The organism is Mesorhizobium sp. M0676 (assembly GCF_040320535.1).
Lineage (GTDB): Bacteria > Pseudomonadota > Alphaproteobacteria > Rhizobiales > Rhizobiaceae > Mesorhizobium.
Map to the genome: position 1 here is coordinate 115,344 of NZ_JAMYPU010000011.1, position 56,674 is coordinate 172,017.

Consider the following 56,674-nt stretch of genomic DNA (forward strand, 5'->3'; position numbering starts at 1 on the left):
CTGACCGGCCGTGTGCTCGACGAAGGCGAGGGCGGCATTGAAGGCACGCTGCGCTCGATGGTTCGCCGACTGGGCGAACCGGTGATCCGCAAGGCGGTCGCCGCCGCCATGCGCGAAATGGGCGAGCAGTTCGTGCTCGGCCGCACCATTGCGGAAGCCGTCAAGCGCGGCAAGTCGATGATCCAGAAAGGTTATCTCTATTCCTTCGACATGCTGGGCGAGGCGGCCCGCACCGAGGCCGACGCGCTGCGCTACCTCAAGGCCTATGCCGATGCGATCTCCTCGCTCGATTCGGGCTCCAACGGTCCCGATATCCGCCAGAACCACGGCATCTCGGTCAAACTGTCGGCGCTGCATCCGCGCTACGAAGAGGCACAGAAGGAAAAGATGCTGCCGGTGATGGCCGAGCGGCTGCTGTCGCTGGCGCTGGCCGCACGCCATTCGCGCATGGGCCTCAACATCGACGCCGAGGAGGCCGACCGGCTCGACCTGTCGCTCGACGTCATCGAGCGTGTGTTGTCCGAGCCGGAGCTTGCCGGCTGGAATGGCTTTGGCGTCGTCGTCCAGGCCTACGGCCCGCGCGCGGCCTTCACCATCGACTGGCTCTATGCGCTGGCGGAAAAGTACGACCGCAACATCATGGTGCGGCTGGTCAAGGGCGCCTATTGGGACACCGAGATCAAGCGGGCACAGACGCTCGGGCTTTCCGGCTACCCCGTCTTCACCCGCAAGGCCAACACCGATGTTTCCTACATGGCCTGCGCCAGGAAGTTGCTGTCGATGACCGACCGCATCTATCCGCAATTCGCCACGCACAATGCCCATACCGTCGCCGCCATCCTGTCGATGGCTGACAACCGTGACGCTTTCGAATTCCAGCGCCTGCACGGCATGGGCGAAGCGCTGCATGAGACGGTGCGCCGGGCCGAAGGCACGCGCTGCCGCATCTATGCGCCGGTCGGCGCGCACTCCGACCTCTTGGCCTATCTGGTTCGCCGCCTGCTGGAGAATGGCGCCAACTCCTCCTTCGTCCATCAGCTCACCGACGAGGACGTCGAGCCGGAGGATATTGCGCGCGATCCGCTCGAGACGGTCGAGAGCCAGGGCCCCGCCGCCAATCCGGCAATCGCTCGTCCTGCGACGATCTTCGGCGCTGGTCGGCGCAACTCGAAGGGGTTCGACATCACCGATCCGGTGACGCTGGCGGCGATCGACAAGGCCAAGGCGGCCTTTGCCGGGCCCGAGCGCTGGCATGCCAAGCCGATCACGCGCGCCGCCGGCTACGGCAAGCAGCGCCCGGTGGTCAATCCGGCAAAGCCTGCCGAGATCGTCGGCACGGTCGCCGAAGCCGCTGCCAAGCAGGTCGCGACCGCGGTGCGCTTTGCTGTGGAAGCGCAGCCGGCCTGGGCGAAACGTCCCGTCGCCGAGCGCGCCGCCATCCTCAACCGCGCCGCCGACCTCTATGAGGCCAATGCGGTCGAGTTTTTCGCGCTGGCTACAAGGGAAGCCGGCAAGTCGCTGGCCGACGGCGTGGCTGAAGTGCGCGAAGCCGTCGACTTCCTGCGTTACTACGCTGCCGAAGCGGCCAACAACGAAGCGGGCACCGAGGCGCGCGGCGCGATCGTGTGCATTTCGCCGTGGAATTTCCCGCTCGCCATCTTCACCGGCCAGATCGCGGCAGCGCTCGTCACCGGCAATTCGGTCATCGCCAAGCCAGCCGAACAGACGCCGCTGATCGCCTTCCGCGCCGTCGAGCTGCTGCGCGAGGCCGGCGTGCCGGAAGATGTGATCCAGCTTCTGCCGGGCGACGGCCCGTCGGTCGGCGGACCGCTGACCGCGGATCCGCGCATTGCCGGCGTCTGCTTCACCGGCTCGACCGAGGTTGCAAAGCTGATCGAGAAGCAACTGGCCGAGACAGCTGCGCCCGACGCCATGCTGATCGCCGAGACCGGCGGTCTCAATGCCATGATTGTCGATTCCACAGCACTGCCCGAACAGGCGGTGCGCGACATCCTGGCGTCCGCCTTCCAGAGTGCGGGCCAGCGCTGCTCGGCGCTGCGCGTGCTTTACGTGCAGAAGGATGTCGAGAAGAAGATGCTGGAGATGCTGAAGGGCGCCATGGAAGCGCTCACCATCGGCGATCCCTGGCAGATTTCGACCGATGTTGGGCCGGTCATCGATGACGAGGCGCAGAACTCGATCCGCGAGTATTGCACCAAAATGGGGCTGCAGGGCCGGCTGATCGCCAAGCTCGAAGCACCCAAAGATGGCCGCTTCGTTGCGCCGCATGTGTTCCGGGTCAAAGGCATCGAGGAGATGGAGCGCGAAGTGTTCGGTCCGGTGCTGCATGTCGCCAGCTTCGACGCCGACGGGATCGACGCCGTCATCGCCGCCATCAACCGCAAAGGCTATGGCCTGACCTTCGGCCTGCACACCCGCATCGAAGGCCGCGTCCAGCATTTCGTCGACGGCATCCATGCCGGCAACATCTATGTCAACCGCAACCAGATCGGCGCCGTCGTCGGCTCGCAGCCCTTTGGCGGCGAGGGGCTTTCGGGCACCGGGCCGAAGGCCGGCGGGCCGCACTATCTCCGGCGGTTCCGCAAGGGGCCGGAGGCGGGCACGGAGATTGCCGAGGGCCACAAGGTGACTGCGACCGAACTCGCCGACAATCTGCCCGATCCGACGCTTGGCGGCTGGTCGACGAGGCCGGACCGCATCGCCATTTTGAGAAAGCATTTGCGCGGCAAGGGCGCTGCAGCGATCGGCGCTGCAGCCGCCATCGATTTCGGCCAGGTCGACCTGCCCGGACCGACCGGCGAGGCCAACACGCTGTCGCTGTCGCCGCGCGGCCGGGTGCTGTGCCTCGGTCCGGACGCCGAAACGCTGCTTGCCCAGACGATCCAGGCGCTGGCCGCCGGCAATGCGGTGCTGGCCGTGGCGCCGGGCGCGCCGGCAGCACTGTCGGCGCTGACCGGCAAGGGGTTGCCGCTGGCGGCCATAGACGGTCGGCCAGACCCAGTCGAAGCGCGTTCGCTGCGCGTCGATGTCGTCGCCTTCTCGGGCAGGCCCGAGGCGGCCCGTATCGTGCGCAAGGTCATTGCCGACCGCAGCGGGCCGATCGTGCCGCTGGTCAGCGAGGTGCTCAACCCGGCGGCCTATGCGCATGAACGCGCTGTCTGCGTCGACACCACGGCTGCCGGCGGCAATGCCAGCCTGCTCGCGGCGGCCTAGGCGACTTTTCGCGGCTCGCTTGCCTGCAACGAGTTGCAAGGATATGCGCAAGGGACAGACAGCAACTCGAGCGGGCAGCTGAACAGATGGAAGACACGGCCGGACCGTTTGAGCTGCCGCGCGTGGCGGCGGTCATCACCTGCTTCAACTATCGGCCGTACGTCGAACGGGCGATCCGCTCGGTGCTTGCGCAGACCTACCGGAATTGGGAATGCGTCATCGTCGACGATGCCTCGACGGACGGCTCGGCCGACCATGTCCGACAGCTTCTAAGGGATATAGACGATCCGCGCCTGCGCCTGCTGGCGCGCGAGGAGAATGGCGGGCAGATCGCAGGATTCCGCGACGGCTTTGCCGCAACCGACGCGCCTTTCGTCGCGTTTCTGGATTCCGATGACGTGTGGCTGCCGGATTTTCTCCTCGCGCATCTGTCCGCCCACCTCAACACGACGCATTCGGCCGCTCTGTCGAGTTCCGATGTGTTCCTTGTCGATGGCGGCGGCACCTTGCTGGGCGGCACCTTCCTTGCCTTGCGCAAACCGCGGTCCGGACCGGATCGCAGTGGCGTCGCCATCGCGCCCGGTGGCCGGCTTGCCGGCATGGCGCCCGGGATCGCCTATGCATCGGAGCATCCGGTAACCTATTTCGCACCTGCGGTGACGGGCTGGCTGTGGTCGCCATGCTCGGCGATCATGTACCGGCGTGGCGCGCTGGAACCGGTATTGTCCTTCCCGTTCAAGGCCAAGGTCGGGACGGATTATCTGACGGCGACACTCGCGCACCAGGCCGGCGGCAGCCTCATCCTGTCAGAAGGTCTCGGCCTCTATCGCCTGCATGGCTCCAACCTGTCCACCGGAACTGCCTTTGCCGGCGGCAATGTGCGGCAAACGCCTGCATACAGGAGCTACAGGAGCGTGTTGGCGGCGGATGCCGCAGACTATTTGCTGGCGAATTCTGCCTGGCTCAGCGATCTCAACGGGCGCAATTTCATACCTGCATTCCTGATGCAGCATGTGCGCCAGTTCCCGGAGCTGGCCGGTGATCCGCGGTTGGCGCGCTACCTGACACGCGGACAGCCCTGGCGGCGGCTGCGCCTGCACATTGCCCAGTGGCTTCGGCGACTGGGCGGCCGGAATTCAACCGGAACATGACGGCATCTGCAGGTCGTCAGATCTCGTCGACGGGTGAAATCTCAATCAGGCGCCTTCGACAACCGAAAAGCCTTCGAACTGCGGATGGCCGAGATAATGCACCTTCGAGGTGCCGGTGTTGCGATGGGCGGCGCGAAAATTCTCGGATTTGGTCCAGGCGACGAAATCCTCATGGCTTGCCCACACCGTGTGCGAGGCAAACAGCGTGTAACCCTCGGCCTCGTTGACCGGGCCGCGCAGCAAGTGGAATTCCCTGAAGCCTTCCATCTTCGAAAGGCTGGAATCGCGGTTCTTCCAGACATCCTCGAAGGCAGTCTCCGAGCCGTTCTGGACCTTGAAGCGGTTCATGGCGATGTACATTGGGCTTCCTCTTGAATTGGTGGACGACGACATTTGGCGAAGGTCTGCGAGCTGGTTAAAACGGACCGATCCGCGCCCTGAACACCCAACTTGATAATCCGGTCTCGGGTGGAATGGGCGGGAACGGCGCTTGCTGGCGCACCAGTTTCAAAGCGAATTGGTCTAGCTCGGCAGACCCTGAACTTTCGACAAGCTGCAAGTCGCTGACGCTGCCGTCGGCAATGACGACGAAATAGACCCTGGCATTGTTGCGAGCCTTGGCTTGAACCGCCTTCGAAACGTGGCGGTTGGCGCGGACAAGCTTGTTCTGAACTTCAACGCTGTAGCCGGATTCCATCGAATTGCCCGCCGCGCCCTGTTTTCCGCCTTTGCTGGCAACCGCCGTTGCCTCGCGCTCCTCGCCATCTGCCGTGCCGCCAGTCTCTCCCGATATTGGTGCGCCCGATATTGATGTACTTGGCCTCGGGCTTGGGACTGGTGGCCTCGCGGCAGGCAATTCAACGGCAGGCTGATTGGCGGGAGACGCCTCCGAACTCTGCGTTTGAACCGGTGAGGGTGCAGGCGTCTCAGCCTCTGGGGCGACACTTTGATCATCCGGGATGGCGGCCGTTGGTGCATCGGGAGCGACGGTTGCCTGGTTGGCAGATTCCGGCGCAGATTTGGGCGCCGCCGGCTCCTCTACGGCTTGAGGCGCCTCGGTTTTCGGCGTGGGTTGGACGGGCTTGGCCGGCTGCGGATCGGTTACCAGGGTAACATCCACTGCGTCGGGTACCGGGTTTTGCAAAGCGGTGCCGAGGACGTCTGCGCCTGATCGATCGGCGCCTTCGGCCTGTATTGCCTTCCCGGTATCGAATGTCCCGGCGGGTGCGACCATGAACGCCGCTGCGGCAGCGGCATGGAGCAGGCAGGACGCGACGATCGCCACAGTCCATTTGCGGTCCGCGGCCGCCGGCTGTACGAGCTCGTCCATTGTTATCGCCGGTTCGTTGCCGGCGTCGGGGAGGGGGGTGATGTCCTGCATGGTTCGCGGCGAGACCTGCCGCGAGCGCGGCGGGATTGTCAAATCAAGATCGGTTGCCGGCCATAACGGCGGAGCTGCGACGGGTCGTGTCGCATTGTCGTGCAGGAAGGCGGGATGCAGACCCACCTCAAACGCCGAATGCGATACCGGTCTTGGTCTGCGTCTTCAGGCCGCGCATGCAGGAGCCCGGTTCGACGCCGGCGCATTCGGTGGCGCTGTTGATCAGCACGCGGCTGAGTTTGGTGCAGTCGGTGCCGGCGAGGTCGAAGCGGATCACCTTGGTCTTGCCGGCCGGCAGGTCCTTGAAGTCGAGCACGCTCAGGCGGTCGACAATGCCGGCCTCGTTGAACAGCGCGATTTCGAATGCCGCCTTGGAAAGATCGGCGCCGAGCGCATTGTTGACGACGAAGGTCAGGCGGCAACCCTTTTCGGAGGGCTGCGCGGCATTGAGCTCGAGGCTGAGTTGCGGAGCCGGCGCGGACTGAGCCCACGCCGGCATCAAGCCAAGCGACATCGCCAGCGTCGAGGTCAGGAGCCGAAGCGATGCCGTCAAACTTGTCATGGGTGTCAGCCTCCAAAGCGCATGGTTGCGGCCAGCTTCAGCGTCATGCCGGGTTCATAGATGACGGCGGTGGTGCCGCCGTTCAGCGGGTTGGTGTATTTGACGTCGAACAAATTGTCGGCGCGGAAGTCCACCTTCAGATTGTCGGTGGCCTGGTAACTGGCGAAGGCGTTGACCAGCGTATAGTCCTTGGCCACCGGGTTGCCCTTCGGCTTGCCGTTGTACTGCACCTCGCCGCCGACGGTCAGCTTGTCCTGAAGGAAGCGGAAGCCGAGCTGCCCGGTGACCTGCGAGGACGGGATGGTGGCAAGGTCGGCGCGCTCACCTTCATCGGAGATGGTGTGGCCGTTGGTGATCGAGGCGGAGAGCCCGGCATAACCCCAGGCGGCATCGTAGACGCTTTCCAGTTCGAAGCCGTTTATCTTGGCCTGGGCGACGTTCTGGTACTGGAAGCAGATCGGAATGCCGGGGCCGAACGGGCAGCCGCTGGTCGGGTCGAATGCAGACAGTGTGACGCCTTCGATGTAGTCGTCGACATCGTTGTGGAAGTAGGCGGCCTTGAGCCGGAACGCGTCGCCGGCCTCGATGAGGTCGTTCAGCTTGTAGTTGACGCCGAACTCGGTGGTCTTGCCGGTTTCAGGCCGCAGGTTTGGGTTGGGCAGGAACGGGAAGGTGACGCCTGCCGGATGGTTGCCGCTGATCAGCGTTTCGGTCAGCGACGGCGAGCGGTAGCCTTCCGCGTAGGTGCCATAGAACTGCAGGCCCGCCAGGCTGGCGCTTTCGAAAGGCGTGACACCAACGGTGATGCGCGGCGACAGACGATCACCTGACGTTTCGTGGGTGCTGTCTTCGAGGCTGTAATTGTCGTAACGCAGCCCGGCAATGACCTCGAGCCAGTCCCAGGTGAGCTTGTCCTGGATGTAGGCGCCCGAAACACTACGCTTGCCCGATGGGGTGTAGAAGCTGTCGCCGCCGGCGGTGCCGCCGGTCTCGACATCGTCACCCACCCAGTCGCCGCCATAGGTCAATTCGTGCGCAACACCGGCTGTTTCGAAGCGCGACGTGTTCCAGATGTCGACGCCGGCCGTGCCAACGTCGAAGATCGAGGTCGAACCGACGGGCAGCAGCACGGGAAGGCCGGTCGACGGATCGAAGCGGTTCTGCGGGACCAGCGTGGTGAGGTCGAGATTGGTCTTGTTGTAGGAGGCGTTGATGTGGAGATCGAGCCAGCTCCTGGCGTCGTCAGTGATGTTGTAGCGGGCGGTGAAGGTGTTCGACTTCAGGTCGACGTCGTTGGCCGGCACGCCGCCGCTGGTTTCCGTCCAGCCGTCGCTCGAGCCGACCCAGCCGAGCTTCAATTCGCTGTCTTCGCTGGGGCGGATTGTGGTCTTGAGCAGGCCGCTCAGCAGGTCGAAGCCGGTGCCGGCGACGGTGTCGCCGCTGCCATTCTTGTAGTCGCCGTAGTCGCGGTAGACGATGTTGCCCAGCACATCCAAATCGTCGTTGAATTTGTAGGCGCCGCTGGCGCTGGCGGTCCAGCCCTTGCCGTTGCTTTCATAGCGCCCGGTGACGGAGCCGGCCCAGGTTTCGCCCGGTCTGAGGAAATCCACCGCATCCTTGGTGTCGAAGAAGACGACGCCGCCAATGGCGCCGGAGCCGTAGGTGTTGGCGGTCGGTCCGCGAATGACGTCAACGGATTTGATGAGCTCGGGATCGACATAGAAGGTCGACTGCGTGCCGTGGTCTGAGCGCTGGAAATTCTGCCTGGCACCGTCGATGATGACGGCGACGCGACCGAAATCCTGCAGGCCGCGGATGTTGATGCTGGAGCTGACGCGTCGCGCATCGGCCTGCACGGCGACACCAGGCACACCGAGCAGCATTTCGTTCGGCGTCGTCGCCATGCGGCGGTCGAGCTGTTCCTGGTCGACATGGCTGGCTGAGGCCAGCGATTCGATTGCCGTCTTGCCGGTGCGGCTGATGACGAGGATCTTGTCCAGCAGGGTCGCGCCGGCGGGCGCCGGCTTGGTGTCCTCGGTTTTCCTGGTCTGGTCGGCCTGGTCAGCGGCCGGCTGAGCGCTGGCCGGCGATGTCAGCAGCGCGATCGTCGCTGCCCCAGCCAGCAAGGCTGCCATTGCCTTTGCCATAGGCCGATGCACCGGATCGGCGTTCGCCAGACCCAGTCGTCCACAATTTCCCAAGCCCATGCCCCAACTCCAAAATTCCAGGTTCGATGCTGGCTGGCTTGGTGCTCGCTGGCATTTTTCATTCTGTCCGGCGTCTTAAATGTTGACTCATTTCGTCCGGTATTGCACTGACTAATAAACATGATTATTCGAGTCAAGAAATGAATCGGCATTTTTGCAACGCCTAGCCAGTTGCCCGGCACAGGAAAGGGATCGAAAGAGATGAACACCCACAATCCCAACGACTTTCGTTACCGCGTCCGCCGTTCCGAGGAGACGCCGACCCGCTTCGACCGGGTGCCGCTGGCGGTGCGGACGCTGTCCTCCAACACGCTGTTCCAGGGCGAGCACGAGATCGGCATCGAGCACCATGGCGCGCTCTATCGGCTGAAGATCACCCGCCAGGGCAAGCTCATCCTCAACAAGTGACGAAACGACCAAACACGGCAGACAGGTAAGCAGGACATGGACCAGCGCGCAAAACCCGCCCCGCATGAAATCCGGCGGGCGCGGGCAGACAATCCGAAAGCGCGCGAGCGCGATCTTGCCGCCGAGCTCGGTATTTCCGAGGCCGAGCTGGTGGCCGCGCATTGCGGCGACGGCGTCGTGCGCGTCGAGCCCAGGGTCAACGATCTTCTGACCGGCCTCGACGCCGTCGGCGAAGTGATGGCGCTGACCCGCAACGAAAGCGCGGTGCACGAGAAGATCGGCGTCTACGACAAGGTTGTCACAGGCACGCACAACGCCATGGTGCTGGGCGAAAACATCGACCTGCGCATTTTTCCCAAAGTCTGGGCGCATGGCTTTGCCGTGGAAAAGCGCGACGGCGGCGACATCCGCCGCAGCCTGCAATTCTTCGACGCGGCCGGCGATGCGGTGCACAAGGTGCATCTGCGGCCGGCTTCCAATCTCTATGCCTACCAGAAGCTCGTGGCCGCACTCGAATCGCCGAACCAGGAGGCGACCGTGTCTATCGCAGGCCTGGCCGACGACGACGCGGAGACGTCGGGCATTGCCGCAGACATCGATGATCTGCGCGACCGCTGGAGCCGGCTGACCGACGTGCATCAGTTCTTTGGCATGTTGAAAACGCTGAAGCTCACCCGCCGCCAGGCCGTGCGCATGGTCGGCCAGGACTATGCCTGGCTGCTCGACAATGACGCCATCGGCGCCATGTTCCACCATGCCGCCGCCGACGGCATGCCGATCATGTGTTTTGTCGGAAACCGAGGCTGCATCCAGATCCATTCCGGTCCCGTCAAGTCGATCAGGCCGATGGGGCCGTGGATCAACGTGATGGACGAGACGTTCCACCTGCATCTGCGCACCGACCACATCCAGGAGGTGTGGGCGGTGCGCAAACCGACCAAGGACGGTCATGTCACCTCGCTCGAAGCCTATGGCGCCGACGGCAAGATGATCATCCAGTTCTTCGGCAAGCGCCATGAAGGCGAGGGCGAGCGCGACGACTGGCGGTTCCTTGCCGAGAACCTGCCGCGCATTCCAAGCCCGACCGCAGCCTGAGGAAACGACGATGATTTCACTGTTCAGGACGCTTGCCGCGGCCATGGGCCTGTCGCTGTTTATTGCCGCCCCAGTGCCGGCCAGCGAGAACGTGGCCGTGTTGGCCGACACGTCGCGGATCGTGGCGATCGGCGGTTCGATCACCGAGATCGTCTACGCGCTTGGCGAGGAAGGTCATCTCGTCGCCCGCGATTTGACCAGCCGCTACCCCGCCGCCGCGGTCGCGCTGCCCGACGTCGGCTATATGCGCCAGCTGTCGCCGGAAGGCGTGTTGTCGGTCAATCCTTCGGGCATTCTGGCGCTGCATGGCAGTGGGCCGAAGGAAGCGGTCGATGTGCTGAAAAAGTCGAGCGTTCCGTTCATCGACGTGCCCGAGCATTACAGCCATGACGGCATCCTGGAAAAGATCCGCATCGTCGGCAAGGCGCTTGGCGTCGACGCCAAGGCCGAGACGCTGGTGGCTGAGACCGACGCCAAGCTGAAGGCGGCCGAGAAGCAGACGGCGTCGATCAAGCAGCGCAAGCGCATCCTGTTCGTGCTGTCGATCCAGGGCGGCAAGATCCTGGCCGCCGGCACCGACACCGCCGGTGATGGCATCATCAAGCTCGCCGGTGCGGTCAACGCCGTCGAAGGTTTTTCCGGCTACAAGCAGATGTCCGACGAGGCCATCGTAACCGCCAGGCCGGACGTGATCCTGGCCATGAAGAATGCCGGACCGCCGATTGCGGAGGCCGAGCTTTTCGCCATCCCGTCGATCACCTCGACGCCGGCGGGTGAAGGCCGCAAACTGATCCTGATGGATGGCAGCTATCTGCTCGGCTTCGGGCCGCGCACGGCCGATGCCATCCACCATCTCGCAGTCTCGCTCTATGGCAGCCAGGTCACGGACTGAGCCGATGGTGGATCAGTCGATCGCCGGCGCGGCGGGCAAGGTGGCCGAGGGCGATCGCTCCGGGCGCGCTCGCCTGGTTATTGTGCTCCTGTGTGTGGCGCTTGCCCTTTCGATGTTCCTGTCGCTGAGGTCGGGCGCTTCCGATGCATCGGCCGTTGGTGTCATTCGTGACTGGCTGACCGGCGCCATGCCGGACGACGCCGCGCTTGGTGCCCGCGACCGGTTGATCGTCTACGATATCCGCATGCCGCGCGTACTGCTCGGTGTGCTCATCGGGGCGGCACTGGCCGTATCGGGTGCGGTCATGCAAGGCCTGTTTCGCAATCCGCTCGCCGATCCCGGCCTGATCGGCGTTTCAGCCGGTTCCAGCCTCGGCGCGGTCGCCGTCATCGTGCTCGGCACGACGTGGCTGGCGCCGCTCACTCTGGCGCTCGGCAGTTTGGCCTTGCCGTTGGCCGCCTTTTGCGGTGGCTTTGCGGTGACGCTGGTGCTCTACCGTGTCGCCACGCGGCAGGGACAGACCTCGGTCGCCACCATGCTGCTTGCCGGCATTGCGCTGGCAGCCCTTGCTATGGCGCTGACCGGTATCCTGATTTTCATGGCCGACGACCGGCAGTTGCGCGACCTGACGTTCTGGCAACTGGGCTCGCTGGGCGGCGCGACCTGGCCGAAGATCGCTTCCGTCGGTCCGATCATCATCCTGGCGCTTGCGGCAATGCCGTTCCTGGCCAAAGGCCTCAACGCCCTGGCGCTCGGCGAGGCGACGGCCGGACATCTCGGCATCCCGGTACAGCGCCTGAAATACACCGCGATAGTCGGCGTCTCGGCAGCGGTCGGCGCCTCTGTCGCAGTCAGCGGAGGCATCGGTTTTGTCGGCATCGTCGTGCCGCATCTGCTGCGGCTGCTGATCGGTCCGGACAATCGCTATCTCTTGCCGGCATCGGCGCTGCTCGGCGCCTCGATGCTGCTGATCGCCGATGCCGTTGCCCGCGTGGTCGTGGCCCCGGCCGAACTGCCGATCGGCATCGTCACCGCGATCGCCGGCGCACCGTTCTTCCTCTGGATCCTGCTGCGCAAGCGCGGCGTAATCGACTTGTGAGATTTGAAACCTATGAGGCCGGCATGATCGAAGCACGCGATGTCTCGGTAGCGATCGGCGGCAAGCGCATTGTTGCCAATGTCGATTTCGTCGCGCGGCCGGGCGAAATTGCGGCAGTCGTCGGACCCAACGGCTCGGGCAAGACGACGTTTTTGAAGGCGTTGTCGGGCGATCTGGCGTTTGTGGGGACAGTGGCCGTCAACGGGCGCGATCTCACGGCGATGAGGCCGGTGGAGGCCGCCACCGTGCGTGCCGTGCTGCCGCAGGCCGCGACGCTGTCCTTTCCCTTCACGGTGCACGAAGTGGTCAGGCTCGGCCTTATCGGCGGCCGTTCCGGCGTTCTGCCGGGCGAAGATGATCGTCTGCCCGAGCGGGCGCTGGCGCGGGTCGACCTCGACGGCTTTGCCGGCCGCTTCTATCAGGAGCTTTCGGGCGGCGAACAACAGCGTGTGCAGCTGGCGCGCGTGCTGTGCCAGGTCTGGGCGCCGGTGCTGGACGGCAAGCCGCGCTATCTCTATCTCGACGAGCCGGTCTCCAGCCTTGATATCAAGCACCAGCTGATCATCATGAACATCGCCCGCGATTTCGCCCGGCGCGGCGGCGGTGTGATCGCCATCCTGCACGACCTCAATCTGACGGCCATGTATGCCGACCGGATTTTCGTGATGCATCGCGGCCGGCTCGCCGCCGACGGTTCACCGCAGGAGGTGCTGAGCGACGATCTGATCGAAAAGGTGTTCGATTGTCGGCTAAGGGTCGGTGTGTTGCCGGCGGCGAACATGCCGTTTGTCTTGCCGCAGTCAGCCGCCTAAAGCGCGTCGCGTTTGAACGAACTCAGGCGACGCGCTTTAGGTCTTTGTCTTTATGCATGTCGTTGTCTCAAAACCGGGGCCACTTTTGAGCGACATGCACTAGAAAACTCAGGCGGCCGGTGCTCGCTGGACCAGCATGTCGATGCCGAGCAAATGACGCACATTCGGGCGCGCCGCCACCATATCGGCGATGGTGTAGCGGGAGAGTACGGCAAAGAAGGCGTTGAGCGCCTCGCGCAGCGCCGAATTCAGCTGGCAGCTGTCGACCAGCGGGCATTCGGCGGCGTCGTTTTCGAAGCACTCGGCCATGGCGAAGCTCTCTTCGGTCACCCGTACGACGTCGAACAGGCTGATCTGCTCGGCGGGGCGGCCGATCCTCACGCCGCCATTCCTGCCGCGCACCGTCTCGACCAGGCCATGCTCGACCAGCGGCTGCAGGATCTTGAACAGGAAAAGCTCCGACACCGAATAGGCGGCCGCAATCTCGGGGATGCGGCTCAGGCGATCGTTGTTGGCGGCGCAATACATCAGGATGCGCATGGCGTAGTTGGTCTGGCGCGTCAGCCGCATTTAATTCCTCACCCGAGTGCTGGCGCGCTGGAACTGCACCAGATTTTAGATTGTGCTGGTGCGGCTTTCTCACCCGGAGTTTCGGATTCGCCCACACTGGCCTGATCGGAATATGGCCTATACCTTGGAACAATTCCAGACTGGGATTGCATGATAGATGAACATTCTTGTCAACTTTGCGTGCGAAACCGGCAATTCCCGGACGAAATCGGCCCATCCGATCATGCTACGGGCCCAAACACCCCCTAAATAGCCCATGCCAGATAGCCAAGAGATCGATGAGGAGCGGCGTATCATGTCCCAATCGGCTTCGTCCCTGGCGCCTGGCGGTTTTGATGCCGAGACGGGCGCCAAGCTTTTCGCGTTGCGGCGGACAAAGTTCCTCGCCACGGCTGCGCTGGTGCTTTGCGTCGTGGTTTTTGCCGTGGCCAAATCGTTCGAGGCTAAGTATCCGTGGCTGGGCTTCGTGGCGGCCTTCGCCGAGGCGGCGACCATTGGCGGCCTGGCCGACTGGTACGCGGTGGTGGCGCTGTTCAAGCGGCCGCTGGGCCTGCCGATCCCGCACACCGCCATCATCCCAGCGAACCAGAACCGCATCGCCGATAATCTGGGCCGCTTCATCGAGGTCAATTTTCTGGCGCCGGAGCCGGTGCGGGAAAAGCTGGCCGAGGTCGATTTTGCAGCACTGGTCGCCGACTGGCTGACTGACGCCGAACGCTCTGCCGGCCTGTCGCGCTTCGTCGTACGGCTGGTCCCGCAGACGCTTGCGGCGATCGAGCAATCCGGCCTGCGCGGCTTCGTCACCAGCCGCATGCTTGAGCAGATCGACAAGGTGCCGCTGGCGCCGCTCGCGGCCGAATTGCTGTCGGCACTGACCGACGACCGCCGCCACCAGAAACTCTTCGACGAATTGACCAGGGTGATCGGCCGGTTCCTGAACGATGAAGAGGCGCTGGCGACCATGCGCGAGAAAATCCGCGAGGAATTGCCGTCGCTGTTCAACCTGTTCAGAGCCGACGCCTATCTGCTGAAGAAGATCGTCGCTTCCGCCGGTTCGCTGCTTGACGAGGTGCGCGCCGACCCCGACCATCCGATGCGCGCCGAATTCGACCGTTTCGCGCACAGCTTCATCGAGCGGCTCAGAACCTCGAAGCAATACGCCAAACGGGCCGAGAAGCTGAAGCGCGATTTCCTGGCGCGGCCGGAAGTGAAGTCGCTCGCCGGCGACATGTGGCAGAGCCTCAGCGTGTTCATCGAACAGGACGCCAAGGCGGAGAATTCGATTGTTCGCGCGCATCTCGCCAACATGTTCGTCGAGGTCGGCCGCCATCTCTCAGGCGATCCGCAGATCAGGGCCGACATGAACCAGGGCTTTGTCGTGGCGCTGTCGTCATTCGTCGAGAGCCAGAAGAGCGGTGTGTCGACGTTCATCTCCGACCAGGTGAAGCGCTGGGACCTTGCCCAGCTGACGAGGCTGATCGAGATGAACATCGGCAGGGACCTGCAATATATCCGCTTCAATGGCATGATTATCGGCGGATTGGCGGGTATCGTGCTCTACACGGCGGAGAGGCTGTTTCTCGCTGGCTGATGCTGCATTTGCCGCTGAATTGCTTGGGCGTCCGAATGGACACGCGGCGCGCGAGTGCTATTGTCCAGAACAGGGTTCAGCATTTGCGACACTGGGGAGCACGAGCAATGGCCAAACAACCCGACTCCGATTCGTTCCTGGACATGTTCAGCCGGTTCGGCCGTGACCTGAAGGTGCCGAATGTCGAGGCGATCCTTGCGCATCACCGCAAGAACCTCGAGGCGCTGGAAAGATCGGCGCGGGCGGGAGCTGCCGGCGCGACCTCATTGTTGTCCAGACAGCGCGAGATGCTGCAGGACACGCTGCGTGAAGTCAGCGACATGGCGCAGAGCTACAAGGCGCCGGGCAATCCCCAGGAACTGATGACAAAACAGGCGGAGTTCGCCAGGAAATCCTTCGAAGCCGCCCTGAAGAATGCCGGCGAAGTGGCCGAGCTGGTCAAGAAATCCGGCACCGAATCGGTCGAAATCCTGCGCAGCCGCATCAAGGAAGCGATGGAGGAAATCCGCTCGGGCTATGACAAGAAGTGACTCTCAACGCAACCATGAGAGGAGTGGGCCGGTTGCGGCGCATGAGCATGGACGAGGGACGCTGTTTGGCGGAAAATGGCGGAACGGAATCGCAACGGGCGAATTGACAGGAGCCGTCCGTTCGTGGTCCGAGGCACTGGGAGCCACCGGGAAAGCAGGAATGACGGAACTACGGCCGAAAACGCCGCCGACCTTCGAGCAGTTAAGGGCGATGGCCGGGCAGGAGCTCGGCGTGTCGGAATGGACGACCGTCGACCAGAACCGCATCAACCAGTTTGCCGAATGCACAGGCGACCATCAGTGGATCCACGTCGATCCGGAGCGGGCGAAGCGGCAGAGCCCATTTCGCACAACGATCGCGCATGGCTATCTGACGCTGTCGATCATCGGCGCGCTGGCGCTGGGCATGGGCATCGTACCCGAAAACACGCAAGCCGCCTTCAATTACGGCTTCGACAAGGTGCGGTTCCTGGCGCCCGTCAGGGTCGGCGCACGCATCCGGCTGCGCACGACGCTGTTGTCGGTGGAGGACAAGGGGCCGGGCCAGTATCTGATGAAGGCCGCCAATACGGTCGAGATCGAGGGCGAACAGAGGCCGGCGCTGACCGCCGAAACGCTGGTCATGCTTTATGAGCGGCGCAAGCGGGCGGGAGCGTAAGCTCCCTATCTTCGGTCATGATGGCTGTTGCCGCACCGACAGCCTGCCGCCGGCGCGGGTCGAGAGCAGTGCCAGCAACAGCGCAGCCACCGCCAGGACCGTTGCCGTCTGAAAGGTAACCTGCATGCCGTGCGCGGCTGCCGCTGAGGTCAGCATGTCCTGGCTTTGCCGTTCTCCCGTCGAGGCAGCCGCAAAAATGGCGCCCATAAGCGATGCGCCGGTGATCAGGCCGAGATTGCGCGACAGATTGAGCAGGCCGGACACCACGCCGCGCTCGCCGGCAGCGACACCGCTCATGACGGCGGCATTGTTGGATGTCTGGAACAGGGCGTACCCGAAGCAGGTGACGGCGATCGGCACGATATAGCTGACAATGCCGAGTTTTGTTGCGGCGAGCGACAAAAGCAAGGTGCCGTTGACCAGGCCGAACAGTCCGGCGATCATCATCCTGTTGGTACCGAAGCGATCGGTGAGGCGGCCGGCGATAAGCGCCGAGAGCGCGGAGACCAGCGGACCTGTCGACAGGACCACGCCGACCATCGCAGCATTGAGCCCCAGCCCTCGCGACAAATAGAACGGAGCGACCACCAGGGTCGCCATCATCACGGTGGCGACAACGAGGTTCGCGGCGAGGCTGGCGCTGAGCCGGATGTCGTACAACCGGGCAAGCCGGATCAAGGGACTTTTCGCCTTCGTCTGCGCAACGCCGAACAGAACGACGCCGATGCCGGCGGCCACCAGGAGGCCGATGTTGAGGGCGCCGAAATGGCCGCGGCCGAGCGTCATGGCCAATGCATAGGCGGCCAGCGTCAGGGCCAGCAAGACCGTCCCGATCGCATCGAAGCTGTTTTGAGCTGCTTCCGCAGTCTTGTCGCGGGCAGGCAGGGCCAGCGAGGCGAGGGCAAAGGTCAGGAGGCCGAGCGGCACATTGACGAGGAAGATCGCCCGCCAGCCGAAGCCGGCGATCAGCAAGCCGCCAAGCGAGGGGCCGAGCGTCGTGCCGATTGCCGACATGGCGCCGAGCAGGCCCATGGCGCTGCCGGTTCTCTCCTTGGTCACGGTCTCCGCGACAAAGGCCAGCGTCAACGCCATCATCAGCGCGGCACCCAGCCCTTGCACGGCGCGCGCCGCAATCAGCAGCCAGAGCGTCGGCGCCAGGCCGCAGAGCACCGAGGCCAGTGTGAACAGCGCGATGCCGCCGAGCAGCAACGGCCGGCGGCCGACCATATCGGCCAGCCGGCCGGCGCTGACGATCAGGGCCGTGATGGCGAGCAGATAGGCGAGAACCACCCATTGCACGGACTGGAACGGCGCACCGAACGCCTGCATGAGGGAAGGCAGTCCGACGCTGGCAATGCTGGTTCCAAGCGACGACAGCAGCGTGGCGAGCGACAGGCTGGCCAATGCCAAGACAGGAGAGTGGGCCAGGCCTGCGGACCGGGTTTTCTGCGGCGCCGATGCGCACTCGTTCTGCTCGGCAGTTGCCATGGCGATTTCCTCCTTGTCAGTCCCGCAACCGGACCTGTCGGAGATCTAGTCGTCAGGATGGAATGGCGGAAGGCGCATCATTTGCATCTTATTCGTGCGCCAAACGCCATGGCATGTGCTACAATCCGCCGATGGCATCGCCCGATCTCAATCTGCTGTTCGCGCTCGACGTTTTGCTCGCCGATGCAGCGTGGCGCGCGCGGCAACCCGGCTGCGGCTCAGCCCTTCGGCGATGAGCCGCACGCTGGCGCGGCTGCGGGAAGCGACCGGCGATCCGCTGCTGGTCCGCGCCGGCCGCGGCCTGGTCCCGACGCCGCGCGCGGAGGCATTGCGGCAGCAGGCCGGCCATGTCGTCCAGGAAGCAGAAACGTTGCTGCGCCCTGCCAGGCCTCTCGATCTCGCAAAGCTGGAACAGATCTTCACGCTGCGCACCAATGAAGGGTTCGTCGAGGAATTCGGGCCGCGTCTTGTCGCCCGCATCCAGGCCGAGGCGCCGGGCGCGCGGCTGCGCTTTGGGCCCAAATCCGACAAGGATGTCGCCTCGCTACGCGACGCGGACATCGACCTCGAAATCGGCGTTGCCGGCGAGGCCGGACCTGAAGTGCTGACACAGGCGCTGTTTCGCGACCGCTTCGTCGGTGCTGTGCGAGCCGGCCACCCTTTGAGTGAAGGCGCGGTAACGCCTGAACGCTACGCGGCCGGCCGCCACATCAGCGTTTCACGGCGGGGTCGGGAAAGAGGGCCGATCGATCAGACTTTGGCGCTGCTCGGCCTGCAGCGAACCGTCATGTGCATGGTCTCCGGCTTTTCGGCTGCACTCGCCATGGCGCGCGCTTCGGACCTTATTGCCAGCGTGCCCGAACGGCACACGCAAGGCGCACGCGCCGGCATGGTCAGCTTTCCGCTGCCGGTCGCCACGGTGGAGGTCACCATCTCGATGCTCTGGCATCCACGGCTCGATGCCGATCCGGCGCAACGCTGGCTGCGAGATTGCGTTCGGGAGGTCTGCGCGGCCTCCCGCTGAGCGCTCAGCGCGCCATTGCCGCCTTGAGCACCCTGAAAATCCGCTCGTCCTGGCACTGGGCAACGTTGAAGCGCAGGAAGCGGCTGGCGGTTCCCGACAGGCTGAATGCGTTGCCGGGCGCCAGCACGATGTTGTCGGCCAGCGCGCGGCGGGCGATTTCGGCCGCATCCACGCCATCGGGCAGGCTGCACCACAGGAACAAGCCGGCCGGTTGGTCGATCCAGGGCGTGATGCCGATCGCCTTCAGGCGCACGCCCGTCTCGCCCATGGCGCGGGAAAGCCGCGCGCGCAGCAATTCCATGTGCTTGCGGTAGCTGCCGTCCCTAAGCAGCGTCAGCACCAGTTCGGCCGCCAGCCGGCCGCCGCCGAAGGTGGTGGCAATCTTGAGGTCGGTGAGTTGCTCGATCCAGTCGCGCGGTGCCGCGATGAAGCCGCAGCGAACCGATGCCGATAGCGTCTTGGAGAAGCTGCCGATATGGACGACGCGGTTGAGGCCGTCGAACGCCGCCAGCCGGGGCGCGGGACTGTGCTCGAAATCGGCGAAGATGTCGTCCTCGACGATGGTCAGGTCCGACTGGTCGGCGAGCTTCAGCAGCCGGTGCGCGGTGACCGGCGACAGGATCGCGCCGGTCGGGTTGTGGATGGCGGAATTGGTGATGTAGAGGCGCGGCTTGTGCTCGGCCAGTGCCTGGGCGAACAGCTCGATATCAGGCCCGGATGGCGTGTAGGGCACGCTGACGACCTTGGCGCGGTGGGCGCGCAGCAGCGCGTGGAAATTGAAATAGCAGGGGTCGTCGACCAGCACGGTATCGCCGGGTTCGATCAGGAAGCGGCACAGAAGATCGATGGCCTGCGTGCCCGATTCGGTCAGCATGATCTGTTCGGGCGAGACCTCGATGCCGTGGCCGGCCATGCGCCGCGCGAGCAATTGCCTGAGCGGCGGCAGGCCGAGCGGCGTGCCGTAATCGGCTAGGTCGACATCGTCTGCGCGCGCCACGGTGCGCAGCGCCCGGCGCAAGGCCGCCTGCGGCATCCATGAGGCCGGCATCCAGCCGCAGCCGGGTTTCAGCATGTCGTCGCCGGCTTCCAGCGACTGGCGCGAAACCCAAAGCGGATCGACAGCGCGGTCGAGCCGCGGGCCGATCTCGGCCAGCGACAGTGGCGCCAGCGATCCGGCGGCATAGAAACCCGAGCCCGGCCGTGAGCGTATCGCGCCTTCGGCAGCGAGCCGCTCATAGGCTTCGACCACGGTCGACTTGGACACCTGCATGGCTTTGGCGAAGGCGCGGATCGAAGGCAGCCGCGCGCCCGGCGTCAGGCTGCGCGCGGCAATCCGCTGGCGGATGGTCGCCATGACAGTTTCGACCAGAGTGGTCGGGGCAACAGTGCGTGCGGTGTCGACTTCCAAAACGAGACCAGTCATCTGTATTGCTCAATCAGCCATTACAGTTTTGCGGAATTGTACTGCATTGTCTCTGGCTGCACCATAGGCACTTGCCCGATAGAGGGCGAAAGCAATGGAGCCTGGAATGGACAAGACCGCGAGCGGCTGGCTGAACGGATTCGTCGGCGTGCTGATCTTCTCAGGCTCGCTGCCGGCAACGCGGGTGGCCGTGGCCGATTTCGATCCGATATTCCTGACCTCGGCCCGCGCCGCGATTGCCGGACTGCTCGGTCTCGCCATGCTGATGCTTTTTCGGCAGAAGCGCCCGGAGCGCAGCGATTTTCTGTCGCTGGTCATCGTGGCGCTTGGCGTGGTTGTCGGCTTTCCCTTGCTGACAGCGCTGGCGCTTAAGCACGTCACCTCCGCCCACTCCATCATCTTCGTCGGCCTGCTGCCGCTGGCCACCGCGATCTTCGGCGTGCTGCGCGGTGGCGAGCGTCCGCGCCCGGCCTTCTGGCTGTTCTCCTGCATCGGCAGCGCGCTTGTCGGCGGTTTTGCCTTCTCCCAAGGCGTAACAGCATCACCGATCGGCGACGGCTTGATGCTGGCTGCCATCATCGTCTGCGGGCTGGGCTATGCCGAGGGGGCGGCATTGTCGCGCAGGCTGGGCGGCTGGCAGGTGATCTGCTGGGCGCTGGCGATCTCGCTGCCGATCATGCTGGTGCTGACCTTTGCGACGCTGCCGTCGTCCTTCGCCGGCGTCGGCTCCGGCGCCTGGGCGGGTCTCGCCTATGTCTCGCTGTTCAGCATGCTGATCGGCTTCGTGTTCTGGTACCGCGGCCTCGCCCAAGGCGGCATCGCTGCCGTCGGGCAGTTGCAGCTACTGCAGCCCTTTTTCGGCCTGGCGCTGGCAGCGACGCTGCTGCACGAACAGGTCAGCCCGCTGATGATTGTCGTCACGCTCGGCGTGGTGGCCTGCGTGTTCGGGGCGAAGAAATTTGCGCGCTAGGAGTTTGGTGGTGGAGGGCGACTCCGCCCTAGAACTTCGTCACCACCCCAATGCCAATCCCCTCGAACCCGCCCATCGCCATCAGCGCCGCAGGCGCCTCATCAAGGCTGATCTTCTTGCCGACCAGCAGTTCGGGCTTGAGCTTGCCGGTGCGGATCATTTCCATCATTGCGGGGTAGCGATGGGCCTGCATGCCGTGGCTGCCGAGGATTTCGAGCTCGAAGGCAATCACCTTGTCCATCGGCACCTGTGGCCGGGCATGCTCGCCCAGCATCAGGCCAACCTGCACATGGCGGCCACGCCGGCGCAGATTGGAAATCGAGTTGAACGACGTCGTGGGGTGGCCGAGCGCGTCCATCGACATGTGTGCGCCGCCATTGGTGATCTGCTTGACCGCCTTGACGACATTCGGCGTGTTCGAGGCATTGATGGTCGCCACGGCGCCGATCTTTTTGGCGAACTCCAGCTTCTCGTCGGTAAGGTCGATGGCAATGACATTGGCGCCCATGGAACTGGCGATCATGATCGCCGACAGGCCGACGCCGCCGCAGCCATGCACCGCCACCCATTCGCCCGGCGTCACCCGGCCCTGGTCGACAATGGCGCGAAACGAGGTGACGAAGCGGCAGCCGAGGCTGGCGGCGGTGGCGAATTCCATCTCCTCGGGCAGCCGCACGAGATTGGTGTCGGCATGTTCGATGGCGACATATTCGGCAAACGAGCCCCAGGCGGTGAAGCCTGGCTGCGTTTGATGCTCGCAGACCTGGTGGTTGCCGGAGGTGCATTCGAAACAGCGGCCGCAGCCGACGCAGAACGGCACGGTGACGCGTTCGCCGGCCTTCCAGCGGGTCACCCGCTTGCCGACGGCTACGACAATGCCGGCCAGTTCGTGACCGGGAACATGCGGCAGGGTGATGCCGTCATCATGGCCCATCCAGCCATGCCAGTCGCTGCGGCACAGCCCCGTCGCCTCGACCTTGATGACGACGCCATCGGCGGCCGGTTTCGGATCCGGCACGGTCAGGATTCTCGGCGTCTCACCGAATTTTTCGAAGACGACGGCTTTCATCGGCAACTCTCCGTGCTCTGCTCGGGCATTGTGAGCCTATTCGGCATCTATCTGATTCTCCGGCGCCGCCTTCTGAAAGGCCGGCAGCGCCATGCAGGCGGCGTGGATGCGGGAGATCTCGGGGTAGGGTGTCAGGTCGACGCCGAAGCGGGCGTTGCTGGCGATCTGGGCGACCAGGCAGATGTCGGCGAGGCCCGGTGCGTCGCCATGGCAAAATGTGCCGGTCTCATCCGATGAAGCCAGAATCTTTTCAAGCGGCTGGAAGCCTTCGTTCACCCAGTGGCGAAACCAGTGGATGACATCCTGGTCGCCGGCGCCGAACAAAGTGCGCAGCGAGGTCAGCACGCGCAGATTGTTCACCGGGTGGATGTCGCAGGCGATCATCTGCGCCAGCATTCGCACGCGCGCCCGGCCGAGCGCGTCCTTCGGCAGCAGCGGCGGATCGGGATGGGTCTCGTCGAGATATTCGATGATCGCCAGCGACTGCGTCAAAAGCGTGCCGTCGCCCAGGATCAGCGCCGGCACCAGCCCCTGCGGATTGACCGCCAGGTAAGCCGGCTCCAGATGATCGCCATGACGCAGATGATGCGGCACGTAATCGTAGGTCAGGCCCTTCATCTCGAGCGCAATGCGTGCGCGATAGGAGGTGGAAGAGCGGTAGTAGTTGTGGAGGACGAGGTCGCTCATCGGATCACGGCTTGTCGGTGGAATTTTGGCCGATCGAATCTTGGCCGACAGTGATCTCGATGGTGCCGATGCCGTCGACACCGCCGGTCATCGTCTGACCCGGCGCTACCGCGCCGACGCCGGCCGGCGTGCCGGTGAAGATCAGGTCGCCCGGTTGTAGTACAACCGCACTGCTGCAGATCGAAACGATATCGGCAATCGGCCAGATCAGTTCGGCGAGGTCCCCATCCTGCTTCACCGCGCCGTCGACGGCGAGCCAGATGCGGCCCTTTTGCGGATGGCCGGATTTGGCGGCCGGCACCAGCGGACCACAGGGCGCCGAGCGGTCGAAGGCCTTGGACCAATCCCAGGGCCGCGCTGCTTTCTTGGCCTCGTCCTGCAGGTCGCGGCGGGTGAGGTCGATACCGACGCCGTAGCCCCAGACATGGTCGAGCGCCTGCGCGCGAGGAATGCGGAAGCCGGCCTTGCCGACCGCCGCGACCAGCTCGATCTCGTGGTGCAGGTTCTTGGTCAGCGGCGGGTAGGGGATCGTGGTGCCGGAATCGACCACCGCATCGGCCGGCTTGGTGAAGAAGAAGGGCGGGTCGCGCTCGTCATTGCCGAGTTCGCGGGCGTGCGCGGCGTAGTTACGGCCGACGCAGAAGATGCGGCGCACCGCAAAGCGCTCGGCCGAGCCTTCTATGGCGACCGATGGTGTTGCGGGCAGGGGAAGGACGAAGTCTGTCATGCGCGGGTCTCTGCTTGGGATCTTGACGGCACATTTGACCGATTTGAACCGCCGAGCAAGGCATCAGCGTCCGCAAAAGCATCGGCTGCGCCTTGATGGTCTGATAAAGTCGGCTTCGCCTCCGGGGGTTAAGATGGCGATAGACTATTTGCCAATAAGCTGCCCATACCAGCGGGAGTATCCTGCCCAGGGAGGACTGAAACGAACACCATGACCGCATTGAACGATCGCGCCCGGTTTCTGATCATCGACGACCATCCGTTGTTTCGCGAGGCGCTGCACAGCGCCGTGCAGATGGCGTACCCGGAAGTCGACACGGTGGAGGCGCGCTCGATCGCCGAAGCGCTCGATCTCTTGGGTGGGATAAAACCGTTCGATCTGGCGCTGCTCGATCTCAACATGCCCGACGTTCATGGCTTCGACGGCTTGCTGCAGCTCAGGACCCGCCATCCGCGACTGCCGGTGGTTGTCGTCTCGGGCTATGAGGAGCCGAAGATCATTTCAGAGGCACTGTCCTATGGTGCGGCCGGCTTCATCCCGAAGTCAGCGCGCAAGAGCGATCTCGCCGCCGCCATCCGCTCGGTGATGGAAGGCGCGATCTATGTGCCGGAGACATATGAGGGACAGCCGCCCGACGCCGACAGCGCCGACCGCGCCGACATGGTGCAGCGGCTGGCGAAACTGACGCCGCAGCAGCTGCGGGTGCTGCAGATGCTGCGCCAGGGCCTGCTCAACAAGCAGATCGCCTACGAGCTGCAGGTCGGCGAGACCACGGTGAAGGCGCACGTCTCGGAGATCCTGCGCAAACTAAACGTCTACAGCCGCACGCAAGCGGTGATCGAGGTGTCGAAGCTGGACAATGCGGAGTTGTTCAGGGATCAGGCGGGGTTTTGATCTTTACCCTCCCCCTTGTGGGGAGGGTCGATCCGCGAAGCGGAGCGGGGTGGGGGAGCTTGGCGCTGCACCCCGCCCCGGCGCTGCGCGCCGACCCTCCCCATCGAGGGGAGGGTATGGGGCTCAAGCCAGCAAATGCGCCAGCAGCGCCCTTAGCTGCGCCGGTTTCAGCGGCTTGCGCATCAGTTCGATGCCGGCGGCGCGGGCTGCTTTGGCGACGGCCTCCGATCCGTCGGCGGTGACAATCAACGCCGGCACGGCGCGGCCGAGATAGTCGCGCACTTCGGCTATTGTTGCGGTGCCGAGGTCGCCGTCGTCGAGATGCTGGTCGGCAATGACGATGTCGGGCACCCAGTCGGTGTCGCCGAGCAGGCTGAGCGCATCCTCGGTCGAGGTCGCGGCACGCACCAGGCACTGCCAGCGCTCGAGCAGGAAGGTCATCGCCTGCAACACATCGGCGTCGTTTTCGACCAGCAGCACCTTGGTGCCGAACAGGCCGTAGCCGCGCGGCCGCTCCATCTCGGCAAGGCTGGCGATGGCGTCGGCGCTGGCGCCGATGCCGACCGGCACATCGATGTGGAAGATGGTGCCGCGCCCGACTTTCGACGAAAACGTCACGGGGTGGCCGAGCGCGGCGGCCATGCGCCGCACGATGGCAAGGCCCAGCCCCAGCCCGCCGCCGGAAATTCCGGTATCGGCCGGAATGGCGGAGCCGCGATGGAATTCCTCGAACACCGCCTCGCGCTGGTCGTCGGGAATGCCGCAGCCGGTGTCGGCGACATCGATGCGGATGGTGTCGCCGCGATGCCTGGTGCCGACCAGCACGCCGCCCCAGCGGGTATAGCGCAGCGCATTGGACAGGATGTTCTGCAGGATGCGGCGCAAAAGCGTGCGGTCCGAACGCACCACGGCGCTGACCGGGCGGAATTTCAGTGTCAGCCCCTTCAGCTTGGCAACCGGCTTGAAATCCGAGCGCAGCGACGAAAACAGCGTCTCCAGATTGACATCGCCGATGTCGGGCTGGACCACGCCGGCGTCGAGCTTGGAAATGTCGAGCAGCGTGCGCAACAGGTCTTCCATCGTCTCCAGCGAGCGCTCGACCTGACGGACGAGTTTCTTGCCCTCGTCGCTGGTCTGCACTTCGGCCAGTGCCGAGACCGAGAGGTGGGCGGCGTTCAGCGGCTGCAGCACGTCATGGCTGGCGGCGGCCAGGAACCTGGTCTTGGACAGGTTTGCCAGCTCGGCGTTTTCCTTGGCGGCGCTGAGGTCGATGTTCGACTGTTCGAGCCGGCGCAAGGTCGAGTGCAGTTCCTCGGTGCGGATGCGCACCCGGTTTTCAAGTGAAATCGCGGTCTGGAACAGCGAGAAGGCATTGCCTTGCTGGTCCATCGAGCGCTCGACGCGGCTGACCAGAGCGGCGTTGATCTTCTTCAGCCTGTCGACGTCGTCGATGTCCCTGAGCGGCATGGGCTATTCCGCCGCCTGGCGTTCGCCGAAGGCGATGCCGGTGAAGGTTTGGTTCAGATGCATCGAGCGGTACTGTTCGCCATAGGTGCCGAAGCCGATGACATTGTTGACCCGGTAGAGCTCCGAAATGTCGCGGAACACCTGGCGGTTGCGCGCATCGAGCCGGCGCAGCACGCAATCGAAGCCGAGGATCATGTCGATGCCGCCGAGCCGTTGCTCGACGTCGCGCAGTGCGGCGCGCGTGGATTCCACCATGTCCTTGGGCTGGGCGATGGACAGCACGACGCCGTCGTCTATGGCGCAGAAGAATGACAGCGAGCCGTCGGGATGCATCTTCTGGATCGAGCGGCAGTAAAATTCGCCACCCACTTTCACCACCACCGGGTGCGAAGCGAAGCTCATCGGCGTCAGGTTCTGCGCAACGATGCCGACCGAGGCTGCATATTCCTCAGCCGCGTTGGTGGCGTTGAATTCGCGCACGGTGCGGTGGTCCGGATCGGATGCCGTCACCACCAGCTTCTCGTCGGTTGGGATGAAATTGTCGGTCTTGAAGACATGGAACGGGATCTCGGTTGATATCAGCACAATGATGGCGCTGTCGGACGCAACCTTGCCGTTCGAAATCAGCCTGGTGGTTTCGAATTTCAAATCGTCGCCCGCCGAACCGCCGATCAGCGGGATGTCGTCCAGCCCCCAATGGATGGCCGAGGTTACAGCTTCCTCGGCAAAGGACAGGCCGTCGATGAAGCAGAGCGCGAAGGTGCTTTTGGCATGGCAACTGCCGGTGCGTCCGCGCAGCAACCGCCGCAAGCCCTCGACTTCATCAGTGATCCTGTCCATTCCCGACGAGGAGAGATTGTCGACCATGGTGCTGACCGCCGAAAACGACGCGGAGGGAAAGAGCAGCGCCAGCACATGGCCTTCCTCCAGGCCCTGGGGGGTGATCTCGCCGGCGGTCGAGCAAGCGGCGTAGGCCAGCGTCGGCGCGTGGGTCTTCAGCCCTTGCGAAAGGACGCTCGCGTCAAACAAGCTCTGGGAGAAGAACAGCAGGGCAAAGCCGGCATCGATGGCTGCGGCCTCGACGGCGACCGCCAGGGCGAATGCATCGGCGTCGGGCTCGTCGGTGGTGAGCGCCGACAAACCGGATGCATAGCTCGTCCGTGAACTGGCCAGAGGCTTCCTCCCGATATCCTCCGACGCTTCCTGCGCGCGCCCGTTTTATGTCTCTCGGCGCGCTGGCGTCGAGGGCATTGTTGCCCCCTATCCGCGCTTTGGCAATGGGGCGGACAGGCCCGTGATTTTCGTTTCTCCATGACCGAAAGTACAATGAGCGCCGTGTGTTTTTTGCGCTTTGTGCAGTGTACCAATAGCGCATGGCCGAGCGCCAAAGCCGCATCGGCAGCATGACTACCAAGGTCATACCCAGGGAGGATGCATGTCGGACGTTTCGTTTGTCGTGAACGGAAAACGGATCAGCGGCGCTGCCGAGGACCGAACGCTTCTGGTTCATTTCCTGCGCGAAAATCTTGGTCTCACCGGAACGCATGTCGGTTGTGACACCTCTCAATGCGGCGCCTGCGTCGTGCATGTCGACGGCAGGGCAGTGAAGTCCTGTTCGATGCTGGCCGTGCAGGCCTCCGGGTCGACCGTGGTGACGATCGAGGGGCTTGCCAATGGCGGCGACCTGCATCCGATGCAGGCCGCGTTCAAGGAACATCATGGGCTGCAATGCGGCTTCTGCACGCCGGGCATGATCATGACCGCGACCGACATGGTCGCGCGCCATCCCGAAGGCCTCGACGAGGCGACGGTGCGCGCCGAGCTCGAAGGCAACATCTGCCGCTGCACCGGCTACCACAACATCGTCAAGGCGATCCTCGCCGCATCGCAGACGATGGCGAAGGTGCCGAAGGGCAGGGCGAAACAGGCAGCTTAGGGGATAGGTGGTAGGCAATAGGGAGTAGGGCAAAACGGCGATACGACACCGCGTGCTCTTTCCCTACTGCCGAACTCCCTACTGCCTATTCCCTTAAATTCCGGAGGAATTCCTATGGGCATTGAAGGTATCGGCGCTCGGGTCGTGCGCAAGGAAGACAAACGCTTCATCACCGGCGCCGGCCGCTATGTCGAGGACATGGTGGTTCCCGGCATGAAGCATGCCGCTTTCGTGCGCAGCCCGCACGCGCATGCTCAGATCAAGAAGATCGACGTCAGACGAGCGCAGGCGATGCCCGGCGTCATCGGCGTCTTGACCGGCAAGGAGCTCAAGGCCGACGGCATCGGCAACCTGATCTGCGGCTGGATGATCCATTCCAAGGACGGCTCGCCGATGAAGATGGGCGCGTGGTCGCCGCTGGCGGTCGACAAGGTGCGCTATGTCGGCGATGCGGTCGTCATCGTGGTGGCGGAAACCAAGGGCCAGGCCCGCGACGCGGCCGAAGCGGTCGAGATCACCTACAAGGAATTGAAGGCGGTGGTCGATGCCACCAAGGCGCTGCAAAAAGGTGCGCCGCAGGTCCATGCCGATGCCGAGGACAATCTGATCTTCGACTGGGAGATCGGCGACGCCAAGGCGACCGACGCGGCGATCCAGGCGGCGGCCCATGTCACCCGCATGAAGATCGTCAACAACCGGCTGGTTCCCAACGCCATGGAGCCGCGCGCGGCCCTTGGCCATTACGACAAAGCCGAGGACCATTTTACCTGCTGGACGACGTCGCAGAACCCGCATGTCGCGCGGCTGGTGATGAGCGCCTTCTACAATGTCGCACCGGAAAACAAGCTGCGCGTCATTGCGCCCGATGTGGGCGGCGGCTTCGGCTCGAAGATCTACATCTATCCCGAAGAGATCGTCTGCCTGTGGGCGTCGAAGAAGACCGGCGTGCCGGTCAAATGGGTTGCCGACCGCACCGAAAGCTTTCTCACCGACGCGCATGGCCGCGACCATGTCTCGACGGTCGAAATGGCGTTCGACAAGAACAACCGGATCACCGGCTTCAAGGTAGACACCATCGCCAATCTCGGCGCCTACATGTCGCTGTTCTCGTCTTGCGTGCCGACCTATCTCTACGCGACGCTGCTGTCGGGCCAGTACAACATCCCGACGATCCACGCCAATGTGCGCACCGTCTACACCAACACGGCACCCGTCGACGCCTATCGCGGGGCAGGGCGGCCGGAAGCCACGTATCTGCTCGAACGGACAATGGAGACGGCCGCACGCGAACTCGGCGTGTCTCCGGCGGAGCTTCGGCGTATCAATTTCATCACCGAGTTTCCGCACCAGACGCCGGTCATCATGAATTATGACGCCGGCGATTATGGCGCTTCGCTCGATGCGGCGACAAAGGCGTCCGACTATGCCGGCTTTGCCCAACGCAAGGCTGCCGCCGCCAACCAAGGCAGGCTGCGCGGCATCGGCATGAGCTGTTACATCGAGGCCTGCGGCATCGCGCCGTCGGCGGCGGTCGGCTCGCTCGGCGCCGGCGTCGGCCTGTGGGAATCGGCCGAAGTGCGGGTCAATGCCGTCGGCACGATCGAGGTGCTGACCGGCTCGCACAGCCATGGCCAGGGCCATGAGACGACCTTCGCGCAACTCGTCAACCAGCGTTTTGGCGTGCCACTGGACTCGGTCTCGATCGTCCATGGAGATACCGACAAGGTGCAGATGGGTATGGGCACCTACGGCTCGCGCTCGGGCGCGGTCGGCATGTCGGCAATCGCCAAGGCGCTCGACAAGGTCGAGGCCAAGGCCAAGAAAATCGCCGCCCATCTGCTCGAAGCCGACGAGGGCGACATCGTCATCGAGAATGGCGAGGTCAAGGTCGCCGGCACCGACAAGAGCCTGCCCTGGTTCCAGGTGGCGCTTGCCGCCTACACCGCTCACAATCTGCCGGCAGGCATGGAGCCGGGACTGAAGGAAACCGCCTTCTACGATCCGGCGAACTTCACTTTCCCGGCCGGCTGCTACATCTGCGAGGTCGAGATCGATCCGGAAACCGGCACGACCGAGATCGTCCAGTTCGTCGCCGCGGACGATTTCGGCAACATCATCAACCCGATGATCGTCGAGGGCCAGGTGCATGGCGGCATCGCCCAGGGCATCGGCCAGGCGCTGCTGGAAGGCGCTCACTATGACGATAGCGGGCAGCTTTTGACGGCGAGCTACATGGACTACACCATGCCCCGCGCGGACGACCTGCCGTCATTCAAGGTGTCGACCTCGAACACGCCGTGTCCGAGCAATCCGCTCGGCATCAAGGGCTGTGGCGAGGCCGGCGCCATCGGCTCGCCGCCAGCGGTCATCAACGCCATCACCGACGCTTTGGGGATTGTGGACATCGCCATGCCGGCCTCGCCGTCGACGGTGTGGGCGGCGATTAGGGCGAAGAAATGAGTGAGTAGGGAGTAGTGAGTAGGGAATGGGCATTACCGGAGATGACAGCGTCCCTATTCCCTATTCCCTACTCACTACTGCCTAACCACTTCAGGGGAGGATCCCATGTACGCAGTCAACTACCACCGCGCCGCCTCGGTCGCCGACGCCGCCAAGCTGGTGAAGAGCGGCGACGCCAGGCTTTTGTCAGGCGGCATGACGCTGATCCCGGCGATGAAGACGCGGCTCGCCGCACCGTCCGACCTGATCGACCTGTCGCGGATCAGGGAGCTGCAAGGCGTCAAGGTGTCGGGCAAGACCGTCACCATCGGCGCCGCCACAACCCATTACGACGTCGCCAATGACGAGAAGCTGCGGAAGGCCTGTCCGGCGCTTGCGCATCTGGCGTCGCTGATTGGCGATCCGGCGGTGCGCCACAAGGGCACGATCGGCGGCTCGGTCGCCAACAACGACCCAGCCGCCGATTATCCGGCGGCGCTCTTGGCGCTGGGCGCCACCATCGTCACCAACAAGCGCGAGATTTCAGCCGCGAAATTCTTCACCGGCCTGTTCGAAACGGCGCTGAAAGAAGGCGAGATCATCACCGCGGTGAGTTTTACCGCGCCGGCCAAGGCTGCTTACGAAAAATTCCGCAACCCGGCCTCGCGCTATGCGATCGTCGGCGTGTTCGTGGCCAAGGGCAAGGACGGGGTCAGCGTTGCCGTTACCGGTGCCGGCGATGACGGCGTGTTCCGCTCGAAGGAGATCGAAGCCGCACTGGCGAAAAATTTTGCCGCATCGGCGCTCGACGGCGTGAAAGTGCCGGCGAAGAATTTGATGACCGACCTCCACGCTTCGGCCGAATACCGTGCCAATTTGATCGCCGTGATGGCCAAGCGCGCGGTGGCGGCAGCCAACGCCTGACATCATAAAGCTACTGACAAGGAAAGGGGCCATCGCGGCCCCTTTGTTCGTCTGCGGCGGGCTGTAACTGCCCAGTCCTTGCGGGTTCGCTGCCACGCGCAAATCCGTTGTTTCAGGTAATTCCCGTGCAAGAACAGGCGCATACTTCCCAAGGGACTGCCCAGCCCCATTCTCGCACTTGCACAATCTGATATTGCACTGCAATATGTATAGCTTGGCGGAACACGGGGTGGATTCTGCGCGCGGCGGTGTGAGCTGCGCCAAGATCTTGCGTCGTAGAGGATCGGCATGGCCGACATCTCCGCAGCGTCTGTTGCCCTGCCGCGGGCCACAGCCGACAAAGCAGCCAGAGCAAGACTGGCCTATCTCGATGGCTGGCGCGGGCTTTCGATCGCACTGGTGCTGATCGGCCATTTCTTCCCCGTTCCCGGGATCAATCTCGGCGTGCTCGGCGTCGAGTTCTTCTTCGTGCTCTCAGGCCGGCTGATGGGCGAGATACTGTTCATCGAACGCTTTCCGCTGAAAAAATTCTTCAAGCGCCGCTTTTCGCGCATCTATCCCGCGCTGCTGGTGTTCGTGACATCAGCCATGATCGGGCTCTCCGGCACCTTTATCGGCTTCAAATGGAAGGCGGCGCTGACGGCGCTGACATTCACCTACAACTATGCCGGAATTCTCATCACCCGCGCCGGCGCGCTCGACCACATCTGGTCGCTATGCGTGGAAGAGCATGCCTACATCATCCTGGCGCTGATCAGCGTGGTGGTGACCGGGCGGGGTAATGTCGTTCGGCTGCTGGTGACGCTGTCGCTGCTGGCGATGGCCAATGGCGCCATTTCGTACTGGGCACTCGGCATGGATTACGAGCACAGCTATTGGCGCACCGATGTGCATATCGCCTCGATCCTGCTGTCGGCATCGATCTGCCTGCTCAAGCACGATGACCGGCTGCCGGCATTCCTGAAGAGCCCCTATGTCAGCCTCGTGTCGGCGGCGGCGGCTATATTGCTGTTCCTCGATCCGGTGCCGACGCCGATCCATTACCTACTGGCGGTGCCGTTGCTGGCGCTTGCCGTCAATACGCTGGACACCAGCAGCCGGCACCTGACCGGCCTGCTATCGTCCAGGCCGATGGTGATGATCGGGCTGTGGTCATACTCGCTCTATCTCTGGCAACAGCCCTTCTACAAATTCGTCGCCGAGCAGGGCAGTGCGCCGATCCCGATGCTGGCGGCTGTCTTCGCCTGTGCACTATGCAGCTACTATCTGGTCGAGAAGCCCGCGCGGGCCTGGCTGAACCGGAATTGGTGAGGGCTACGGACTCCTAATCTTATGCCGCCGTGGCGATCTGCTTGCCGATCATCAGCCAGCGACCCATCAGCCGGCGATCTCCTTGAGGTAGTAGCGCACCGCCTTCTTGCCGCCATGGATCACCGCGTCACCGACCTCGGCAAAGCCAAGCGCCGCATGGAAGGCGTCCGAAGCCGGATTGGGCGGTTCGACATTGACCTCGCAGGTGACGATGCTGTGGCCCGCGCGGGCGACTTCCCCGAACAGATCCTCGTAGAGCCGGCGGGCATGGCCGCGGCCGCGCGCTTGCGCCGCGACGACGACGCGGTCGACATAGACGAAGCGTGGATAGCGCTCGCGGAACCAGAGGAAATTCGGGCTGTCGTAGGCCGCATTCTGGTCGAAGGTCATGATGAAGGCTTCGAGCGTGCCGATGCGCCTGACGTAAAACGCTTCGCCAAGCAGGAAAGACAGCCGTTCGGGCTCGAGCCATGACAGTTCGGCGGCGTGCTCATTGTTGAGTGCGAGGATGGCCGCTTCGTCCTGAGGCGAGACACGGCTGATCGGCGACGGCCCAGTCACGGCTTCGCTCATCATGCTCTGGCCGCCGCAATCGTCGCGGCAACCAGCGCCCCATCGGTGACTGTGGTGCGGTATTCGCGGTCCAGATCGCCGCCGCCCATGCCGACTTGCGGGTTGCGGTAGGCCATGGCGCTCGGTACGTCCTTGAGCGCGGCGAAATGCAGTTCCGTCAGCCCGGTTGATGCCAGCACCCCGGCGATGTTTTCGGGGTCCAGCGCGCCGCAGCCGAGGATGATGATGCGGCCGTCGGCCTGGCGGACGAGATCCGCCAACAGGCCGGCGCCTTCCACCGCGGTGTCCCTCTGGCCGCTGGTCAGCACGCGGCCGACCTTGCAGCGGATCAGCGCTTCCAGCGCCTCGGCCGGGTCGCGCGTCATGTCGAAGGCGCGGTGGCAGGTGACGGCGAGCGGACCGGCGGCATCGACCAGCGCGCCCATGCGGGTTTCATCGATGGTGCCGTCGGCATTGAGGCAACCGACGACGACACCGGCGACGCCGAGGTCACGAAGCGCTGCGACATCGGCGAGCATCGAGCTGTATTCGGCCTCGCTGTAGAGGAAATCGCCGCCGCGCGGCCGCACGATGACATGGAAGGGAATGGTCGCGCTCTCGAGTGCGGCGCGCACCGTGCCGAGGCTGGGCGTGATGCCGCCTTCGACCAGGCTGGCGCAGAGCTCGACCCGGTCGGCGCCGGCGGCCTGCGCGGCCAGCAGTCCATCGATGCCTTCGACGCAGATTTCGATCAGGGGGCGAGCATTTCCTGCCAAGGGGCGATCCTTCATGATTGCATGACGGCCAGCCCTAGCATCGGCTCGGTTGGTGGGGAAGCCGGAACAGCCAGTCGCTGCTTGGGCCAGCCCGGCAACCCTGCCTAGGTCCGTAGCGAGAGATCTATTGTTTCTGCAGCACCGTGTTCTTGGCGCCTTGTTCGACCTGGTCGATGACCAGCAGCTTGACCGGGGCGTCGCCGATGTTGGTGGCCTGGTGCCATTGGCCGATCATCTCGATGATGAAATCGCCCGTCTTGTAGGTGTTGCTGTTGCCGGTCTCGACATTCGTCACTTTGAGTGTCCCGGCCTCGACATAGGCGTAGCGGGCAAACGGGTGCTTGTGCACCGGCAGAGTGGCGCCGACCGCAATGTCATAGGTTGAAACCAGGACCTGGACATTTTTCTGCGGCAGCACGATCGGCTGACCGGACGCCGTCTGGCTGCGATCGGCAAGCGGTGTGACGACAACCGGCGGGATGGTACTGTCCAGCGCCCGAGCGGGGTTTGCAGATAGCGCTGCCGCGAACAGCAGCATCGATGCCAGGATCTTTCGCATGGTTCCTCCAGGTTTTACCGCCACCGCGCGGCGCGACGCCAAAGTTCTAACTCTCGTCAGTTACTGGAGACACAACGTCATCCGCCGGTGCCGTCGTCCATCATCGTATTCGTGAGCGCTTCATAGATGTTGCTGCATACCTGAGACCGCGGACAGTGTTTTACGATGAATGCCGGCACGACAGTCAGTGCGGCGGCGATCAGGATTTGCAGGAAGAGAGGAGCAGGCTCGAAGCGTTTGCCAAGCAAGGCTCGGCAAGCGAAGTAGAGACTTTGAGCCAGGCATGCCGAGACAAGGACATGCAACAGCGTGCTCGTTGCTCGGGCATAGGGCGTTATGTATCCGTCGGGAAAGCCGACCATGCCGAGGTCGACGAGCCACTGCAGAGCCAGAACGCAGGACAGGCATGCCCACAGAAAGAGCGCCACGCGGATGGCCGGGATTTTGCTGCGATCAACGCTCATATGCAATCGAAGCACAACTGCGTGCTGCCTTCCAGAGCGGCTGCTGCGTGGCTTGGAGTATCGCCTATTTCAGAGTGCGCAGCGTGATCGAATAGCGGTGCCCGGCGACCGGCGGAATGCTGTGCTCCCACTCGTGGCGCGCCGGACCGCACATGAGATAGAGGGACCTCGGTTCGACCTCGATCGTCTCGCGATCCCATTTCGAGCCTTTTTTGCGGCGCAGCCGAAAGCTGCAGGGCGCCAGCAGCGAGACGCCGGCGACGAGATCGAAATGCGGCTTATCGCGATGCCAACCTATGCCCGCGCCCGGCCGATACTCGTTGATGAGCACTTGCGCGAATTCCGTGGCCTGCCTGCCGGCAAAATCCGCGACCTTGTCGCGAAGCGGCAGCAGGAATTTCGGGATGGGCGGCGCTTCGACGACCTGTCGCCGGTCGTAGTCGTAGCGCCAGCCGAAGCCGGCGACCAGCCGGTTGGCAATATGGCCATGGAAATCGAACGGCTTGAAGGACAGTTCATTGAGGTGACGGACCAGTTCCGCCTCTTCGTCCGTTGTGATCAGGCTAGGCCGGTAAGAAAATCCTTCCGGCAGCGTGTCGGCCGCGCCGAAGAGATCGCCCTGGCTGGCATACGCTGTTGTACTGGATTTCGTCTGTGACATCTGACGGAGAGATAGGAAGCCTCGCGGCCCGGGCAAGATTTTCGGCGTTGTGGTGCGCCTCCCTGACGGAACCTCCGCATCGTTGCGGCATTACGCATTTTCGAAGCAGGATTTGGGGCGAAGCAAGATTTTGGGACGAAGCGGGATTTTCGACATGCCGTCCACTGCCATCCGCAACACCCACTACGACCCGTCGACGAAAATCCTCTCGGTCTGGTTCGTCCCGAGCGGAGCCCGCTACGACTACGAGGAGGTCGAGCCCGAGACCTACGCGGCGTTCCGCGCCGCCTTCTCGAAAGGGCAATTTTTCAACGAGTTCATACGCGATCGCTACCGGTTTCACCTGGTTGAAGAAGGACGCCGGCGCGTGACTGGATCCTGAAGGCGCTACGAGAACTCGCGGCGCAGGGATAGTTTTCGGGCTGGGAAGACCAGGGACCCAGGCAGCTATAGGCCCGCCACGTGCGAGCGGAATGCCAAACAGACGACCGCATGGCCTCATCAAAGCCCTGTTCAACTCCTCAATCCGTGGTAAGGTGATTATACCAGTCAATAACATGACGATCGGCGCGGCCGTCGTTTAAAGCGGGAGTAGGGATAGATGACGACGATTGCGCTGCTCGGTGCCGGCGGCAAAATGGGTTACCGCCTGTCGACCAATTTTCGCGGATCGCCCTATACGGTACGCCATGTCGAGGTCAGCGAGGCCGGCCGCGAGCGGCTGAAGACCGGACTGGGCTTCGACGCGGTCAGTGCCGATGCGGCGCTCGACGGGGCGGATATCGTCATCCTGGCCGTTCCCGACACGCATATCGGAAAGGTGGCGGCTGATATCGAGAGCAAGCTCGCGCCTGGCACGATGGTGATAGTGCTCGACGCGGCCGCACCCTTCGCCGGCCATCTGCCCAACCGGCCGGACCTGACCTATTTCGTCACCCATCCCTGTCATCCGCCGATCTTCAACGACGAGACCGACATGGCGGCCAAGAAGGATTATTTTGGCGGCGTCAAGGCCAAGCAGCATATGGTCAGCGCGCTGATGCAGGGGCCGGAAGCGGACTACGCCAAGGGCGAGGCGGTCGCGAAAATCATCTGGGCGCCGGTCATGCGCTCGCACCGTGTCACCGTCGAACAGATGGCGCTGCTGGAGCCCGGTCTATCGGAGACGGTGTGCGCGTCACTGCTTGTCGTCATGAAGGAAGCCGTCGACGAGGTCGTCGCGCGTGGCGTCGACCAACAGGCGGCGCTCGATTTCCTGCTCGGCCACATGAACGTGCTCGGCGCCGTCATTTTCGGCGAGACCAAGGGTGTGTTTTCCGACGCTTGCAACAAGGCGATCGAGTTCGGCAAGCCGGTGCTGATGCGCGACGACTGGAAGCGGGTGTTCGAGCCGGAAGAGATCGCCGCGAGCATTCGGCGCATTACCTGAGACAGGCCGAGTCGGGCGCTGGCCGGAGTGCCTCGATCGCTCGACACACCCGCCGTGACAGCCAGATCTTTTTGCTCAGCGGCACATGTCACCTCAATTAGTGATTGACTCATCATACCAGTTGGCTTAGCTGTTCTTGGCTCGGATCCACAAGGTTTCGCAGGGAGTTCGAGCCTGGACGGGTGGAGGGGTGGGGGAGCAACGACCGTTTGGGAAACCGGCAACGGCATTCAGCCTGAACCAATCGGCGGCCCGCGTTGCGCGACGAATTCGAATGCAGAGGCCTTGATCGATCAAGGCAATTTTTTCAAACGGGAGGACATCATGAAACTCACACGCAGAATGACACTTGCGGCGTTCGCCGGCATGCTGGCGCTTGGCACGGCGGTGCCCGCCTATGCGGCCGACCTCATTGCCATCATCACGCCCTCGCATGACAATCCGTTCTTCAAGGCGGAAGCCGTCGGCGCCGAAGCCAAGGCCAAGGAACTCGGCTACGAAGCGCTGGTGCTCGTCCATGACGACGATGCCAACAAGCAGTCCGAATTGATCGACACGGCGATCGGTCGCGGCGCCAAGGCGATCATCCTCGACAATGCCGGCGCCGACGCCACCGTCGCTGCCGTGCAGAAGGCCAAGGACGCGGGCGTGCCGTCGTTCCTGATCGATCGCGAGATCAACGCCACCGGCGTCGCCGTGGCTCAGATCGTCTCCAACAACTACCAGGGCGCCCAGCTCGGCGCGCAGGAGTTCGTCAAGCTGATGGGCGAGAAGGGCAATTTCGTCGAACTGGTCGGCAAGGAATCCGACACCAATGCCGGCATCCGCTCGAAGGGCTATCATGACGTCATCGACGATTATCCGGATCTGAAGATGGTCGCCCAGCAATCGGCAAACTGGAGCCAGACGGAAGCCTATTCCAAGATGGAATCGATCCTGCAGGCCAACCCGGATATCAAGGGCGTCATCTCCGGCAATGACACGATGGCGATGGGCGCCTATGCGGCGCTGGTCGCGGCAAACCGCAAGGACGTCATCGTCGTCGGCTTCGACGGATCGAACGACGTGCGCGACTCCATCGCCGCGGGCGGCATCAAGGCAACCGTGCTGCAGCCGGCTTATGCGCAGGCGCAGATGGCGGTCGAGCAGGCCAACGACTTCATCAAGAACAAGAAGTCGCCGGCCAAGGAAAAGCAGCTGATGGACTGCGTTCTGGTCAATGGTGACAATGCTGCCAAGCTGGAAACGTTTGCGCTGACCAACTGAGCCGGCGTGACATGAACAGCGAGGGGCGACCCAAGGGTCGTCCCTCGTCGGCATTTTCCGTGGGTATTGATCACATGCTCAACAAGCCATCATGCTGAACAACAAGCCGACCTGGCCGATCCTTGCCGTGATACTCGGCATCAGCTTGACCGCCTGCAAGATCCTCCCGACCCCTTCGGGGGGCAGCGGCAATGCCGCCGTCTTCAATCCGGACAAGATGGTCGAGGAGATCTGGGCCGCGAAGGTCGTGCCTTACCTCCAGCAGAAGGCCGGGCCGTTTGCCGAGGTCCACGCTCTGGCGAAAACCGATCCTGCTTCCGCTGGCGCCAAATATGGCAATCCGAACAAGCAGGCGAATTCGCCATGGACCTTCGCGGTTCGCGTCGAGGGCAAGATCATCGCAGCCAACACGACGTCACGCGCGGCAACGATGGATATCGATGTCGACGGCGACGGCAAGGCCGATGCGCGTGTGCAAATCGGACCGGCGATGCGGGGAACCGCGTTGCGCGACAGTCTCGATTTCATCCAGTTCAACGATTTTACCAACCAGATCGACTTCGCCCAGTTCGGCAAGGCGTTCAACGCCTATGCCGTCAAGGCCGTGCTTGCCAAACTGCCGCGTGACGCGCTGGAAGGCCGGACCGCCAAGGTTCTCGGCGCCTATACGCTCGAGAGCGGCCAGGACCTGCCGCTGGTGACGCCGGCGGAGGCAGAAATCGGGCCGAAGCCATGAGCGCTGCGGTTGCTCACGATGTCGTCTTGAAGCTGGAGGACGTCTCCAAGGTCTATTCCGGCACCGTCGCGGTCAAGCGCGCGAATTTCGAGGTGCGCAGGGGCGCCGTCAATGTGCTGGTCGGCGAAAACGGCGCCGGCAAATCGACGCTGATGAAGATTATCGCCGGCGTCGAACAGCCGACGCTCGGCCGGATCCTCCTGGAAGGGGAGGAGGTCTCCTTCTCGTCATCGGGCGACGCGGTGAACCGCGGCATCGGCATGGTGTTCCAAGAGCTGAACCTGTTCGGCAATATGACCGTCGCCGAGAACATCTTCGCCACGCGCGAGATCACCAACCGGTTTCGCAAGATCGACCGCAAGGAGCAGGAGCGCCGTGCGGCCCAATTTCTCGAACGCCTGCAGGCCGGGATAAGGCCCGACATGCTGGTCGAGGATCTGCGCATCGGCCAGCAGCAGCTGGTCGAGATCGCCAAGGCGGTTTCGCTCGATGCACGCATCCTGATCATGGACGAGCCGACCTCGGCGCTGAGTGCGGCGGAAGTCGAGATCCTGTTCAAGGTGATCGCCGACCTCAAGGCGCGCGGCGTGGCCATCGTCTACATCTCGCACCGGCTGGAAGAACTGATCCGCATCGGCGACTACATCACCGTGCTGCGCGATGGACACATCACCGGCCAGGAAGAGATGAAAAACGTCGACACGCGGTGGATCGTGCGGCAGATGATCGGCTCCGACGCCAAGGATTTCGCCAAGGCCGACGGCCATGTTCCCGGCGAAGAGATATTCCGCGCCGAGGACATCTGCCTGCCGCGGGCTACCGGGGGGCTGGCGGTCGATCACGTCTCGCTGTCGCTGCGCGCCGGCGAGATACTCGGCATATACGGCCTGATGGGCGCCGGGCGAAGCGAGCTGTTCGACTGCATCATGGGCCGCCATGGCCAGGCGACCGGCGCGATCTTCATCGCCGGCAAGAAGGTCAAGGAGCGGGACACGACGCGGCGCATCCGGCGCGGGCTGGCGCTGATCCCCGAAGACCGCCAACGCGAAGGGCTGGTGTCGATCCTCTCCGTCGCCAGCAATCTGACGCTGGCCAGCCTGTCGCGCTTTGTCCGCCTGTTCCACATCAGTGGCGGCCAGGAGAAGCAGGCGGTGACGCAGATGGTGCGGGAACTGGCGATCAAGGTTGCCGACCCGGCGCAGGAGGTCTCGTCGCTGTCGGGCGGCAACCAGCAAAAGGTGGTGATCGGCAAGGCGCTGCTCACCGGGCCGAAGGTGCTGCTGATGGACGAGCCGAGCCGTGGCATCGATGTCGGCGCCAAGGCCGACGTCTTCGGCACCATGCGCAAACTGTCGCGCGATGGGCTCGGTATTCTGTTCGCCACCTCCGATCTCGGTGAGGTGATGGCGCTGTCCGACCGGATCGCGGTGATGAGCAATGGAAAACTGACCGGCATGTTCGATCGCGCCGAGGCGACGGAGGCAGCCCTTGTCGCCGCCTCGGCACTTGGCCACGGACCGGCCCCGCACACGGAGAACCCATGACTGACATCCCGGCCAAGGCGGCTGTCTCCTCCGTTTCGAGCGGCTCGCTGCTGCTGACGCTGATGAAGGCGAGGACCTTCATCGCGCTGATCGCCGTCTTGATCTTCTTCTCGATCGCGGCGCCGAATTTCCTGTCGACCGCCAACCTGATCCTGATGTCGAAACATGTGGCGCTGAACGCCTTCCTCGCTATGGGCATGACCTTCGTCATCGTCACCGGCGGCATCGACCTGTCGGTCGGCTCGATCGTCGGCCTGTGCGGCATGGTCGCCGGCTACCTCGTGCTGAACGGAATCGACCTGCAATTCGGCTACACAATCTATTTCAATGTCGTCGAGATCGCCCTAATCACGCTGGCGGTCGGCATATTGATCGGCGCCGTCAACGGATTGCTGATCACCAGGTTGAATGTCGCGCCGTTCATCGCCACGCTCGGCGTGCTCTATGTCGCGCGGGGCCTGGCGTTGCTGTCGTCGGACGGCCGCACCTTCCCCAACCTCGTCGGCAAGCCGGAGCTTGGCACCACCGGGTTTGGTTTCCTCGGCGCCGGGCGGCTGCTCGGCCTGCCGGTGGCGATCTGGATCCTGATCGTCGTTGCGCTGGCGGCGGCATATCTCGCCAAATACACGCCGCTCGGCCGCCACATCTTCGCCGTCGGCGGCAATGAACGGGCGTCGCGAATTTCGGGCGTTCGTGTCAACGTGGTGAAAATGTTCGTCTACATGTTCTCCGGCTTTTGCGCGGCGATCGTCGGTTTGATCATCTCGTCCGAACTGATGGCCTCGCACCCGGCAACGGGCGAAAGTTTCGAACTCAACGCCATCGCGGCGGCAGTGCTCGGCGGCACCTCGATGTCAGGTGGGCGCGGCACGATCGGCGGCACCATTGTCGGCGCCTTCGTCATCGGCATTCTTTCGGACGGGTTGGTGATGATGGGCGTGAGTTCCTTCTGGCAGATGGTGATCAAGGGCCTTGTCATCATCGTCGCCGTCGTCGTCGACCAGGCGCAGCGCCGGCTGCAGAGCCGGGTGACGTTGATGCAGATGGCAAAGGCAGGCTGAGCATGGCGGAGTTGCGGGGAGGGCTCATCGGCTGCGGCTTCTTTGCCATCAACCAGATGCATGCCTGGCGCGACATTGAAGGCGCCGCGATGGTCGCCATTTGCGACCGCGACCCGGAGCGGCTGCGCATCATCGGCGACCAGTTCGGCATTGCGAAGCGCTACACCGACGCGGCAGAGATGTTTGCAAGCGAAAGCCTCGACTTCGTCGATATCGCCACTACCGTTCCCAGCCATCGTCCGCTGGTCGAGATGGCGGCGCTGCACCGTGTGCCGGTGATTTGCCAAAAGCCGTTCGCGCCGACGCTTGCCGACGCCAAGGCGATGGTGAGGGCCTGCGTGGAAGCCGGCGTACCGCTGATGGTGCATGAGAATTTTCGCTGGCAGTCGGCGATCCAGGCGGTGCGTGCCGTGCTCGACAGCGGCGAGATCGGCACGCCGTTCTTCGGGCGCATCTCCTTCCGCTCTGCCTATGACGTGTTTTCCGGCCAGCCCTATCTCGCCAAGGGAAAGCGCTTCATCATCGAGGACCTCGGTATCCACAGTCTCGACATCGCCCGTTTTCTACTGGGCGACGTGTCGACGATCACGACGCGAACCGCGCGCATCAACCCCGGCATCGCGGGCGAAGATGTCGCGACGATGCTGATGGACCACAAGAGCGGGGCGACGTCAGTGGTCGACTGTAGCTACGCGACGAAGCTCGCCACCGAACCGTTTCCCGAAACGCTGATCGAGATCGACGGCAGCGACGGCACGATCCGCTTGGCGCAGGGATACCGGCTCACCGTCACCGGCAGGAGCGGCACGAAGATCACCGACGTTTCGCCGCCCGTACTCGCCTGGGCATCGCGCCCATGGCACAACATCCAGGAGAGCGTCGTCGCCATCCAGCAGCACTGGGTCGACTGCCTGGCAAAGGGAACCGAGCCGGCGACCTCGGGCGCCGACAATCTCAAGACATTCGCGCTGGTCGAGGCGGCCTATCTGGGCGCCGCGAGCCACGAACCTGTCCACCTGGATGGCTTGCTGACATGACAGCCGACGCCTTCCTCCTATACGGCACACGCGTGGTCGAGGCCGAGCCGGTTAGGCTGAGTGCGGGCTTGCTCAGCGCCGACTTTGTCAACGGCAGCCTGCGCACCATCCGCTACGGCGGCATCGAAGTGCTGCGCGCCATCGCCTACATCGTGCGCGACCGCGACTGGGGCACCTATGAACCGGCGCTGACGGACCTTGCCGTCGATCAGGACGCCGACAGCTTCTCCGTCAGCTACTCCGCAACTTGCTTAGCACCGGGCGGAAGCCGGCTCGACTTTCGCGCTACGATCAAGGGCTCCGCCAACGGTCACCTAGTGTTCGACGTCAGCGCGGTCCCTGAAAGCGATTTCGAGACCAATCGCTGCGGTTTTTGCGTCCTGCATCCGATCGCCGGCCTCGCCGGCAGCCCGGTCACGGTCGAGCATACCGACGGCAGCGTGGTGGCGACGAAACTGCCGCTGTTGATCGATCCCTGGCAGCCTTTCAAGGATTTGCGCGCGATCACCCATGAAGTCCGGCCGGGCATTACTGCCGAATGCCGGATGGAGGGCGACACTTTCGAGATGGAGGACCAGCGTAACTGGTCGGACGCGTCCTACAAGACCTATGTGCGGCCACTGGCGCTGCCTTGGCCCTATGTACTGCCGGCCGGCCAAACTGTAAGCCAGACGGTCAGCCTGCGCATCACCGGCGAGGGGGGAATGCCGGCCGCAGCATCTGCCGCCGAACCGGTCAGCGTCGAACTCGGCGAGACCGGGCAGAGGCTGCCGGATCTCGGCGTGATCATCTACCCGGATGAGGTCGAAGCAGCGCTCGCAAATCTTTCGACATTGACCGAGCTCGGCCCGCAGCAACTTGTCTTCCACTACGATCCGACGCGCGGCCACGGTCTCGAAGCATTGCAGTCTTATGCAAGGCTCACCGCCGCCTATCCGGTGCAGACGACGCTGGAATGCGTCGTTGCCTGCGCGGGCGACCTCGATCCCGAGCTGTCAGGCGTTGCCGACATGGTGCGTCAAGCCGGGTTGAAGCTTTCGGCCATTGCCGTCTCGCCTTCGGTCGACCGGCAGTCGACACCGCCGGGCAGTGCGTGGCCGGACTGTCCGCCGCTCGAAGACGTCTATGACGCGGCGCGGCGCGCCTTTCCCGATATCCGGCTTGGCGGCGGCATGTTCAGCTATTTCACCGAGCTCAACCGCAAGCGCGTGCCCGGGGGGCCTGCTCGATTTCGTCACTCACTGCACGTGCCCGATCGTGCACGCCGCCGACGATCTCAGCGTCATGCAGTCGCTGGAGGCGCTGCCCTCCATAACCGCTTCGGCGCGGGCGATCTTTGGGGAAAAGCCTTACCGCATCGGTCCATCGACGATCGCCATGCGCCAGAACCCCTATGGCGGCGCGACCAAGGGCAATCCCGGGGGACAGCGCATCGCCATGGCCGATCGCGACCCTCGCCATGCCGGCCTGTTCGCAGCCGCATGGGCGATCGGCTATGCCGCGCGTGTCGCGCCGGCCGGGCTGGAACTGCTCACGCTGTCCGGCTTCGCCGGGCCCTTCGGCGTGCTGGCAGCATCCGGCGAACCCGTCGCGGAAGGATCGCCTCGGCCGATCTTCGATGCCATCAAGGGGCTTTGCGAACTGGCCGGCCTTGCCCATGTTGCGGCAAGGACGAGCGACGAGACCAAGGTGCTGGCGCTGGCCGGCCGCTCCGCTTCGGGCAAGACCGTGGCGTGGCTGGCGAACCTGACGGCGGACGACGTGGCGGTCGACATCTCAGCGTTTGGCCGAGGCCAACTGGTGATGACCCCTTACGCGATCACGCGGATCAGCTGAAATCAGTTGCCGGAGTTCATCACATAAAGCGCGCGCGAGCGCTCGAGGTGCTTGATCATCGCCTTCTCGGCGCCGTCGGCATCCTTCTTCTCAATGCGGCCGATGATCTCTTCATGCTCGGTCAGCGTGAACTGTTCCTTGCCGGTCCAGATCAGCATTTCGGTGTGATATTCCTTCAGCCAACCGAGCATCGCCTCGCTGACGGCGATATAGATCGGGTTGCCCGAGATCGCCGCGATCTGGGTGTGAAACTTCATGTCGGCGGAGATGAAGGCTTCGGAATCGCCGCGAAAGCCACGCTGTTCGGCAATTGTGGCCCGCAGCTGCTCAACGTCCTCGGCAGTGGCGTTTTCGGCGGCTTCCCTGACCATACCGCGCTCGAAGAAGATGCGCGCCGTTTTCAGGTGTTCCAACGTGTCCTTCGACGACGACAGGATGATCTTGGCTGCGCCATCGACCTGCTTGATGATCGACTTGGCGGTCAGCTGGAGCACCTTGGCGCGTTCCCCATGCGAGATCGCGACGAGGCCCATATTGCTCAGCGCCTGCATCGCCTCGCGGATCGCGGGACGGCCGACCTCGAAGCGCTCCATCAACTCGCGCTCCGACGGCATGTCGTCGCCCGGCGTCAATTCTCCGCTGGTGATCAGGCGCTTCAGCCGCAAAAACACTTCGTCGGAAAGTTTGCGCCGGACGATCGGCTCCGAACGGTTCATCGTCGCGAATCACTCCCTTGACCTGTCTCTATCTAGCATTGCCACAGCCATTCCCGGAATGGCCGTCGCCCCCATCGGCCATAGCCGCAAGACAGGATATTGCTTGCAAAGCTTATGTACTCATTATACCAGATTTCGACGATCAAGGAACTCTTTTCGAACCTTCCGCCCTCAGACAACGAACCATGATCACGCTCACCTACCGCATCGAAACATCAGGCAGCATCGAGGCGCTGGCAGCCAAGATCGCGAGCGACCAGTCGACCGGAACCTTCGTCGCGCTGCCCGGCGAAACCGAGGAACTGAAGGCCCGGGTGGCCGCGCGCGTTCTGGCCATTCGGCACCTGCCGGACGCACTTCGCCCCTCCATTCCCGAGGCCGGTAACGGGCCGTTCAAGCGCGCGGATGTCGACATCGCCTTTCCATTCGATGCCATCGGCCACGACCTGTCGGCTCTGATGACCATTGCCATCGGCGGCGCCTATTCGATCAAGGGCCTAACCGGCATTCGCGTTGTCGACATGAAGCTGCCGGAGCAATTCCGCGGCGCGCATCCAGGTCCGCAATTCGGCGTCGCCGGCAGCCGCAGGCTGACAGGTGTCACGGATCGGCCGATCATCGGCACCATCGTCAAGCCGGCGCTGGGGCTGCGGCCCCCCGAGACCGCCGCGATGGTGGGCGAGCTGATTGCCGCCGGTGTCGATTTCATCAAGGACGATGAGAAGCTGATGAGCCCGGCCTATTCGCCGCTGGCGGAGCGGGTAAAGGCAATCATGCCGCTGATCCTCGGCCACGAGCAGAGGACCGGTAAGAAGGTGATGTATGCCTTCGGCATCTCGCATGCCGACCCGGACGAGATGATGCGCAATCACGATCTGGTGGCCAAGGCCGGCGGCAATTGCGCGGTGGTCAACATCAACTCCGTCGGTTTCGGTGGCCTGGCCTTCTTGAGAAAACGCTCCAGCCTGGTGCTTCACGCTCATCGCAACGGCTGGGACATCCTCACCCGCCATCCCGGCCTCGGCATGGATTTCAAGGTCTGGCAGCAATTCTGGCGGCTGCTCGGCGTCGACCAGTTCCAGATCAACGGCATCCAATCGAAATACTGGGAGCCGGACGCGTCTTTCGTCGAGTCCTTCAAGGCGGTGACGACGCCGATTTTTGCGCCTGAGGATTGCGCCTTGCCTGTGGCGGGCTCCGGCCAATGGGGCGGGCAAGCGCCCGAGACCTATGAACGGACCGGCCGGACGGTCGATCTGCTCTATCTGTGCGGCGGCGGCATCGTCAGCCATCCGGATGGACCGGGCGCCGGGGTGCGTGCCGTGCAGCAAGCCTGGCAGGCGGCGGTCGACGGCATTCCGCTGGCGGATTTCGCCTTGAGCCATCCGGAGCTGGCGCGGTCGATCGAAAAATTCGGCGACGGCAAAGCGGCCTGAAGCGATGCAAGACCTGCTGCTCAGCTATTATGGCGACGACCTCACCGGTTCGACCGACGTCATGGAAGCGCTTGAACTCGGCGGCGTCCCGACCGTGCTGTTCATGCGCCAGCCGGACGCGGCCATGGTTGAGCAGTTCAGCCATTGCCGCGCCATTGGCCTGGCCGGCACCAGCCGCAGCGAGACGCCGCAATGGATGAACACGCATCTGAGCGATGCCTTCGCTTGGCTGAAGACGCTGAATGCCGCGATCTATCACTACAAGGTCTGCTCCACCTTCGATTCCAGCCCGACCATCGGCAGCATCGGTCGCGCCATCGAGATCGGCCGCTCGGTCTTCGCGCAGGACAGCGTGCCGCTGCTGGTCGGGGCGCCGCAGCTCAAGCGTTACACGGCCTTCGGTCATTTGTTCGCGGCCTATCGTAAAAAGTATTTCCGCATCGACCGCCATCCGGTGATGAGCCGCCACCCGACGACGCCGATGGATGAATCCGACCTGCTGATCCATCTGTCGCGGCAGACGGAGCTCACATCGGGGCTGGTCGACCTCGCGACGTTGCAGTCGGCGGCGCGCTCGGAAGCCTTCGACCGCTTGCTCGCCGAGGGCACCGACATCGTACTTGTCGATGTCGACAGCCTCGAGACGCAGGCGCTTGCCGGCAAGGAGATATGGCGCGCCCGCAAGCCGGGCGGTTCGTTCGTCGTCGGCTCGTCGGGGATCGAATATGCGCTGCTGGCCGAATGGGTGTCGAACGGGACAGTGAGAGCTGAACCAGAATTTTCGCCGCCGGGTGCCGCCGACCGGATCGCGGTCGTCTCGGGCAGTTGTTCGCCGACGACCGAACGACAGATCCGGCACGCTTTGACCGACGGCTTCGACGGCATCGAGGTCGATCCCGTCGAACTGGTCTCCGAAGCTTCCGGAGATGCGATCGCACGCGCAGCAGCAGCCGGTCGCGCCAGCCTGGAAGGCGGACGCAGCGTCGTACTCTACACGGCCCTTGGACCCACGGCCGACAGGGGGGGCGAAATCGACCGCCAGGAAGGCGCCCGCCACAAGCTCGGGCGGGGCCTCGGCGAACTGCTTCGCGCGCTGACCATCGAGCAGAAGTTGCAGCGCGTGGTCATAGCCGGAGGCGATACGTCGAGCCACGCGCTCGGCCAGATGGGTGTCGATGCGCTGACTGTGCGGATGCCGCTGCCGGCGTCGCCGGGCTCGCCGCTTTGCGTCGCTCACTCGCGCGTCAAGGCGATCGATGGGCTGGAGGTGGCGCTCAAGGGCGGGCAGGTCGGAACCGACCGCTATTTCAGCGCCATCCGCGACGGCCTTCGAAGCTGACACGCGTCGCGCCAGCAACCGCGAGATTCATCCGAGCCTCGACTGGCGCCGAAGCCTTGGTGAAAAGCGTGGTCGACCGCCTGAAACGCAATGGTTTGAATGGCGTCGAAATTGTCGCGCCTGTTGACGTTAAATTCACATAAAGATATGGGTTCTTTGTCGTGGCAAGGTTCTTTTGCCATTTGGTCCGCCTTGCTCTATCGGGGTTGTCGCCATGTGTTTCGCCCTTGCATCAGACTGCAGGATCGCCCTGTAGCAATCGCCAGTTGCTGAAAGAGGCGGTGATCATGCCCAGCCTGCTCGGAATCGATAACGGTCTCACGGTCACCAAGGCGGTCATCTTCGATGCCGACGGCACGCAGTTGTCCGTGGCGCGTCGGCGGGTGCCGCAATCGATGCCCCTTGCGCGTTGGGTGGAACGCGACATGGCAGGCCTGTGGCAAGCAACCGCCGACGCCATCAAGGAGGCGATCGCGCTCTCCGGCAGGCCGGCGGAAGACGTCAAGGCGGTGGCGGCGACCGCGCATGGCGACGGTCTCTATCTGCTCGATCATGATCGTCAGCCTTTGGGACCAGGCATCCTGTCGCTCGACAGCCGCGCCGGCGACATTGTCGACAGGTGGTCCGCCGGTACCGTTTTCACCGATGCGCTGGCGACGACAGGCCAGACGCCGCATGTTTCGGCGCCGTCGGCGCTGCTGGCATGGCTCAAGCAGAACGATCCTGCGCGCTTTGGCCGCATCGGCCATGTGCTGGCCTGCAAGGACTGGCTGCGCTTTTGCCTGACCGGCACGATCGGGACCGACCGCACGGAGGCCAGCACCTCATTCACGGATTTTCGCACGCAAGCCTATGCGCCCGAAGCGCTGCGCATCTTCGGGTTGGAGGATCTGTTCGGCGCGCTGCCGCCGGTGGCGCATTCGGCTGACATCGCCGGTCAAGTCACAGCCGATGCCGCCGAAAGGACCGGCCTTCGCAAGGGAACACCGGTCGCCTGCGGCCTGCACGACGTGGCCGCCTCGGCGCTTGGCATGGGCGGCCATGAAGACGGCGTGCTCGCCATCGTCGCCGGCACGTATTCCATCAACGAAGTCGTCTCTTCGCAACCGCGCGTCGACCGACGTTGGTTCTGCCGCAACGCCATCGATGCGGGGCGTTGGAACAACATGTCGATCTCGCCGGCCTCGACCGCGAACTACGACTGGTTTCTCGACACGTTTTGCCGCGCGGAGCAGGACAGGACGGATGGCGGTTCCATCCACGAATTGCTGGCGGGAGAGATCGACGCGGCGTTGAAGAAGCCTTCGACCATCCTGTTTCATCCCTATCTGTTCGGCTCTCCCTATGGCGATTTGGCCAGCGGCAGCTTTGTCGGCCTGCATGGCTGGCACAATCGCGGCGACATGCTGAAGGCGGTTCTGGAAGGCATCGCCTTCAATCACCGCACCCATGTCGAGGCTTTGCGCGACGGCTTTGCCGTCAGCGAGATCCGCCTGACCGGCGGCGGTTCGCGCAATCCTGCTTTCGTCCAGATGTTTGCCGACGTGCTGAACGCCCCGGTCACCGTCACCTCGAAGGATGAGACCGCGGCCCTCGGTGCCGCGCTTTGCGCAGGTGCTGCGGTCGGCTTGTTCAAGACGCCGCAAGAGGGCGCCAGGCAGGTCGGCATGACGGAGCGGACGTACCAAACCGTGCCCGCCTCCAGTGCTGTGTTCAATGAGCGGTTTTCGCTCTACTGCCGCATAGCCGAGCAGCTGAAGTCGCATTGGCCTGATATCGAAAGGCTGGCGCGGCCGGGGGTAAACGCATGATCAAGGCCGACGAACGACGCGAAGAGATCGCCGATTATGTGATCAAGCTCGGCCAGGTGCGCATCGATGATCTGGTCGAGCATTTCGGCGTGTCGCGCATGACCATCCACCGGCATATCGACCGGCTGGCGCAGCAGGGCGTGCTGCGCAAGCTGCACGGTGCGGTGACGGTCCAGCCGTCCGGTCTCTACGAGAGCGCTTTCCGCTACCGGGTGACCGTCAATCGAGCCGAGAAGGATGCACTGGCGCGGGCGGCACTGGATTATATCGAGGCCGGCCAGGTGGTGATGCTGGATGATTCATCGACGGCAAACGCGGTCGCGACGCTGCTGCTCGACGTCAAGCCGCTGACCGTCATTTCCAACAGCGTCTCGACGGCGGGCCAATTGATCAATGTGGACGATATCGATTTCATCTGCCTCGGCGGCCAGTATCATCCCACTTACAATGCCTATATCGGCATCGTCTGCGAGAACGCCGTGGCGCAGTTGCGCGCCAATGTGCTGATCTGTTCGGCTTCGGCCGTCACCGGAACCACGGCCTTCATCCAGGATCCGAATGTCGTGCGGGTCAAGCAGGCGATGATGACCGCCTCCGTGAAGCGAGTCCTTTTGGTCGACCACGCAAAGTTCGACCGGATCGCGCTGCATGTCTTCGACGATTTGACCAGTTTCGACGCCGTGCTGGTGACCGAGGGCCTCGGCGATGCGCAGGCGCAGAGCCTCGAGCGAGCCGGGGTGAAACTGCGCATCGTCAAGACGAAGGCGCCATGAACCCAGCAGATGGAGCAGCGGCGGACAATCCCGCCGGGCGTCTCGCCGCGATGGCCGGCACCGGCGAGGTCGACGTCGTCATTCTTGGCGCCGGCATCAACGGGGCTGGGCTGTTTCGCGATCTGTGCGCGCAAGGTGTCAGCTGCCTGATCGTCGACAAGGCGGATTTCGGCTCGGGCACCAGTGCCGCGCCGTCGAGGCTCATCCACGGCGGCCTGAAATATCTCGAGACCGGCGAGTTCGGGCTGGTGGCGCAGTCGACGCTCGAACGCAATCTGCTTCTGCAAAACGCGCCGCACTATGTCAGCCCGCTGCCGACCGTCATCCCGATCTTCTCGTGGAGCAAGGGCATGCTCGCGGCGTTGCGAACGCTGCTCGGCTCGACCAGCGCGCCGCGCAGCCGCGGCGCCATGCTGATCAAGATCGGCTTGATGATCTACGATTTCTACGGTTCACGAAACCAGGTCATGCCGCGCCACCGCATGGTCGGCCGGCGGCAGGCGCTTGGCGACATGCCGGCGCTCAATCCGGCGATCGTCGCCACCGGCACCTACTACGACGCCAAGATAAGTCACCCGGAACGGCTGGTGCTGGAACTGATCCTCGACGGCTTGCAGGCCCACGCGGCGTCTGCCGGTGCCAACTACACGACACTGGCGGCTTCAGCCAATGGCGTGCTCACCTTCCAGCCGGAAAACGGCAGCGCATTTTCGGTGCGGCCGAAGCTGGTGGTGAACGCCGCCGGTCCGTGGATCGACGACGTCAATCTGTTGCTTGGCGCGCCGTCGAAGATGATCGGCGGCACCAAGGGCTCGCATATCCTGTTGAAGCATGACGAATTGGTCGAAAGCCTCGCTGGGCGCATGCTCTATTTCGAGGCCGATGACGGCCGCATCTGCCTGGTCTACGACTATCTCGGCCTGGCGCTGGTCGGTTCGACCGACATCAAGGCCGACAATCCCGACGCGGTGCGCTGCGAACCCGAAGAAGTCGACTATCTGCTCGACAGCGTGCGAACGCTTTTGCCGGGCATGGCGTTCGAGCGCGACCAGATCGTCTACGCCTATAGCGGCATCCGGCCGCTGCCGACGTCTGAAGCAGCGACGCCCGGACTGATCAGCCGCGATCATTCGGCGCCCGTTGCCGAGCCGGACGGCAACAGGCCCTTTGCAGTCATTTCGCTGGTCGGCGGCAAATGGACGACGTTCCGCGGCTTTGCCGAGGAAGTCACTGATACCGTACTCAAGCGCTTGCAGCGCAGCCGCAAGATGTCGACTCAGTCGATGCCGATCGGCGGTGGCCGGGATTTTCCGGCCAATGCCGCCGCGCGCGCGGACTGGCTGGCTGAGGCACAGCAGGCAACGGGCGCCGGGGAAGGGCGCCTTGATCAATTGCTGTCGCGCTACGGGACCAGAGCCGTTGAGATCGCCAGGCATGGGTCGGATGATGAGGGTCGTCTGCCGGACTCGGACGGCTACGGCAAGGCGGAAATCGACTACATCGCGCGCAACGAGTTCGTCGAACATCTGGCCGATGTCGTCATGCGCCGCAGCACGTTGGCGATAGGCGGCTCGCTGACGAGCCGCGACCTGACGGAGATTGCCGCGATCGCCGGGCGGGCGTTGGGGTGGAGCACCGAGCGCCTCGCGCGGGAGGTCGAAGCCGCTGTTGTCGAGCTCGAGGGCAGGAATCTGATGCGGCTGGACCGATCGCTCCATCGCCGACACCTTAGCTTTTCCTGAGGCAATCCGATCGATTTGCCCTTGTTGCGCCGTGTGCATCAACCTTCCCATTTTGCACCCGGATTGGGATTTTGCCGGCCCTACGGGTTCATGCCGTCACCTGGCTGAGATAACACAAATTGACGTTAAAATAACGCTGCCATATGGTCATAATAGGCGCGTTGGCTGCCGAACGTCGGCTGAAGGCTACCATCTGCGGAGGGATTGACAGCGATGCAAAGGTATGAAAATTTTTGCACACAGAGATAATATTATCACCCTGGGGAGGGAATGGCTTGAATTCCGGCGGATCCGCGAACCGCGACCATGAGTCCAGCCTCGCCACGCGCGCGGCCTGGCTCCACTATGCCGGTGGTCTGACCCAGGCCCAGGTGGCCAAGCGGCTTGGCCTGACCAGCCTCAAGGCGCATAGGCTTATTACCAAGGCCAACCAGGAAGGTCTGGTCAGGGTCTTCATCGACGGCGACGTCGCCGAATGCGTCGACCTTGAACAGCGCCTGATCGCCGCCTACGGGCTCGACTATTGCGAGGTGGTTCCCGATCTCGATCAGGACGAACTGCCGTTGAAGGGGCTGGGCATCGCCGGCGCCCAGTTCCTGAAGCGCGAAATCGATCGCGGCGAAGACATGCTGATCGGCGTCGGCCATGGCCGCACGCTTGCCGCCAGCGTCGAATATCTGACGCGCGCAACTGCTGCTCACATCCGTTTCGTCTCGCTGCTTGGCGGCGTGACGCGCAAATTCGCCGCCAACCCGCACGACGTCATGCATCGCCTGGCAGAGCGGACAGGCGCGCAGGCCTTCGTCATGCCGGTGCCTTTTGTCGCCAATACCGCCGAGGACCGTGAAGTGCTGCTTGGCCAACGCGGCATCAGCGATGTGTTCGCTCTCGCCAGCCGGTCCGACCTGATGTTCGTCGGAATAGGCACGGCCGAGCGGGAGGCGTCGCTGGTCGCCACCGGCATGATCGAGCCTTCCGAAATCGATGAGGTCAAGCGGGACGGCGGCGTCGGTGAATTGCTGGCGCATTTCTTCGACGACAAGGGGCGTCCGGTCGAAACGGCCCTGTCGGAAAGAATACTGGCGCTTCCGCGCGATCAGTTGAAGGGCCGCAGGATCGTTGCCGTCGCCGGCGGCAAGGTGAAGGTGCGCGCCATCAAGGCAGTACTCGAAAGCCGTTATCTCAGCGGCCTGATCACCGACGAATGCACGGCCCGCGCGCTGGTCGAGCTCGACGATGCAGCCGGGGCCGCGAAGCGCCGCGTGAACGGAGGAACTTCGAATGCGTGACAACGGACAATCCGCACCGCTGGTGGTTGCATCATGAGCGCGAAGGCTGCCACCGCCCGGCAAGCTTCGCCCCGCTTGCGCCGGGTACTTGCCGGCGCCGCGGCTCTGGTTCTGCTCGGCGCCATGGCGCTCGACACCAAGGTGATCAAGATCGGCTCTGCCGGCGATGTTCGCAACGCCGTGTTTTCGGCGGCCGACTACGGCAAATCTGAATTCCCCAAGGTGCAAGCCGATGTCGACGCGCGTGCCGCGGACGCCGTGACGGTGGCGACGGCGATCGCCAAGGACAGGGCGACGGCCGAAAAGGAATATGGCGTGCCGGCGGGTGTCGGACCGGTCATCTCGGTCAAGTTCACCGGCGTCGTCGGCGAGGGAAAATCGGGCATCTACAAGGTCGCCGTCGACGGTTTGCCGGACACGTTGACGGTCCGCGTGCAGACTGGGCCGGCGATCAACGGAACCGAGCTTCGCGACGCCACCGGCAAGATCACCTTTGGTCAGTTCACCAACCAGATCGAGTATCAGGACGCCGGCTCGGCGCTGAACAACGAGATGAAGAAGGAGGTGCTGGCGAAAGTCGATACCAGTGCCTTGACCGGCAAGACAATAGCGGTGGTTGGCGCTTTCAAGCTGGTCAATCCGAAGAGCTGGCTGGTCACGCCGGTGAGGCTGGAGGTCAAATGAATTCGGCTTTCGGCACAGAACCCGCAGCTGGCGACGCCGTGCTTTCGGCGCGCAATGTCGTCATGTCGTATGGCGGCGTTCACGCGCTCAAGGGCGTCAACTTCGACATCCATCGCGGCAAGGTCACCACCCTGTTCGGAGAGAATGGCGCCGGCAAATCGACGCTGATGAAGATCCTGTCCGGCGTGGTGACGCCGACATCCGGCGACATCGTGCTCGACGGCAATCTCGTCAGCTTTGCCTCGTCTTCAGACGCGCGCGATCGCGGCATTTCGATCATCCACCAGGAGCTCAGCCTGGCGCCGAACCTCAGCGTTCGCGACAACATCTTCATGGGCCGCGAACTGCGCACCAGAACCGGCCTCGACTTCGCCGAGGAGTCGCGCCAGGCGCGGGCGCTGATGGCCGACCTCGAAGAAGACATCGATCCGATGACCCTGGTCGAGGACCTGCGCCTGGGGCAGCAGCAGATCGTCGAGATCGCACGCGCGCTGTCGGTCGATTCCCGCATCCTGATCATGGACGAGCCGACCTCCGCGCTGAGCGCCACGGAGGTCGAAGTGCTGTTCAAGGTGATCCGCGACCTGACCAGCCGCGGCGTCTCCATCGTCTACATCTCGCATCACCTCGAAGAGGCGCTGCAGATCACCGACTACGCCGTCGTGCTGCGTGACGGGGCGATCACGGCGACGGCCGAGGCCAAGGACATCGACCTCGAATGGATCGTCCGCAACATGGTGGGCGAGAATTTCGATCTCGGCTCGCCGCCGACCGGCCACGAGTTCGGCGCGGTGGCGCTGTCGATCGAGGATGTCAGCGTCACCGACGCTTCGGGTTCAGGCTACGTCGTCGATCATCTGTCGCTGGATGTCAAAGCGGGCGAGATCGTCTGCATCTATGGGCTGATGGGCGCGGGCCGCACGGAATTGCTGGAGGCCGTCGCCGGCCGTGTGCCCATGGCGGGCGGGCGGGCGCTGCTCGAAGGCGAGGACGTCTCGGGGCTGACCATTGCGCAGCGTATCGCCAGAGGTCTGGTGCTGGTGCCCGAGGATCGCCAGCGCGACGGCCTGGTTCAGACCATGACCGTCGGCCGCAATCTGTCGCTTGCCAGCATCGAGGCGTTCGCGAAACGCCTGTTCCTCTCCCGGCCGAGGGAACGCGCACTGATCGACGATTCGATCCGCAAGGTGACCATCAAGACCGCGGGCGGCAACGCCATGATCGGATCGCTGTCGGGCGGCAACCAGCAGAAGGTCGTCATCGGCAAGATGCTGACGACAGATCCCAAGGTCATCCTTCTCGACGAGCCGAGCCGCGGCATCGATGTCGGCGCCAAGGCCGAAGTCTTTCGCTTGCTCAGCGAGCGCGCCGCGCAAGGCTTGGCGGTCGTCTTCTCGACTTCGGAGGTCAATGAGTGCCTCAGCATCGCCCATCGCATCGTCGTGATGCGGCGCGGCAAGATTTCAGCCGAATTCGGCGCCAACGCCACCAAAGAGCAGATCATGGCCGCCTCCGGCGAAGCCGTGGTCGCCTGACCACAGAATTTCCGGAGCCCCGACCCATGAGCGATGTCAGCCAGGCCAGCAAACAGTCCAGCCCCAGTGCGGGCGGAGAGGGCTTCGACGTGGCCAAGCTGCTGCTCGAAGGCCGGGCCTTCTTTGCCCTGATCGTCATCATTGTCGTCTTCTCGATCCTGTCGCCCTACTACCTCTCGGTGGCGAATTTCCTGACCATGGCTTCGCATGTCGCCATCTTCGGGATTCTCGCCATCGGCATGCTGCTCGTCATCCTCAATGGCGGCATCGACCTGTCGGTGGGGTCGACGCTCGGGCTTGCCGGCGTCGTCGCCGGTTTTCTGATGCAAGGCGTGACGCTGACCTGGCTCGGCGTCGTTCTCTACCCGCCCGTCTGGGTGGTCGCGGTGCTGGCCTGCATGCTGGGCGCCGCCGTCGGGCTGATCAACGGCGTGCTGATCGCGCGGTTCAAGGTTCCGGCCTTCGTCGCCACGCTCGGCGTCATGTACATGGCGCGCGGCCTGGCACTGCTGATGACCAGCGGCCTGACCTACAATAATCTCGGCGGCAAGCCGGAGTTGGGCAACACCGGTTTCGATGCTCTCGGCTTCAACCGCCTGTTCGGCGTGCCGACCGGCGTGGTGGTGCTGGCGGTCATCGCGCTGATCGGCAGCATCGTCCTGAACCGCACCGCCTTTGGACGCTGGCTCTACGCCTCGGGCGGCAATGAGCGCGCCGCCGAACTCTCCGGCGTTCCGGTCAAGACCGTGCAGATTTCGGTCTATGTGCTTTCAGGCATCTGTGCCGCCATTGCCGGCCTGATCCTGTCCTCGCAGTTGACCTCGGCCGGACCGACCGCTGGCACCACTTACGAACTGACGGCCATCGCCGCCGTCGTCA

General features: G+C 63.7%; 50 protein-coding genes and 2 pseudogenes (2 of these 52 only partly in view). 34 read left to right on the forward strand and 18 right to left on the reverse strand.

Annotation, left to right across the window (positions count from 1 at the left end):
- Together putA and NKI35_RS14595 are read left to right on the forward strand one after the other, a co-directional pair.
- Positions 1–3,234 carry the 3' portion of a bifunctional proline dehydrogenase/L-glutamate gamma-semialdehyde dehydrogenase PutA gene (gene putA, locus NKI35_RS14590; protein WP_352740560.1) on the forward strand. It extends 375 nt beyond the left edge of the window, so 3,234 of the gene's 3,609 nt are visible here — the last part of the coding sequence; its start codon lies beyond the left edge, outside the window; its stop codon occupies positions 3,232–3,234.
- 86 nt (positions 3,235–3,320) lie between these two features.
- Complete coding sequence (locus tag NKI35_RS14595; RefSeq protein WP_352740562.1) at positions 3,321–4,385, forward strand: glycosyltransferase; 1,065 nt, start codon at positions 3,321–3,323, stop codon at positions 4,383–4,385.
- 45 nt (positions 4,386–4,430) lie between these two features.
- Here NKI35_RS14595 and hmuQ read toward each other — a convergent pair whose 3' ends face one another.
- The 4 genes from hmuQ to NKI35_RS14615 form a co-directional block, all read right to left on the reverse strand.
- Positions 4,431–4,745: a heme-degrading protein HmuQ gene (hmuQ, locus tag NKI35_RS14600; RefSeq protein ID WP_023688161.1), complete on the reverse strand. Its 315-nt coding sequence runs from the start codon at positions 4,743–4,745 to the stop codon at positions 4,431–4,433.
- A 55-nt stretch (positions 4,746–4,800) separates the two neighbouring features.
- The gene (locus NKI35_RS14605) at positions 4,801–5,619 is read right to left on the reverse strand and encodes an energy transducer TonB family protein (RefSeq protein ID WP_352740564.1); all 819 of its coding nucleotides are present in this window, start codon (positions 5,617–5,619) and stop codon (positions 4,801–4,803) included.
- Between the two features lie 274 nt (positions 5,620–5,893).
- On the reverse strand, positions 5,894–6,328 hold the full coding sequence (locus NKI35_RS14610; protein WP_352740566.1) for a hypothetical protein: 435 nt from the start codon (positions 6,326–6,328) through the stop codon (positions 5,894–5,896).
- A gap of 5 nt (positions 6,329–6,333) precedes the next feature.
- Positions 6,334–8,463: a TonB-dependent hemoglobin/transferrin/lactoferrin family receptor gene (locus tag NKI35_RS14615; protein WP_352740568.1), complete on the reverse strand. Its 2,130-nt coding sequence runs from the start codon at positions 8,461–8,463 to the stop codon at positions 6,334–6,336.
- A gap of 273 nt (positions 8,464–8,736) precedes the next feature.
- On the opposite strand from NKI35_RS14615, the gene hemP reads away from it, so the two are divergent.
- Genes hemP through NKI35_RS14640 form a run of 5 tightly spaced genes read left to right on the forward strand, consistent with a single transcriptional unit; the run spans position 8,737 to position 12,841 of the window.
- Entirely contained in the window at positions 8,737–8,943 is a 207-nt protein-coding gene (hemP, locus tag NKI35_RS14620) for a hemin uptake protein HemP (protein WP_023673860.1), read from the forward strand.
- Between the two features lie 36 nt (positions 8,944–8,979).
- Positions 8,980–10,038, forward strand: coding sequence for a hemin-degrading factor (locus tag NKI35_RS14625; RefSeq protein ID WP_352740570.1), 1,059 nt, complete (start codon positions 8,980–8,982; stop codon positions 10,036–10,038).
- Between the two features lie 10 nt (positions 10,039–10,048).
- Complete coding sequence (locus NKI35_RS14630; protein ID WP_352740572.1) at positions 10,049–10,930, forward strand: heme/hemin ABC transporter substrate-binding protein; 882 nt, start codon at positions 10,049–10,051, stop codon at positions 10,928–10,930.
- Positions 10,931–10,934: 4 nt separating this feature from the next.
- Positions 10,935–12,029, forward strand: a complete 1,095-nt coding sequence (locus NKI35_RS14635) for a FecCD family ABC transporter permease (protein WP_352740574.1) — start codon at positions 10,935–10,937, stop codon at positions 12,027–12,029.
- A 23-nt stretch (positions 12,030–12,052) separates the two neighbouring features.
- Entirely contained in the window at positions 12,053–12,841 is a 789-nt protein-coding gene (locus NKI35_RS14640; RefSeq protein WP_023707864.1) for a heme ABC transporter ATP-binding protein, read from the forward strand.
- Between the two features lie 108 nt (positions 12,842–12,949).
- On the opposite strand, the gene rirA is transcribed toward NKI35_RS14640, so the two are convergent.
- Positions 12,950–13,411: an iron-responsive transcriptional regulator RirA gene (gene rirA / locus NKI35_RS14645; RefSeq protein ID WP_023672640.1), complete on the reverse strand. Its 462-nt coding sequence runs from the start codon at positions 13,409–13,411 to the stop codon at positions 12,950–12,952.
- 295 nt (positions 13,412–13,706) lie between these two features.
- Here rirA and NKI35_RS14650 point away from each other — a divergent pair, with 295 nt between their 5' ends.
- From NKI35_RS14650 to NKI35_RS14660, 3 genes are all read left to right on the forward strand, one after another.
- Positions 13,707–15,002 (forward strand): DUF445 domain-containing protein, encoded by a 1,296-nt coding sequence (locus NKI35_RS14650; protein ID WP_352740576.1) that lies wholly within the window; start codon positions 13,707–13,709, stop codon positions 15,000–15,002.
- 107 nt (positions 15,003–15,109) lie between these two features.
- Complete coding sequence (locus tag NKI35_RS14655; RefSeq protein ID WP_023701714.1) at positions 15,110–15,532, forward strand: phasin family protein; 423 nt, start codon at positions 15,110–15,112, stop codon at positions 15,530–15,532.
- Between the two features lie 160 nt (positions 15,533–15,692).
- Positions 15,693–16,190, forward strand: coding sequence for a MaoC family dehydratase (locus tag NKI35_RS14660; protein WP_023681725.1), 498 nt, complete (start codon positions 15,693–15,695; stop codon positions 16,188–16,190).
- A 15-nt stretch (positions 16,191–16,205) separates the two neighbouring features.
- On the opposite strand, the gene NKI35_RS14665 is transcribed toward NKI35_RS14660, so the two are convergent.
- Positions 16,206–17,678 carry an MFS transporter gene (locus tag NKI35_RS14665; protein ID WP_352740578.1) on the reverse strand — a complete coding sequence of 491 codons (1,473 nt, stop codon included), beginning with the start codon at positions 17,676–17,678 and terminating at the stop codon, positions 16,206–16,208.
- 131 nt (positions 17,679–17,809) lie between these two features.
- Between NKI35_RS14665 and NKI35_RS14670 the strand changes: the two are divergent.
- Positions 17,810–18,702: pseudogene (locus tag NKI35_RS14670) on the forward strand (LysR family transcriptional regulator).
- 4 nt (positions 18,703–18,706) lie between these two features.
- On the opposite strand, the gene NKI35_RS14675 reads toward NKI35_RS14670, so the two are convergent.
- Entirely contained in the window at positions 18,707–20,125 is a 1,419-nt protein-coding gene (locus NKI35_RS14675) for an aminotransferase-like domain-containing protein (RefSeq protein ID WP_023750179.1), read from the reverse strand.
- Positions 20,126–20,231: 106 nt separating this feature from the next.
- Here NKI35_RS14675 and NKI35_RS14680 point away from each other — a divergent pair, with 106 nt between their 5' ends.
- Positions 20,232–21,095, forward strand: a complete 864-nt coding sequence (locus NKI35_RS14680) for a DMT family transporter (RefSeq protein ID WP_023833809.1) — start codon at positions 20,232–20,234, stop codon at positions 21,093–21,095.
- Positions 21,096–21,123: 28 nt separating this feature from the next.
- Here NKI35_RS14680 and NKI35_RS14685 read toward each other — a convergent pair whose 3' ends face one another.
- The 3 genes from NKI35_RS14685 to NKI35_RS14695 are packed head-to-tail and all read right to left on the reverse strand — an operon-like array spanning position 21,124 to position 23,578.
- On the reverse strand, positions 21,124–22,164 hold the full coding sequence (locus NKI35_RS14685) for a zinc-dependent alcohol dehydrogenase family protein (protein WP_352740580.1): 1,041 nt from the start codon (positions 22,162–22,164) through the stop codon (positions 21,124–21,126).
- Between the two features lie 36 nt (positions 22,165–22,200).
- Positions 22,201–22,851: a maleylacetoacetate isomerase gene (gene maiA, locus NKI35_RS14690; protein WP_023691062.1), complete on the reverse strand. Its 651-nt coding sequence runs from the start codon at positions 22,849–22,851 to the stop codon at positions 22,201–22,203.
- A gap of 4 nt (positions 22,852–22,855) precedes the next feature.
- On the reverse strand, positions 22,856–23,578 hold the full coding sequence (locus NKI35_RS14695) for a fumarylacetoacetate hydrolase family protein (RefSeq protein ID WP_352740583.1): 723 nt from the start codon (positions 23,576–23,578) through the stop codon (positions 22,856–22,858).
- 210 nt (positions 23,579–23,788) lie between these two features.
- On the opposite strand from NKI35_RS14695, the gene NKI35_RS14700 reads away from it, so the two are divergent.
- Positions 23,789–24,472 carry a response regulator gene (locus tag NKI35_RS14700; protein ID WP_352740585.1) on the forward strand — a complete coding sequence of 228 codons (684 nt, stop codon included), beginning with the start codon at positions 23,789–23,791 and terminating at the stop codon, positions 24,470–24,472.
- A 123-nt stretch (positions 24,473–24,595) separates the two neighbouring features.
- Here the strand turns inward: NKI35_RS14700 and NKI35_RS14705 are convergent, their stop codons facing one another.
- The gene (locus NKI35_RS14705) at positions 24,596–25,939 is read right to left on the reverse strand and encodes a hybrid sensor histidine kinase/response regulator (protein ID WP_352740587.1); all 1,344 of its coding nucleotides are present in this window, start codon (positions 25,937–25,939) and stop codon (positions 24,596–24,598) included.
- A gap of 3 nt (positions 25,940–25,942) precedes the next feature.
- Positions 25,943–27,079 (reverse strand): FIST N-terminal domain-containing protein, encoded by a 1,137-nt coding sequence (locus tag NKI35_RS14710; RefSeq protein ID WP_352740589.1) that lies wholly within the window; start codon positions 27,077–27,079, stop codon positions 25,943–25,945.
- A 295-nt stretch (positions 27,080–27,374) separates the two neighbouring features.
- On the opposite strand from NKI35_RS14710, the gene NKI35_RS14715 reads away from it, so the two are divergent.
- The 4 genes from NKI35_RS14715 to NKI35_RS14730 all read left to right on the forward strand — a co-directional run bounded on the left by NKI35_RS14715 (position 27,375) and on the right by NKI35_RS14730 (position 32,549).
- Positions 27,375–27,875, forward strand: coding sequence for a (2Fe-2S)-binding protein (locus NKI35_RS14715; RefSeq protein ID WP_352536952.1), 501 nt, complete (start codon positions 27,375–27,377; stop codon positions 27,873–27,875).
- A 114-nt stretch (positions 27,876–27,989) separates the two neighbouring features.
- Complete coding sequence (locus NKI35_RS14720; RefSeq protein ID WP_352740592.1) at positions 27,990–30,335, forward strand: xanthine dehydrogenase family protein molybdopterin-binding subunit; 2,346 nt, start codon at positions 27,990–27,992, stop codon at positions 30,333–30,335.
- A gap of 105 nt (positions 30,336–30,440) precedes the next feature.
- A complete protein-coding gene (locus NKI35_RS14725; protein ID WP_023739056.1) occupies positions 30,441–31,238 on the forward strand; it encodes an FAD binding domain-containing protein in 798 nt (265 codons plus the stop codon).
- 288 nt (positions 31,239–31,526) lie between these two features.
- Positions 31,527–32,549, forward strand: a complete 1,023-nt coding sequence (locus NKI35_RS14730) for an acyltransferase family protein (protein WP_023739055.1) — start codon at positions 31,527–31,529, stop codon at positions 32,547–32,549.
- Positions 32,550–32,615: 66 nt separating this feature from the next.
- On the opposite strand, the gene NKI35_RS14735 is transcribed toward NKI35_RS14730, so the two are convergent.
- The 5 genes from NKI35_RS14735 to NKI35_RS14755 form a co-directional block, all read right to left on the reverse strand.
- Positions 32,616–33,122 (reverse strand): GNAT family N-acetyltransferase, encoded by a 507-nt coding sequence (locus NKI35_RS14735; protein WP_023741532.1) that lies wholly within the window; start codon positions 33,120–33,122, stop codon positions 32,616–32,618.
- Entirely contained in the window at positions 33,122–33,892 is a 771-nt protein-coding gene (locus NKI35_RS14740) for a copper homeostasis protein CutC (RefSeq protein ID WP_488377191.1), read from the reverse strand. Before NKI35_RS14740 ends, NKI35_RS14735 begins: the two co-directional genes overlap by 1 nt.
- 109 nt (positions 33,893–34,001) lie before the next feature.
- Complete coding sequence (locus NKI35_RS14745) at positions 34,002–34,436, reverse strand: cupin domain-containing protein (RefSeq protein ID WP_352499603.1); 435 nt, start codon at positions 34,434–34,436, stop codon at positions 34,002–34,004.
- 77 nt (positions 34,437–34,513) lie between these two features.
- Positions 34,514–34,900, reverse strand: coding sequence for a hypothetical protein (locus tag NKI35_RS14750; protein ID WP_352740595.1), 387 nt, complete (start codon positions 34,898–34,900; stop codon positions 34,514–34,516).
- 64 nt (positions 34,901–34,964) lie between these two features.
- On the reverse strand, positions 34,965–35,561 hold the full coding sequence (locus tag NKI35_RS14755; protein WP_352740597.1) for an alpha-ketoglutarate-dependent dioxygenase AlkB: 597 nt from the start codon (positions 35,559–35,561) through the stop codon (positions 34,965–34,967).
- 154 nt (positions 35,562–35,715) lie between these two features.
- Here NKI35_RS14755 and NKI35_RS14760 point away from each other — a divergent pair, with 154 nt between their 5' ends.
- The 8 genes and pseudogenes from NKI35_RS14760 (at position 35,716) to apnL (ending at position 44,470) form a co-directional block, all read left to right on the forward strand.
- The gene (locus tag NKI35_RS14760) at positions 35,716–35,943 is read left to right on the forward strand and encodes a KTSC domain-containing protein (protein ID WP_023681706.1); all 228 of its coding nucleotides are present in this window, start codon (positions 35,716–35,718) and stop codon (positions 35,941–35,943) included.
- Between the two features lie 219 nt (positions 35,944–36,162).
- Entirely contained in the window at positions 36,163–36,990 is an 828-nt protein-coding gene (locus NKI35_RS14765; protein ID WP_023681705.1) for a phosphogluconate dehydrogenase C-terminal domain-containing protein, read from the forward strand.
- A gap of 324 nt (positions 36,991–37,314) precedes the next feature.
- Positions 37,315–38,256, forward strand: a complete 942-nt coding sequence (locus NKI35_RS14770; protein WP_352740599.1) for a D-ribose ABC transporter substrate-binding protein — start codon at positions 37,315–37,317, stop codon at positions 38,254–38,256.
- Positions 38,257–38,347: 91 nt separating this feature from the next.
- The gene (locus NKI35_RS14775) at positions 38,348–38,992 is read left to right on the forward strand and encodes a DUF2291 family protein (protein ID WP_352740601.1); all 645 of its coding nucleotides are present in this window, start codon (positions 38,348–38,350) and stop codon (positions 38,990–38,992) included.
- Positions 38,989–40,536, forward strand: coding sequence for a sugar ABC transporter ATP-binding protein (locus NKI35_RS14780; protein ID WP_352740603.1), 1,548 nt, complete (start codon positions 38,989–38,991; stop codon positions 40,534–40,536). Before NKI35_RS14775 ends, NKI35_RS14780 begins: the two co-directional genes overlap by 4 nt.
- A complete protein-coding gene (locus NKI35_RS14785) occupies positions 40,533–41,597 on the forward strand; it encodes an ABC transporter permease (protein WP_023751565.1) in 1,065 nt (354 codons plus the stop codon). The genes NKI35_RS14780 and NKI35_RS14785 overlap by 4 nt, the downstream gene beginning before the upstream one ends.
- Positions 41,598–41,599: 2 nt before the next feature.
- Complete coding sequence (locus NKI35_RS14790; RefSeq protein ID WP_023681700.1) at positions 41,600–42,634, forward strand: Gfo/Idh/MocA family protein; 1,035 nt, start codon at positions 41,600–41,602, stop codon at positions 42,632–42,634.
- Positions 42,631–44,470 (forward strand): annotated as a pseudogene (gene apnL, locus NKI35_RS14795) (D-apionate lactonase). The gene NKI35_RS14790 and the pseudogene apnL overlap by 4 nt, the downstream one beginning before the upstream one ends.
- A gap of 2 nt (positions 44,471–44,472) precedes the next feature.
- Here the strand turns inward: apnL and NKI35_RS14800 are convergent.
- Entirely contained in the window at positions 44,473–45,186 is a 714-nt protein-coding gene (locus NKI35_RS14800) for a transcriptional regulator NanR (protein ID WP_023672607.1), read from the reverse strand.
- 185 nt (positions 45,187–45,371) lie between these two features.
- Between NKI35_RS14800 and oiaX the strand changes: the two genes are divergently transcribed.
- The 9 genes from oiaX to NKI35_RS14845 form a co-directional block, all read left to right on the forward strand.
- Positions 45,372–46,622: a 3-oxo-isoapionate-4-phosphate decarboxylase OiaX gene (gene oiaX, locus NKI35_RS14805; RefSeq protein ID WP_352740605.1), complete on the forward strand. Its 1,251-nt coding sequence runs from the start codon at positions 45,372–45,374 to the stop codon at positions 46,620–46,622.
- 4 nt (positions 46,623–46,626) lie between these two features.
- Positions 46,627–47,961, forward strand: a complete 1,335-nt coding sequence (locus tag NKI35_RS14810) for a four-carbon acid sugar kinase family protein (protein WP_352740607.1) — start codon at positions 46,627–46,629, stop codon at positions 47,959–47,961.
- Between the two features lie 287 nt (positions 47,962–48,248).
- Positions 48,249–49,772 (forward strand): FGGY-family carbohydrate kinase, encoded by a 1,524-nt coding sequence (locus tag NKI35_RS14815; RefSeq protein ID WP_352740608.1) that lies wholly within the window; start codon positions 48,249–48,251, stop codon positions 49,770–49,772.
- On the forward strand, positions 49,769–50,545 hold the full coding sequence (locus NKI35_RS14820; protein WP_031249056.1) for a DeoR/GlpR family DNA-binding transcription regulator: 777 nt from the start codon (positions 49,769–49,771) through the stop codon (positions 50,543–50,545). The genes NKI35_RS14815 and NKI35_RS14820 overlap by 4 nt, the downstream gene beginning before the upstream one ends.
- Positions 50,542–52,287, forward strand: coding sequence for a glycerol-3-phosphate dehydrogenase/oxidase (locus tag NKI35_RS14825; protein WP_502897143.1), 1,746 nt, complete (start codon positions 50,542–50,544; stop codon positions 52,285–52,287). The genes NKI35_RS14820 and NKI35_RS14825 overlap by 4 nt, the downstream gene beginning before the upstream one ends.
- 275 nt (positions 52,288–52,562) lie before the next feature.
- Entirely contained in the window at positions 52,563–53,576 is a 1,014-nt protein-coding gene (locus NKI35_RS14830; RefSeq protein WP_352740610.1) for a sugar-binding transcriptional regulator, read from the forward strand.
- Between the two features lie 33 nt (positions 53,577–53,609).
- The gene (locus NKI35_RS14835; protein WP_352740612.1) at positions 53,610–54,260 is read left to right on the forward strand and encodes a DUF2291 family protein; all 651 of its coding nucleotides are present in this window, start codon (positions 53,610–53,612) and stop codon (positions 54,258–54,260) included.
- On the forward strand, positions 54,257–55,795 hold the full coding sequence (locus NKI35_RS14840) for a sugar ABC transporter ATP-binding protein (protein WP_352740614.1): 1,539 nt from the start codon (positions 54,257–54,259) through the stop codon (positions 55,793–55,795). The genes NKI35_RS14835 and NKI35_RS14840 overlap by 4 nt, the downstream gene beginning before the upstream one ends.
- Positions 55,796–55,821: 26 nt before the next feature.
- Positions 55,822–56,674 carry the 5' portion of an ABC transporter permease gene (locus tag NKI35_RS14845; protein ID WP_352740616.1) on the forward strand. It continues 281 nt past the right edge of the window, so the window shows 853 of its 1,134 coding nt (coding positions 1–853); the start codon lies at positions 55,822–55,824; its stop codon lies off the right edge, out of view.

Bases quoted from the DNA above. Each gene is read 5' to 3' on its own strand.
- NKI35_RS14770 (WP_352740599.1), top strand. From the start codon at position 37,315: ATGAAACTCACACGCAGAATGACACTTGCGGCGTTCGCCGGCATGCTG.
- NKI35_RS14810 (WP_352740607.1), top strand. From the start codon at position 46,627: ATGCAAGACCTGCTGCTCAGCTATTATGGCGACGACCTCACCGGTTCG.
- NKI35_RS14610 (WP_352740566.1), bottom strand. From the start codon at position 6,328: ATGACAAGTTTGACGGCATCGCTTCGGCTCCTGACCTCGACGCTGGCG.
- NKI35_RS14800 (WP_023672607.1), bottom strand. From the start codon at position 45,186: ATGAACCGTTCGGAGCCGATCGTCCGGCGCAAACTTTCCGACGAAGTG.
- hmuQ (WP_023688161.1), bottom strand. From the start codon at position 4,745: ATGTACATCGCCATGAACCGCTTCAAGGTCCAGAACGGCTCGGAGACT.
- NKI35_RS14825 (WP_502897143.1), top strand. From the start codon at position 50,542: ATGAACCCAGCAGATGGAGCAGCGGCGGACAATCCCGCCGGGCGTCTC.
- NKI35_RS14665 (WP_352740578.1), bottom strand. From the start codon at position 17,678: ATGGCAACTGCCGAGCAGAACGAGTGCGCATCGGCGCCGCAGAAAACC.
- NKI35_RS14725 (WP_023739056.1), top strand. From the start codon at position 30,441: ATGTACGCAGTCAACTACCACCGCGCCGCCTCGGTCGCCGACGCCGCC.
- NKI35_RS14660 (WP_023681725.1), top strand. From the start codon at position 15,693: ATGACGGAACTACGGCCGAAAACGCCGCCGACCTTCGAGCAGTTAAGG.
- NKI35_RS14765 (WP_023681705.1), top strand. From the start codon at position 36,163: ATGACGACGATTGCGCTGCTCGGTGCCGGCGGCAAAATGGGTTACCGC.
- NKI35_RS14750 (WP_352740595.1), bottom strand. From the start codon at position 34,900: ATGAGCGTTGATCGCAGCAAAATCCCGGCCATCCGCGTGGCGCTCTTT.
- NKI35_RS14695 (WP_352740583.1), bottom strand. From the start codon at position 23,578: ATGACAGACTTCGTCCTTCCCCTGCCCGCAACACCATCGGTCGCCATA.
- NKI35_RS14730 (WP_023739055.1), top strand. From the start codon at position 31,527: ATGGCCGACATCTCCGCAGCGTCTGTTGCCCTGCCGCGGGCCACAGCC.
- oiaX (WP_352740605.1), top strand. From the start codon at position 45,372: ATGATCACGCTCACCTACCGCATCGAAACATCAGGCAGCATCGAGGCG.
- NKI35_RS14790 (WP_023681700.1), top strand. From the start codon at position 41,600: ATGGCGGAGTTGCGGGGAGGGCTCATCGGCTGCGGCTTCTTTGCCATC.
- rirA (WP_023672640.1), bottom strand. From the start codon at position 13,411: ATGCGGCTGACGCGCCAGACCAACTACGCCATGCGCATCCTGATGTAT.
- NKI35_RS14735 (WP_023741532.1), bottom strand. From the start codon at position 33,122: ATGAGCGAAGCCGTGACTGGGCCGTCGCCGATCAGCCGTGTCTCGCCT.
- NKI35_RS14780 (WP_352740603.1), top strand. From the start codon at position 38,989: ATGAGCGCTGCGGTTGCTCACGATGTCGTCTTGAAGCTGGAGGACGTC.
- NKI35_RS14720 (WP_352740592.1), top strand. From the start codon at position 27,990: ATGGGCATTGAAGGTATCGGCGCTCGGGTCGTGCGCAAGGAAGACAAA.
- NKI35_RS14755 (WP_352740597.1), bottom strand. From the start codon at position 35,561: ATGTCACAGACGAAATCCAGTACAACAGCGTATGCCAGCCAGGGCGAT.
- NKI35_RS14635 (WP_352740574.1), top strand. From the start codon at position 10,935: ATGGTGGATCAGTCGATCGCCGGCGCGGCGGGCAAGGTGGCCGAGGGC.
- NKI35_RS14815 (WP_352740608.1), top strand. From the start codon at position 48,249: ATGCCCAGCCTGCTCGGAATCGATAACGGTCTCACGGTCACCAAGGCG.
- NKI35_RS14785 (WP_023751565.1), top strand. From the start codon at position 40,533: ATGACTGACATCCCGGCCAAGGCGGCTGTCTCCTCCGTTTCGAGCGGC.
- NKI35_RS14655 (WP_023701714.1), top strand. From the start codon at position 15,110: ATGGCCAAACAACCCGACTCCGATTCGTTCCTGGACATGTTCAGCCGG.
- maiA (WP_023691062.1), bottom strand. From the start codon at position 22,851: ATGAGCGACCTCGTCCTCCACAACTACTACCGCTCTTCCACCTCCTAT.
- NKI35_RS14700 (WP_352740585.1), top strand. From the start codon at position 23,789: ATGACCGCATTGAACGATCGCGCCCGGTTTCTGATCATCGACGACCAT.
- NKI35_RS14640 (WP_023707864.1), top strand. From the start codon at position 12,053: ATGATCGAAGCACGCGATGTCTCGGTAGCGATCGGCGGCAAGCGCATT.
- NKI35_RS14835 (WP_352740612.1), top strand. From the start codon at position 53,610: ATGAGCGCGAAGGCTGCCACCGCCCGGCAAGCTTCGCCCCGCTTGCGC.
- NKI35_RS14760 (WP_023681706.1), top strand. From the start codon at position 35,716: ATGCCGTCCACTGCCATCCGCAACACCCACTACGACCCGTCGACGAAA.
- NKI35_RS14840 (WP_352740614.1), top strand. From the start codon at position 54,257: ATGAATTCGGCTTTCGGCACAGAACCCGCAGCTGGCGACGCCGTGCTT.
- NKI35_RS14745 (WP_352499603.1), bottom strand. From the start codon at position 34,436: ATGCGAAAGATCCTGGCATCGATGCTGCTGTTCGCGGCAGCGCTATCT.
- NKI35_RS14605 (WP_352740564.1), bottom strand. From the start codon at position 5,619: ATGGTCGCACCCGCCGGGACATTCGATACCGGGAAGGCAATACAGGCC.
- hemP (WP_023673860.1), top strand. From the start codon at position 8,737: ATGAACACCCACAATCCCAACGACTTTCGTTACCGCGTCCGCCGTTCC.
- NKI35_RS14625 (WP_352740570.1), top strand. From the start codon at position 8,980: ATGGACCAGCGCGCAAAACCCGCCCCGCATGAAATCCGGCGGGCGCGG.
- NKI35_RS14820 (WP_031249056.1), top strand. From the start codon at position 49,769: ATGATCAAGGCCGACGAACGACGCGAAGAGATCGCCGATTATGTGATC.
- NKI35_RS14685 (WP_352740580.1), bottom strand. From the start codon at position 22,164: ATGAAAGCCGTCGTCTTCGAAAAATTCGGTGAGACGCCGAGAATCCTG.
- NKI35_RS14675 (WP_023750179.1), bottom strand. From the start codon at position 20,125: ATGACTGGTCTCGTTTTGGAAGTCGACACCGCACGCACTGTTGCCCCG.
- NKI35_RS14650 (WP_352740576.1), top strand. From the start codon at position 13,707: ATGTCCCAATCGGCTTCGTCCCTGGCGCCTGGCGGTTTTGATGCCGAG.
- NKI35_RS14680 (WP_023833809.1), top strand. From the start codon at position 20,232: ATGGACAAGACCGCGAGCGGCTGGCTGAACGGATTCGTCGGCGTGCTG.
- NKI35_RS14715 (WP_352536952.1), top strand. From the start codon at position 27,375: ATGTCGGACGTTTCGTTTGTCGTGAACGGAAAACGGATCAGCGGCGCT.
- NKI35_RS14775 (WP_352740601.1), top strand. From the start codon at position 38,348: ATGCTGAACAACAAGCCGACCTGGCCGATCCTTGCCGTGATACTCGGC.
- NKI35_RS14615 (WP_352740568.1), bottom strand. From the start codon at position 8,463: ATGGCAGCCTTGCTGGCTGGGGCAGCGACGATCGCGCTGCTGACATCG.
- NKI35_RS14595 (WP_352740562.1), top strand. From the start codon at position 3,321: ATGGAAGACACGGCCGGACCGTTTGAGCTGCCGCGCGTGGCGGCGGTC.
- NKI35_RS14740 (WP_488377191.1), bottom strand. From the start codon at position 33,892: ATGAAGGATCGCCCCTTGGCAGGAAATGCTCGCCCCCTGATCGAAATC.
- NKI35_RS14705 (WP_352740587.1), bottom strand. From the start codon at position 25,939: ATGCCGCTCAGGGACATCGACGACGTCGACAGGCTGAAGAAGATCAAC.
- NKI35_RS14630 (WP_352740572.1), top strand. From the start codon at position 10,049: ATGATTTCACTGTTCAGGACGCTTGCCGCGGCCATGGGCCTGTCGCTG.